Origin of the sequence: Bradyrhizobium sp. 197 (assembly GCF_023073375.1) — a bacterium.
Classification (GTDB): Bacteria; Pseudomonadota; Alphaproteobacteria; order Rhizobiales; family Xanthobacteraceae; genus Bradyrhizobium.
In genome coordinates, this window is sequence record NZ_JADPJJ010000045.1 from 1 (window position 1) to 54423 (window position 54423).

General features: G+C 64.2%; 56 protein-coding genes, 2 tRNA genes and 3 pseudogenes. 33 read left to right on the forward strand and 28 right to left on the reverse strand.

Annotation, left to right across the window (positions count from 1 at the left end):
• Positions 1-114 precede the first annotated feature (114 nt).
• The 3 genes from IVB27_RS10040 to IVB27_RS10050 all read left to right on the forward strand — a co-directional run bounded on the left by IVB27_RS10040 (position 115) and on the right by IVB27_RS10050 (position 3420).
• The gene (locus IVB27_RS10040; protein ID WP_247443301.1) at positions 115-489 is read left to right on the forward strand and encodes a VOC family protein; all 375 of its coding nucleotides are present in this window, start codon (positions 115-117) and stop codon (positions 487-489) included.
• Between the two features lie 113 nt (positions 490-602).
• Positions 603-1115: a hypothetical protein gene (locus IVB27_RS10045; protein ID WP_247443303.1), complete on the forward strand. Its 513-nt coding sequence runs from the start codon at positions 603-605 to the stop codon at positions 1113-1115.
• Between the two features lie 310 nt (positions 1116-1425).
• Complete coding sequence (locus IVB27_RS10050; protein ID WP_247443405.1) at positions 1426-3420, forward strand: DEAD/DEAH box helicase; 1995 nt, start codon at positions 1426-1428, stop codon at positions 3418-3420.
• Between the two features lie 57 nt (positions 3421-3477).
• On the opposite strand, the gene IVB27_RS10055 is transcribed toward IVB27_RS10050, so the two are convergent.
• On the reverse strand, positions 3478-3984 hold the full coding sequence (locus tag IVB27_RS10055; protein WP_247443407.1) for a GNAT family N-acetyltransferase: 507 nt from the start codon (positions 3982-3984) through the stop codon (positions 3478-3480).
• A gap of 281 nt (positions 3985-4265) precedes the next feature.
• Positions 4266-4694 (reverse strand): cupin domain-containing protein, encoded by a 429-nt coding sequence (locus tag IVB27_RS10060; protein WP_247443304.1) that lies wholly within the window; start codon positions 4692-4694, stop codon positions 4266-4268.
• 494 nt (positions 4695-5188) lie between these two features.
• Between IVB27_RS10060 and IVB27_RS10065 the strand changes: the two genes are divergently transcribed.
• A complete protein-coding gene (locus IVB27_RS10065) occupies positions 5189-5680 on the forward strand; it encodes a phasin (protein WP_247443306.1) in 492 nt (163 codons plus the stop codon).
• A gap of 278 nt (positions 5681-5958) precedes the next feature.
• Here the strand turns inward: IVB27_RS10065 and IVB27_RS10075 are convergent, their stop codons facing one another.
• Both IVB27_RS10075 and IVB27_RS10080 read right to left on the reverse strand, forming a co-directional pair.
• Positions 5959-6750: a Crp/Fnr family transcriptional regulator gene (locus IVB27_RS10075; protein WP_247443308.1), complete on the reverse strand. Its 792-nt coding sequence runs from the start codon at positions 6748-6750 to the stop codon at positions 5959-5961.
• A gap of 223 nt (positions 6751-6973) precedes the next feature.
• A complete protein-coding gene (locus IVB27_RS10080; protein ID WP_247443309.1) occupies positions 6974-7528 on the reverse strand; it encodes a PAS domain-containing protein in 555 nt (184 codons plus the stop codon).
• A 464-nt stretch (positions 7529-7992) separates the two neighbouring features.
• On the opposite strand from IVB27_RS10080, the gene IVB27_RS10085 reads away from it, so the two are divergent.
• Positions 7993-8829 carry a rhomboid family intramembrane serine protease gene (locus tag IVB27_RS10085; protein ID WP_524536476.1) on the forward strand — a complete coding sequence of 279 codons (837 nt, stop codon included), beginning with the start codon at positions 7993-7995 and terminating at the stop codon, positions 8827-8829.
• A gap of 239 nt (positions 8830-9068) precedes the next feature.
• A complete protein-coding gene (locus IVB27_RS10090; protein WP_247443311.1) occupies positions 9069-9497 on the forward strand; it encodes a CBS domain-containing protein in 429 nt (142 codons plus the stop codon).
• Here the strand turns inward: IVB27_RS10090 and IVB27_RS10095 are convergent, their stop codons facing one another.
• Positions 9498-10538 (reverse strand): patatin-like phospholipase family protein, encoded by a 1041-nt coding sequence (locus IVB27_RS10095; protein ID WP_247443312.1) that lies wholly within the window; start codon positions 10536-10538, stop codon positions 9498-9500.
• 241 nt (positions 10539-10779) lie between these two features.
• On the opposite strand from IVB27_RS10095, the gene IVB27_RS10100 reads away from it, so the two are divergent.
• From IVB27_RS10100 to IVB27_RS10110, 3 genes and pseudogenes are all read left to right on the forward strand, one after another.
• Positions 10780-11853, forward strand: coding sequence for an RgsD C-terminal domain-containing protein (locus IVB27_RS10100; RefSeq protein WP_247353152.1), 1074 nt, complete (start codon positions 10780-10782; stop codon positions 11851-11853).
• A 343-nt stretch (positions 11854-12196) separates the two neighbouring features.
• On the forward strand, positions 12197-12391 hold the full coding sequence (locus IVB27_RS10105; RefSeq protein WP_247443313.1) for a hypothetical protein: 195 nt from the start codon (positions 12197-12199) through the stop codon (positions 12389-12391).
• 165 nt (positions 12392-12556) lie between these two features.
• Positions 12557-12853: pseudogene (locus IVB27_RS10110) on the forward strand (LysR family transcriptional regulator); the annotation flags it as partial.
• Positions 12854-13713: 860 nt separating this feature from the next.
• On the opposite strand, the gene IVB27_RS10115 reads toward IVB27_RS10110, so the two are convergent.
• The 3 genes from IVB27_RS10115 to thrS all read right to left on the reverse strand — a co-directional run bounded on the left by IVB27_RS10115 (position 13714) and on the right by thrS (position 17802).
• On the reverse strand, positions 13714-14982 hold the full coding sequence (locus tag IVB27_RS10115) for a serine hydrolase domain-containing protein (RefSeq protein WP_247443314.1): 1269 nt from the start codon (positions 14980-14982) through the stop codon (positions 13714-13716).
• Positions 14983-15045: 63 nt separating this feature from the next.
• Positions 15046-15609 (reverse strand): nitroreductase family protein, encoded by a 564-nt coding sequence (locus IVB27_RS10120; protein ID WP_247443315.1) that lies wholly within the window; start codon positions 15607-15609, stop codon positions 15046-15048.
• A 93-nt stretch (positions 15610-15702) separates the two neighbouring features.
• Positions 15703-17802, reverse strand: coding sequence for a threonine--tRNA ligase (thrS, locus tag IVB27_RS10125; RefSeq protein ID WP_247443317.1), 2100 nt, complete (start codon positions 17800-17802; stop codon positions 15703-15705).
• 186 nt (positions 17803-17988) lie between these two features.
• Here thrS and IVB27_RS10130 point away from each other — a divergent pair, with 186 nt between their 5' ends.
• The gene (locus tag IVB27_RS10130) at positions 17989-19161 is read left to right on the forward strand and encodes an MFS transporter (protein WP_247443318.1); all 1173 of its coding nucleotides are present in this window, start codon (positions 17989-17991) and stop codon (positions 19159-19161) included.
• A gap of 92 nt (positions 19162-19253) precedes the next feature.
• The gene (locus tag IVB27_RS10135) at positions 19254-19646 is read left to right on the forward strand and encodes a hypothetical protein (protein ID WP_247443319.1); all 393 of its coding nucleotides are present in this window, start codon (positions 19254-19256) and stop codon (positions 19644-19646) included.
• Positions 19647-19687: 41 nt separating this feature from the next.
• On the opposite strand, the gene IVB27_RS10140 is transcribed toward IVB27_RS10135, so the two are convergent.
• The gene (locus tag IVB27_RS10140) at positions 19688-21010 is read right to left on the reverse strand and encodes an alpha/beta hydrolase (RefSeq protein ID WP_247443409.1); all 1323 of its coding nucleotides are present in this window, start codon (positions 21008-21010) and stop codon (positions 19688-19690) included.
• 329 nt (positions 21011-21339) lie between these two features.
• Between IVB27_RS10140 and IVB27_RS10145 the strand changes: the two genes are divergently transcribed.
• Both IVB27_RS10145 and IVB27_RS10150 read left to right on the forward strand, forming a co-directional pair.
• Entirely contained in the window at positions 21340-22725 is a 1386-nt protein-coding gene (locus tag IVB27_RS10145; protein ID WP_247443321.1) for an APC family permease, read from the forward strand.
• Positions 22710-23924, forward strand: a complete 1215-nt coding sequence (locus tag IVB27_RS10150) for a hypothetical protein (protein ID WP_247443323.1) — start codon at positions 22710-22712, stop codon at positions 23922-23924. Before IVB27_RS10145 ends, IVB27_RS10150 begins: the two co-directional genes overlap by 16 nt.
• Here the strand turns inward: IVB27_RS10150 and IVB27_RS10155 are convergent, their stop codons facing one another.
• Positions 23925-24137, reverse strand: coding sequence for a hypothetical protein (locus IVB27_RS10155; RefSeq protein ID WP_247443325.1), 213 nt, complete (start codon positions 24135-24137; stop codon positions 23925-23927). It abuts the gene before it with no gap.
• Between the two features lie 79 nt (positions 24138-24216).
• Complete coding sequence (yidD, locus tag IVB27_RS10160; RefSeq protein WP_247443327.1) at positions 24217-24555, reverse strand: membrane protein insertion efficiency factor YidD; 339 nt, start codon at positions 24553-24555, stop codon at positions 24217-24219.
• A 231-nt stretch (positions 24556-24786) separates the two neighbouring features.
• Here yidD and IVB27_RS10165 point away from each other — a divergent pair, with 231 nt between their 5' ends.
• On the forward strand, positions 24787-25686 hold the full coding sequence (locus IVB27_RS10165) for a COG3904 family protein (protein WP_247443329.1): 900 nt from the start codon (positions 24787-24789) through the stop codon (positions 25684-25686).
• A gap of 38 nt (positions 25687-25724) precedes the next feature.
• Here IVB27_RS10165 and IVB27_RS10170 read toward each other — a convergent pair whose 3' ends face one another.
• Entirely contained in the window at positions 25725-26180 is a 456-nt protein-coding gene (locus IVB27_RS10170) for an iron-sulfur cluster assembly scaffold protein (protein ID WP_247443333.1), read from the reverse strand.
• A 242-nt stretch (positions 26181-26422) separates the two neighbouring features.
• Here IVB27_RS10170 and folE point away from each other — a divergent pair, with 242 nt between their 5' ends.
• From folE to IVB27_RS10190, 4 genes are all read left to right on the forward strand, one after another.
• Entirely contained in the window at positions 26423-27112 is a 690-nt protein-coding gene (folE, locus tag IVB27_RS10175; protein WP_247353176.1) for a GTP cyclohydrolase I FolE, read from the forward strand.
• Between the two features lie 28 nt (positions 27113-27140).
• Positions 27141-27563 carry a phosphoribosyl-AMP cyclohydrolase gene (hisI, locus tag IVB27_RS10180; protein ID WP_247443337.1) on the forward strand — a complete coding sequence of 141 codons (423 nt, stop codon included), beginning with the start codon at positions 27141-27143 and terminating at the stop codon, positions 27561-27563.
• A gap of 88 nt (positions 27564-27651) precedes the next feature.
• Positions 27652-28731: a lytic transglycosylase domain-containing protein gene (locus IVB27_RS10185; protein WP_247443410.1), complete on the forward strand. Its 1080-nt coding sequence runs from the start codon at positions 27652-27654 to the stop codon at positions 28729-28731.
• A gap of 224 nt (positions 28732-28955) precedes the next feature.
• Complete coding sequence (locus IVB27_RS10190; protein ID WP_247443339.1) at positions 28956-30131, forward strand: DUF2336 domain-containing protein; 1176 nt, start codon at positions 28956-28958, stop codon at positions 30129-30131.
• A gap of 139 nt (positions 30132-30270) precedes the next feature.
• Here the strand turns inward: IVB27_RS10190 and IVB27_RS10195 are convergent, their stop codons facing one another.
• From IVB27_RS10195 to IVB27_RS10205, 3 genes are all read right to left on the reverse strand, one after another.
• The gene (locus IVB27_RS10195) at positions 30271-30849 is read right to left on the reverse strand and encodes an Hpt domain-containing protein (RefSeq protein ID WP_247353185.1); all 579 of its coding nucleotides are present in this window, start codon (positions 30847-30849) and stop codon (positions 30271-30273) included.
• Positions 30850-30880: 31 nt separating this feature from the next.
• Positions 30881-31426: a response regulator gene (locus IVB27_RS10200; protein WP_247353187.1), complete on the reverse strand. Its 546-nt coding sequence runs from the start codon at positions 31424-31426 to the stop codon at positions 30881-30883.
• A gap of 87 nt (positions 31427-31513) precedes the next feature.
• Positions 31514-32293, reverse strand: coding sequence for an NAD kinase (locus IVB27_RS10205; protein WP_247443341.1), 780 nt, complete (start codon positions 32291-32293; stop codon positions 31514-31516).
• A 253-nt stretch (positions 32294-32546) separates the two neighbouring features.
• Here IVB27_RS10205 and IVB27_RS10210 point away from each other — a divergent pair, with 253 nt between their 5' ends.
• Positions 32547-34115: a S10 family peptidase gene (locus IVB27_RS10210; protein WP_247443343.1), complete on the forward strand. Its 1569-nt coding sequence runs from the start codon at positions 32547-32549 to the stop codon at positions 34113-34115.
• Here the strand turns inward: IVB27_RS10210 and IVB27_RS10215 are convergent.
• Both IVB27_RS10215 and IVB27_RS10220 read right to left on the reverse strand, forming a co-directional pair.
• A complete protein-coding gene (locus tag IVB27_RS10215) occupies positions 34102-35490 on the reverse strand; it encodes a serine hydrolase domain-containing protein (RefSeq protein WP_247443344.1) in 1389 nt (462 codons plus the stop codon). The two genes, IVB27_RS10210 and IVB27_RS10215, sit on opposite strands and share 14 nt — an antisense overlap.
• Positions 35491-35599: 109 nt before the next feature.
• Positions 35600-36142 carry a tetratricopeptide repeat protein gene (locus tag IVB27_RS10220; RefSeq protein ID WP_247353193.1) on the reverse strand — a complete coding sequence of 181 codons (543 nt, stop codon included), beginning with the start codon at positions 36140-36142 and terminating at the stop codon, positions 35600-35602.
• A 251-nt stretch (positions 36143-36393) separates the two neighbouring features.
• On the opposite strand from IVB27_RS10220, the gene IVB27_RS10225 reads away from it, so the two are divergent.
• From IVB27_RS10225 to IVB27_RS43250, 4 genes are all read left to right on the forward strand, one after another.
• Positions 36394-36762, forward strand: coding sequence for a His-rich protein BRANT (locus tag IVB27_RS10225; RefSeq protein WP_247443346.1), 369 nt, complete (start codon positions 36394-36396; stop codon positions 36760-36762).
• A 255-nt stretch (positions 36763-37017) separates the two neighbouring features.
• Positions 37018-37452, forward strand: a complete 435-nt coding sequence (locus tag IVB27_RS10230; RefSeq protein WP_247443347.1) for a hypothetical protein — start codon at positions 37018-37020, stop codon at positions 37450-37452.
• Between the two features lie 287 nt (positions 37453-37739).
• A complete protein-coding gene (locus IVB27_RS10235) occupies positions 37740-38453 on the forward strand; it encodes an outer membrane protein (protein ID WP_247443348.1) in 714 nt (237 codons plus the stop codon).
• Between the two features lie 247 nt (positions 38454-38700).
• Complete coding sequence (locus tag IVB27_RS43250) at positions 38701-38943, forward strand: hypothetical protein (RefSeq protein WP_345946858.1); 243 nt, start codon at positions 38701-38703, stop codon at positions 38941-38943.
• 42 nt (positions 38944-38985) lie between these two features.
• Here the strand turns inward: IVB27_RS43250 and IVB27_RS10245 are convergent, their stop codons facing one another.
• Together IVB27_RS10245 and IVB27_RS10250 are read right to left on the reverse strand one after the other, a co-directional pair.
• Positions 38986-39240 carry a hypothetical protein gene (locus IVB27_RS10245; RefSeq protein ID WP_247353201.1) on the reverse strand — a complete coding sequence of 85 codons (255 nt, stop codon included), beginning with the start codon at positions 39238-39240 and terminating at the stop codon, positions 38986-38988.
• A 304-nt stretch (positions 39241-39544) separates the two neighbouring features.
• Complete coding sequence (locus IVB27_RS10250; protein WP_247443350.1) at positions 39545-39922, reverse strand: hypothetical protein; 378 nt, start codon at positions 39920-39922, stop codon at positions 39545-39547.
• 101 nt (positions 39923-40023) lie between these two features.
• Between IVB27_RS10250 and IVB27_RS10255 the strand changes: the two genes are divergently transcribed.
• Entirely contained in the window at positions 40024-40188 is a 165-nt protein-coding gene (locus IVB27_RS10255) for a hypothetical protein (protein ID WP_247443351.1), read from the forward strand.
• A gap of 3 nt (positions 40189-40191) precedes the next feature.
• Here the strand turns inward: IVB27_RS10255 and IVB27_RS10260 are convergent, their stop codons facing one another.
• A complete protein-coding gene (locus IVB27_RS10260; protein WP_247443354.1) occupies positions 40192-40383 on the reverse strand; it encodes a hypothetical protein in 192 nt (63 codons plus the stop codon).
• Positions 40384-40896: 513 nt separating this feature from the next.
• Between IVB27_RS10260 and IVB27_RS43255 the strand changes: the two are divergent.
• The 5 genes and pseudogenes from IVB27_RS43255 to IVB27_RS10285 all read left to right on the forward strand — a co-directional run.
• Positions 40897-41460: pseudogene (locus tag IVB27_RS43255) on the forward strand (methyl-accepting chemotaxis protein); the annotation flags it as partial.
• 250 nt (positions 41461-41710) lie between these two features.
• Entirely contained in the window at positions 41711-42424 is a 714-nt protein-coding gene (locus tag IVB27_RS10270; protein WP_247443356.1) for a class I SAM-dependent methyltransferase, read from the forward strand.
• Positions 42425-42526: 102 nt separating this feature from the next.
• A complete protein-coding gene (locus IVB27_RS10275; RefSeq protein WP_247443357.1) occupies positions 42527-44362 on the forward strand; it encodes a BamB-related PQQ repeat family beta-propellar protein in 1836 nt (611 codons plus the stop codon).
• A 112-nt stretch (positions 44363-44474) separates the two neighbouring features.
• Positions 44475-44888 (forward strand): GFA family protein, encoded by a 414-nt coding sequence (locus tag IVB27_RS10280; protein WP_247443359.1) that lies wholly within the window; start codon positions 44475-44477, stop codon positions 44886-44888.
• Between the two features lie 261 nt (positions 44889-45149).
• Positions 45150-45365, forward strand: coding sequence for a hypothetical protein (locus IVB27_RS10285; protein WP_247443361.1), 216 nt, complete (start codon positions 45150-45152; stop codon positions 45363-45365).
• Between the two features lie 171 nt (positions 45366-45536).
• Here IVB27_RS10285 and IVB27_RS10290 read toward each other — a convergent pair whose 3' ends face one another.
• From IVB27_RS10290 to IVB27_RS10300, 3 genes are all read right to left on the reverse strand, one after another.
• A complete protein-coding gene (locus tag IVB27_RS10290; protein ID WP_247353219.1) occupies positions 45537-45806 on the reverse strand; it encodes a hypothetical protein in 270 nt (89 codons plus the stop codon).
• A gap of 552 nt (positions 45807-46358) precedes the next feature.
• Positions 46359-46433: transfer RNA gene (locus IVB27_RS10295), tRNA-Thr, on the reverse strand.
• Positions 46434-46597: 164 nt separating this feature from the next.
• The gene (locus tag IVB27_RS10300) at positions 46598-47089 is read right to left on the reverse strand and encodes a hypothetical protein (RefSeq protein WP_247443362.1); all 492 of its coding nucleotides are present in this window, start codon (positions 47087-47089) and stop codon (positions 46598-46600) included.
• A gap of 304 nt (positions 47090-47393) precedes the next feature.
• On the opposite strand from IVB27_RS10300, the gene IVB27_RS10305 reads away from it, so the two are divergent.
• Both IVB27_RS10305 and IVB27_RS10310 read left to right on the forward strand, forming a co-directional pair.
• Positions 47394-47879: a hypothetical protein gene (locus tag IVB27_RS10305; protein WP_247353223.1), complete on the forward strand. Its 486-nt coding sequence runs from the start codon at positions 47394-47396 to the stop codon at positions 47877-47879.
• A 43-nt stretch (positions 47880-47922) separates the two neighbouring features.
• A complete protein-coding gene (locus tag IVB27_RS10310; RefSeq protein WP_247443364.1) occupies positions 47923-48435 on the forward strand; it encodes a hypothetical protein in 513 nt (170 codons plus the stop codon).
• A 62-nt stretch (positions 48436-48497) separates the two neighbouring features.
• On the opposite strand, the gene rlmB is transcribed toward IVB27_RS10310, so the two are convergent.
• The gene (gene rlmB, locus IVB27_RS10315) at positions 48498-49328 is read right to left on the reverse strand and encodes a 23S rRNA (guanosine(2251)-2'-O)-methyltransferase RlmB (RefSeq protein WP_247443366.1); all 831 of its coding nucleotides are present in this window, start codon (positions 49326-49328) and stop codon (positions 48498-48500) included.
• A 205-nt stretch (positions 49329-49533) separates the two neighbouring features.
• On the opposite strand from rlmB, the gene IVB27_RS10320 reads away from it, so the two are divergent.
• Positions 49534-49619: transfer RNA gene (locus IVB27_RS10320), tRNA-Tyr, on the forward strand.
• Positions 49620-49739: 120 nt separating this feature from the next.
• Here IVB27_RS10320 and IVB27_RS10325 read toward each other — a convergent pair.
• The 3 genes and pseudogenes from IVB27_RS10325 to IVB27_RS10335 all read right to left on the reverse strand — a co-directional run bounded on the left by IVB27_RS10325 (position 49740) and on the right by IVB27_RS10335 (position 53201).
• Complete coding sequence (locus IVB27_RS10325) at positions 49740-50771, reverse strand: LLM class flavin-dependent oxidoreductase (protein WP_247443371.1); 1032 nt, start codon at positions 50769-50771, stop codon at positions 49740-49742.
• A 193-nt stretch (positions 50772-50964) separates the two neighbouring features.
• Positions 50965-51138 (reverse strand): annotated as a pseudogene (locus IVB27_RS43260) (LysR family transcriptional regulator); the annotation flags it as partial.
• 5 nt (positions 51139-51143) lie between these two features.
• A complete protein-coding gene (locus tag IVB27_RS10335) occupies positions 51144-53201 on the reverse strand; it encodes an ATP-dependent helicase (protein WP_247443373.1) in 2058 nt (685 codons plus the stop codon).
• Between the two features lie 128 nt (positions 53202-53329).
• Here IVB27_RS10335 and IVB27_RS10340 point away from each other — a divergent pair, with 128 nt between their 5' ends.
• A complete protein-coding gene (locus IVB27_RS10340) occupies positions 53330-53923 on the forward strand; it encodes a TMEM175 family protein (protein WP_247443375.1) in 594 nt (197 codons plus the stop codon).
• 6 nt (positions 53924-53929) lie between these two features.
• Here IVB27_RS10340 and IVB27_RS10345 read toward each other — a convergent pair whose 3' ends face one another.
• Positions 53930-54310: a YciI family protein gene (locus IVB27_RS10345; protein WP_247353231.1), complete on the reverse strand. Its 381-nt coding sequence runs from the start codon at positions 54308-54310 to the stop codon at positions 53930-53932.
• Between the last annotated feature and the right edge of the window lie 113 nt (positions 54311-54423).

Below are 54423 nucleotides of genomic sequence, written 5' to 3' on the forward strand. Positions count from 1 at the left end.
CGAGAACTTCTTCGGCAAGCTCAAGGAATTCAAGCGCATCGCAATGCGCGCCGACAAGACCGACCAGAGCTTCACTTCAATGATCTATCTGGCCGCGGCCGCGATAAACTCCAGATGAATCCCAACAGACCCTACACCGTCATCTTCGTGCGCGACATGGCCGCGATGCGCCGCTTCTACGAAGACGTTCTCGCGTTTCCGCTGCTGCGTGAGTTGTCGCCGAACTGGATCGAGTACGGCTTGGGCAGCAACACGTTGGCTCTCGCGAAGCCGAGCCGGACTGCGGCCGATGCGCCAACACCGGCGGGCAGTGCCGCGCTGCAACTGGCATTCAAGGTCTCCGCGGCCGAGGTCGATGCGTGCGCTGACGAACTCGTGCGGCAGGGCGTTGCGCTGCTGTCGCCGCCGACGAACCAGTCGTTTGGGCATCGGACGCTGTTCTTCCGCGACCCCGACGGCAATCTTTTGGAGCTCTATGCGGAGATCTGAGACTTGCGGAGGCGGGCCGATGTCCAAAAAGTTCCATCGGAAATCCGCGAGTTATTCACGCGGGGGTGAAACTTAGACCCCAGTTCCGGCTTTCAGTTCGCAGGAGAGGTATCGTGAAGCGAATCCTGAAACCGGTCACTTACATCCTGGCCGCCATCTACTTCCTGGTGGATGCGGTCTTCATGGCTGTGGCGAGGCCAATCTCGCGCTGGATTGGGCGGCATTTCCAATTCAGGCGATTGCGCGCCTGGATCAGATCGCTGCCGCCTTATCCGTCGCTCGCCCTGTTTTCCGTGCCCGTGATCATTTTGGAGCCGATCAAGCCTGTGGCGGCCTATCTCGCCGCAACCGGTCAGTTCGTGAGTGGCGCCGCGACTCTCATCGTCGGCGAGTTGCTCAAGCTCGTGCTGGTCGAGCGCCTGTTCCATCTCACGCGCGACAAGCTGATGCGGATTCCGGCTTTTGCCTGGGCCTATGGGAAGTTCGCCGAGGTGAGAGCATGGCTGCAAGCCACCGAAGCCTGGCGCGCGGTCCATGCCTTGAGCCGCGCGGCAAGAGACGCCGTTGCGCGGGCAAGAGTCAGGCTGGTCGGCGGCTTCGGCAGGCTGGTGACCTCCCGGGATTAGGGCCGGCGCGTCGTCTCTATGCGAGCTTGCACGCTGCGGTGGTGGCTTTGACGCAAAATTTCGCTATATGCAGAAAAACGGCCGGAAAACGCTGGATGTAGTGGGTGGCGCCAGCGGTAAGCTTATTCTCGATGCCGCCAAAGCCATGCGTCATAGGCATGGTGATTTGCCCGCGCTTGGCGTAAAGAGCGTGCAAATCAAATCACCACGCGTGCGGCTGGACCATTTGTCGCCTACGCAGCTTCAGGTCGCGCGGCTCAACGTTCCGCGCCTGGACCAACCAAGGTTTTATCCCGTGTCTTTTCCGACCATGAGTCCGCCGCTCGCCCGAGCTTTGGCCGAGCGCAACTACGACCGTCCGACCCCCGTTCAGCTCGCCGTGCTCACCGACGAGGCCACTGACCGCGACCTGCTGGTTTCGGCCCAGACCGGCTCCGGCAAGACGCTGGCCTATGGGCTGGCCATGGCCAAGGACCTGTTCAAGGATCTGCTTGATGGCGCCGAGCGGTTCGAGCGGGCGGGTGCACCGCTTGCCCTGATCGTGGCGCCGACCCGTGAGCTTGCCTTGCAGGTCCATCGCGAGCTGGCGTGGCTGTACGAGCATGCGAGCGGGCGCGTCGTCTCCTGCGTCGGCGGCATGGATCCGCGGCGCGAGCAGCGCGAGCTTGCGGCCGGCGCTCACATCGTCGTCGGTACGCCCGGCCGGCTATGCGATCATCTGCGGCGCAACCGTCTCGACATCTCCGAATTGAAGGTGGTGGTTCTCGACGAGGCCGACGAGATGCTCAATCTCGGCTTTCGCGAGGACATGGAGTTCATCCTCAAGACCACGCCGGACACGCGCCGCACCCTGATGTTCTCGGCCACGTTCCCGCGCGGCATCGTCGCGCTGGCGAAGCAGTATCAGCAGCAGGCCTTCCGGATCGAGGTCGCCGGCGACGAAGGCGGTCACGCCGATATCGAGTACCGCGCGATCCGAATCGCGCCCGGCGATGCCGAGCACGCGGTCGTCAACGTGTTGCGCTTCTACGAGGCGCCGAGCGCTCTGGTCTTCTGCAGCACGCGCGATCACGTCAGGCATTTGCAGGCGGCGCTGCTGGAGCGCGGCTTCTCGGTGGTCGCGCTGTCAGGCGAATTGACGCAGAACGAGCGAACCACGGCGCTGCAGTCGCTGCGGGACGGACGTTCGCGCGTCTGTGTGGCGACCGACGTCGCCGCCCGCGGCATCGATCTGCCGAGCCTCGACCTTGTCATTCATGCCGACCTGCCCAACGACGCCGAGGTCATGCAGCATCGCTCGGGCCGCACCGGTCGCGCCGGTCGCAAGGGGACGAGTATCCTGCTGGTGCCGCCCGTGCGACGGCGGCGTGCGGAAATGCTGCTGAATGTCTCGGGGATCGACGCGGTCTGGGGGACGGCGCCGCAACCGGATGAGATCCGCAAGCTCGATCACGAGCGCATGAAGGACGTGTTGTTCACCGAGGAGACGACCGCCGACGATCTGGCGCTGGCGCAGGCGTTGCTGGCCGAGCGGTCGGCTGAGGAGATCGCCGCGTCGCTCGCACGGCTCTATCGCGCACGGCTGCCGTCGCCCGAAGACATCATGGATCCGGGCGAGCGAAGCAGCCGGCCGCGCGACGATCGCGGTCGCAACGATGCCCGCGCACCGCGCGACGATGCCCGCACTTCGCGCGGCGATGATCGCCCTGCGGGGCCGCGATCGAAGGGGAAATCCTCGCCGCGTCACGGCATGGGGGAGGCCACCGTCTGGTTCCGGGCCAACATCGGGCGACGCAAGAATGCGGAAGCGCGCTGGCTGTTGCCGATGATCTGCCGCCGCGGCGGCATAGACAAGAACGACATCGGCGCTATCAAGATCATGGACACCACGACCGAGTTCGAGATTTCCGAGCGGGTCGTGGAATCTTTCGCCGCCAAGATCAAGCGTCCGGACAAGGAAGACAACATCCGCATCGAGTCGATGGCGGATGCGCCGCAGCGGCAGGCGCCTTCGGAAGAGCGGCCCCACGCGCCGCGGCGCGAGAGCGGCGACAGCGACCACCGTGAACGTCGCGATGATCGCCCGCGCGAGCCGGGTGGGTTCAAGTCGCACGGCAAACCGCACGGCAAGCCATACGACAAGGCGCAGGGCGAGCGCGGACCGAAATTCGACGATGCTCCTTCCTTCGCAAAGAAAAAGAAGCACAAGAACAAGCCGGGCCACGCAGAGCCTTCGGTCACTTCGTGGCCTGGGAAGGGCGCACCCGGAAAGAAGCCGAAGACGAAAAAGAAGCATCGAGACTGACGGCCGCGTTCCGGCGTCGGCAAGAATGTTGCCGCGGGACTGCACCGTGAAGGGGCATTACGTCGCAGCGAGATCGCGGAGCATGTAGGTCGCGTTGTCGCCGTAGGACGCGAGCTTTGCACGCAGCTCCGCGTTCGCCGTGACGGCCCGAAAGCCGAGGCGTTCCCACAGCGGCCGCGTGGCGTAGACCGACACCAGCGCGAGCGTCGCGATCCCTGACGCGCGCGCGAGCTGCTCGATCGCAGCGACATAATCGCCCGCGACGCCGCCGCGAAAGCCGGGCAGCACCGCGACGTCGTGCACATAGAGGCAGTCCGCACCGCCGGGCAGTTGTTCGAGGAAGCCGTCGAGCGGCGGAATCCGATGTTGCGTCCAGGGATGGGCGAGTCCGTAGCCGACGATCTCGTCCTCCGCGGCAAGCACGCGGCTTCCATCGTGATAGAGCCGCATCTTTTCCGCGAACACCTCGGGGCGTTCAGGCAGATCGGGGTGGATGCGCGCTGCGATCGCGCTGATCGCCGGCAGGTCGGATGCGCGCGCGGGACGCCAATGCGGCTTGCTCATGTCGATCCGTGGTTCAGTCTTGATCATCCCAGTTTATTCCGATGCGACGAGGCACGCAGCGAAAAATATCTTTGCCGTCATCTCAGGAATACCACGGCTCGCGCGGCGTCCTACCCCATGCAAGCCCATTGCATGACAGGAGATACCATGACGTCCTCGATCCGCCTCGCGCTCACGCTCGCAATATCGCTCGAGATGATTCCCACCGCATTCGCCGCGTCGCCGGCCGTGATGGATCGCTAGCGCGGGACCGGCCATTTCCGCTGGGCGGCGAGCTTGGCTCACGCAGCCGGCGCCGGCACCAGTCCATAGCGCAGCATCGTCTCTTTCATCTTCGCGGGGTCGGGTGGCGCGCCTGCCGACAGGAGCGCGGCCATCTCCGTGAAATATTGCGTGCCCAGCACCCCGGGGCTCAGGATGCACAGGCATGTCGCCGGCCCGGTCGAGCGGTTGGTAAAGCCGTGCACGATGCCGCGCTTGATGAAGACGGATTCTCCGGGGCCGAAATCGTTCTGCTTGCCATCGATCGTCCAGGTCGAGACGCCGGACAGCCCGTAGATCGTTTCGTCCCAGCGGTCGTGATAATGCGGGATCGGCATCCGCGCATTCGGCTGCAACGTCATTTCGAAAATATCGACGCTGCCGCCGGTGTCATCCTTGCTCTGCAGGAAGCGGAGCTGAAGCGAGCCGAAATTGATGATGTCGGACATGGTCGTTTCGTCCAGGTGAGAGGCTGCATCGAGATCGCGGCGCTCGCTCACGTCGAAACGAGAACTACCGCAGCCCCCTGATACAGCCCGCGTGTGACCGGCCAATTTATCGCACAGGGACCGTTGCAGGTCGACCTGCCGGTTGCGCAAGCGGCAGAACATTCCGGCTCAAACGGCTCCGGGATCGAGCCTCTTAATAGCTCGCCGGCGCTGATCTGAGGTTGGCGCATGCAATAGCAGCAACTTCAAAGATGCAGAATTTTGCTTGCGCCGCAGCATCGCACGAGCCGAATTAATTCAAATTGAGAGTCCGAAAGCGAACCGAAGCTTCGACCTTCGTCGGTCATAGTTGCCTCCGGCAGGGGGCAAGAGCTGCATATCCGCAGCAGCATCCCACCATCGTGAAAGTAGAGGCACTGGTGTCCCGGTGCAGTACGCACCTGGGCGCGTTGGGGAGTCTTCAATCCATTATCTAGTTTCGCTTGAAAGGATGAATGCCCGTGAGTGATGCCAATGTGAAAGCCGAAACGAATGCCGCTCCGCTGAATGGGACGGCGAACGGAAATGCAAACTTCAAATTCGACATACCGTTTTTCAACATCCAGGCGATCTTCGGCGATCTCGCCGCGCCGACCGCCACGCGGGCCAAGGCAAATTTCGAGCAGATGAAGGCGACTTCCGAGGAGATCACCGAAGCTCTCCGCGATGCCTGTTCGACCAATGCCAGGCGTGCCGCCGACTACGGCACCAAGGTCATTGAAATATCCAACAACAATACCAGCTCCGCGCTGGAATTCCTCTCCCAGCTTGCAGACGCGAAGTCGTTTGCGGACCTCGTGAACCTCTCCACCGCTCACGGTCGCAAGACCTTTGAAGCGGCTTCCGCCCAGAATCGGGAGCTTTGGGATCTGGCCCAGAAGGTCGCGACCGAGGCGGCCGAGCCGATCAAGAACAGCTTCAACCGGGTTCTGCATAGGGCTGCTTGAATCGAAGCTACTGGCCACGTGGATCGGCTGGACGAGCGTCTTCGCGAGAAGAGACGCCGTCCAGCCGATGGCGGCCAGCCTTGCCGTGAGGTGATGCCAAGCTGGAGGGAAATCAGGATGGGTATGGTGATGATCAAGTGCCCGGAAACGGGGAGCGCAATTCCGACAGGCATCGAGATGGATGGCGAAAGGTTTCGCTGCAGTACTGTGTTCTTTTCGCGTACCTATTGCCGGATGTGCGCGGCGACGCACGAGTGGTTCGCCAGGGAGGCCTGGGTTTACGAATCGGTCTTGGCGAACGGGAAGTCCGGAGGCGGGCAGCCGTCCCGCGCCGGCGCGGCGTGAAGGAGCCTTAACGCATCCTGCGAAACGATCCGATCGATCCTGCGGCTCATCACCTTGTAGCACTCGCATGCGACGACCTCGAGCCGTTCCCTGTCGATCTCGAGTTGGCCGCGTCGATTGGATTTGATCGCCCTTGATGTTCGAAGTGCACTCACGACGTGCGTGACCGTGGTACGGCGGACGCCGAGCAATTCCGACAACGTCTCCTGGGTCAAGGGCAGGACATCACCGCCATCCGTCCGATCGTGAATGTGCAGCAGCCAGCGGGCGAGGCGCGCTTCGACCGAGTGCAGCGCATTGCAGGCCGCGACGTGCAGGAATTGCGTCATCAACGCCCTGGTGACAATCTGAACCGCGCTTGCGACGGCGGGACTGCGTTCGAGCATCGCGTAAAATCGCGCGGGCGAGATCTGCAGTGCGGTCCCGGCCACGCGGACAACCGCGGTCAGGGGGGATCGGACGGGCCCGAGCGCCGTCATGAGTCCGACGGCGCCGTCGTTGCCGATCACCGCGGTTGCGGCCGTTTGTCCGTTCGGCAACTCCATGATGAGGGCGATCGCGCCGCTGCAGGGGAAGTAGAGATGTTCGATGCGGTCGCCCGACCCGACCAGGACTGCGTCGTGCTGGAGCGGTACTTTCCGCAAATGCGGTGCAAGCAAAGCGAAGTCGGCCGGCGGTAACGCAGCTAACAGGCGATTACCAACTCTGGTCGCGTGCTCCATCACGGGAATCGCCCCTCGACGGAGGCCCGGCGGCTAGCAAACGCATCGCCTCCGACCGAGCCGCGTTGCCGCGCAGACACCAGCGCCGGCAGGCAGATAAACGCACCTCAACAGATAAGGTTCCAATCACGGATCGCGAGCCTGCGTGCCGGGGGGCCGGCGCGTCTGACTGCAATGAAGATCGGGCGGCTTGCAAACGCTGCGCGCCCTGAGACGAGGGTCACTCCTACCTCAGTCCCTCATACACCATCAGCCCGCGTGCGATCTGCAGCTTGCGGATCGCGCGCGGCAAGAGCTTCTCCGGCTGGTGCAGATAACGCCAGGAGGTGAGGGTGAACGGGCCAAGCGCCCCGCATTCGTCGTCGAATGGCGCAAGCACGCCTGTCACGCTTACCGGCGTATGCGGGCGGGCGTTGAACGGGAGCAGCAACAGCTCGAGACGCGCCTTGCTGCCGTCCTCACGCGTGGCGGTGATACCGGCGATCGCGCCGAGGCTCTCGTCGGCGACAACGGTCGTGATCTCCTCGATCTCGCGGCGGCTGGCCTCGTTGAACAGCGCTGCAAAGCTCGCGTCCTTGAGGTCGCAGCCTGCGAGCGCGCAGACGCGCGTGCCGGCGACGCGAAACGGGAAGCCGAGATTGGGCTCGCAGGACAGCACGAAGATGTCGCCGAGCAGGCCACGCACGGCAGCCGGATCGATATCGGCCCGGTCAGGGGCCCGCTCGGTGCCGCGCTTCTTGTCCCAATACGCGAAGAACTCGCGGTTCGACGGATGTTTCATGACTGAACGCTTATCCCGGGGCGCAACCTCGCGGGACAATCCTGTCCCGCTTCAGTGCAGCCGCGATCCCTGTGTTGTTGTGCAGGAGGGGATTTGCACCGTCCATGCCGTGGAGGCGTTTTCGGCCTCCCTGACGCTGCCTTTGCGTCGTTAACGTTAAATTAACTATGCGCTTTCCGTCCGCCGCCCCGCTGCTATGGTGACCGCAGTCGCAAGCCTCGCCGCTTTTCTCCAGGTTCTCGGCGAGGCCTGTACACAGGCGTCAAACAGTTTGGTCACCGGCCGCGGGGGAGGGGTGGATACCCCTGTCTCTCTGGGTACCGGAAGTCCGACACGGACAGGCAGGGCTTTCCCAGGGCCCTGCCTTTTCCTTTTGTGCACTTGCGCAGGGCGGGCAAAGGCGACTATCTCCAAGGCCTGTCGTTAAGTCTGTCGCTCCGATCGCGCCTGAAAGCAAAGCTGCCTTGGATTCCCCGCAAGATTCCCCGCCGCAAGATCCTTCGTTGCATGATGCTTCGATGGACGTGCCGGCCGTCAATGAGGAGGCTCCGCGCGAGCCGATCCTGACGCTGCCCGTGGCGCTGACCGCCTACATCATCCTGCTGGCGGTGATCCATCTGCGCGTGCTGCTGCCGCCGGAACTGGAGAACTGGACCATCGACGTCTTCGGCTTCATCCCCAAGCGCTACGATTCCTCGCTGCTTAATTTGCAGATTCCGGGCGGCGCTGGCGCAAAAGTCTGGAGCTTCGTCACCTATTCGCTGCTGCATGCCAATCTCCCCCATCTCGGCTTCAATGTGCTGTGGCTGTTGCCGTTCGGGAGCGCGCTGGCGCGGCGCTTTGGCACCATCAGGTTCTTCCTGTTCCTCGCGGCGACGGCGGCGGCCGGCGCGCTCGCCCATCTCGTCACCCATGAGCACGCGGTGGCGCCGATGATCGGCGATTCGGCTTCGGTGTCGGGCGCGATGGCGGCGGCGATCCGCTTCGCCTTCGTTCGCGGCAGCTTCCTGTCGTTCAGCCGATCGGATGCCGATACCGCCGCAAGAGTTCCGGCGCTGCCGCTGTCGCGTGCGCTGCGCGACGGGCGGGTGCTCGGTTTCCTCGCGGTGTGGTTCGGCGTCAATATCGTCTTCGGTGTCGGCGCGATCGGCGTCGATAGCGAGACCACGAGCGTTGCCTGGCAGGCGCATATCGGCGGCTTCCTTGCCGGCCTGTTGCTGTTCACGCTGTTCGATCCCGTGCCGCGCGTGCGAAGCGATGCTGCGGATGCGTCATCACAGGACATTTCAGACCGTATTTGAAGCTGCGCTTGCGGCGCCGCCCGAATTCATCCATCATTCTCGTGAAGAATGTTCCGAAGCGACAAGCCCGTAGAGGCAATGCTTCGACAAGCGCCTGAGCGTGAAACCGGCGCCAAGCCTGTTTAGTTCAAGACTGTTAGTTCCAGACTGTTAGTTGAAGACTCCAAGTCTGTTGGTTGAAGACTCGATGAACAAGTCCAACCGCGAAAAGCGGGCGGTTCGGATTCAGGGAGGCGACAATGACGGTACGTTCGATTCTCAACAACAAGGGCCACCAGGTCATGAGCGTCGAGCCGGACGCGAAGCTGGCGGCTGCGGTCAAGCTGCTCGGTGAGAAGAAGATCGGCGCGGTGCTGGTGATGAACCAGAGCCGGCTCGAAGGCATCCTGTCGGAGCGTGACATCGTGCGGGTGATCGGCGAGCGCGGCGCCGGCGCGCTCGAGGAGCCGGTTTCTCAGGTCATGACCCGCAAGGTCGTCACCTGCAAGGAGACCGACACGGTCGCCGAGCTCATGGAGGTGATGACCACCGGCAAGTTCCGGCATCTGCCCGTGATCGACAGCGGCAAGGTGGTGGGCCTGATCTCGATCGGCGACATCGTCAAGCGCCGGGTGCAGGAATACGAGTCCGAGCAGGAAGCCTTGCGCGATTACATCAAGACGGCCTGATCAGTCCTGCTGGTCGGCTTTGGGCGCGGTGCTCTCGGGCGTCGGCGCCAGCTCGTGGATTGCCTCTTGGATGGACTCCAGCGCTCGCTCGGCGGCGCGGGTGCCCAGGGCGATGAGGTCCTCGGAGCGGTGGAAGTCGAACCAGCCGAAATGGCCGACCCGCGGTGTGATCAGCATATCGGGCGGATCGCCGGCGAGGCGGGCGCGGGTGATGCGGTCCTGCATGATGTTGAAGGCATCGACCATCACCGAAGAGAGGCCGGGCCGGGCGCTGCCGCCGCCGAAGAATTCGCGCTTCACCGTTTTTTCGGGCGAGAAGAATCTCGGGAAGCGCCGCTTTGACGTCGTCTCTTCGGCCGCAGGAACGACCGGTTCAGGCATCGCGCCGTGCGAATAGACCGTCGTCGAATAGGTGAAGATGTCGCTGGAAAGATTTGCAGCGACGACGATTTCGGCGCCGAGCGCGCGGGCGGCCGAGACCGGCACCGGGTTCACCAATGCGCCGTCGACCAGCCAGCGATCCCCGATCAGGACCGGAGAGAAGATGCCGGGCAGCGCATAGGAGGCACGCATCGCGTCGACCACGCGGCCGCGCGTCAGCCAGATTTCGTGGCCGGTGCGGACCTCGGTCGCGACGCTCGCGAACTTGATCGGAAGATCTTCGATCAGGGTCTGGCCGACCGCCTCCTCAAGTCGCGTTGCAAGCTTCTCGCCGCCGATCAGGCCGGAGCCATTGAGACGGATGTCGAGATAGCCGAGGATGTTGCGCATACCTTGCAGACTGCGCCCCCACTCCTCCAGCGTATCGAGCCGGCCGGCCGCATGGAGGCCGCCGACCACCGCGCCGATCGAGGTACCGACCACCACGTCAGGCACGATGCCATTGGCCAAGAGGGTTCTCAGGATTCCGATATGGGCGAAGCCGCGCGCGGCGCCGCCGCCGAGGGCTAGGCCAATCACCGGCCGGCGGATGCTGCCGAGGCCGACCTTTTCGCCGACCTTCTCGCCGTTCGAACCCCGACCCTTCAATATATCCAGCACCGAAACTCTCCTACGCCTGGACCTGCCATCAGATTAGACACCGCACTCGCGCTCCGCCAGAACCGGGCCGGAGCATGGTTTATGCCGGTTTCGGAAGGACACGGGGCAGGAGTATGGCGACGGGCGGTTGCGTGTGGGGTAATCGCGCGGGCGTCAACCGGGTTCCAAAACCGGATTGGGCCGTATTTCTTGGGGTTTCGGAGGCTTGAATTTGCCGCGTTTTCGGTGAAAAGCAGGTGGCATGACTCTCGGGGGTGACGGCATCATCGGATGGCGGCGCGGCGCATCGCTGCTGCCGATGCTGATCCTTGCTGCCTGCCTCTATACCCTCGGCCAAAACGCTGCGCAGGCGCAGCTTTTCTCTGATCGTCCGCCGCCGGTGCCGCCCGCTTCGGTGCCGGACCCCGGCGGCGCCGTCAGCCTGGCGCCGCCCTCCGGCCCGGGTGCCGGACCTCCGAGCCTGCCGCCGACCCTCATGCAGCCGACCACGCCCAGCATGCCGCCGCCCGCGGTCACGACCGTGCCGTCCGCCGCGCCGCTCAACGCGGCCGTCCCCGGACAGGGCGTACTGTCGCTGACCGCGAAATACGGCAAGGACACCCCACCGATCACCAGCGGCCTGGTCTGGCGCGTGTTTGCCGATCGTCCCGACGAGAACGGCACCTTCAAGCTGATCCGCGAGGACCGCAACGCCACGCCCAACATTGTGCTGCCGCCCGGCAATTACGTCGTGCACGTTGCCTTTGGCCTCGTCAGCGCGGTGCGCACCGTCAGCCTGAAGGCCGAGACCGACCGCGAATCCTTCGTGCTGCCGGCCGGCGGCTTGCGCATCGAGGGCCGGGTCGGCACCAGCCGCATTCCGCAGAACCAGATATCGTTCGCGATCTACAAGGGAAGCCAGTTCGAATCCGGCGAGCGCGCCTCCCTGGTGCCGAACGTCGCCGCCGGCGACGTCGTGCTGCTGCCGGAAGGCACCTACTACATCATCTCGAACTACGGCGACGCCAATTCGGTGGTGCGCTCGGACATCCGCGTCCAGGCCAGCAAGCTCACCGACGTCACCATCACCCACCGCGCCGCCGTCATCACGCTCAAGCTGGTCAGCGACAGAGGGGGCGAGGCGCTCGCCAACACCGCCTGGTCGGTGCTGACCCCGGGCGGCGACGTCATTAAGGAATCGATCGGCGCCTTCCCGCGCGTGGTGCTCTCGGAAGGCGAATATCGCGCCATCGCCAAGAACGAGGGCAAGGTCTACGAGCGCGGTTTCAACGTCGTCAACGGCGTCGATGGCGAAGTGGAAGTCGTCGCGCGCTAGCGCTTAAGCGGTGATCCCGCATGCGGCCGACGCTGTCCTTCGTGCGCTTGGCGAACGCTTCTCATTCAGCGCATGAATGTCCCATATCTTAGTACCGCCAGTCGCGTCGCGCGTGCGGGAAGCTGATGCTTTTCGCTACGCGCCGATCAACACCGGCACCATCCGCTTATTCCGGAAGCGTCTCGACTTCCTCACAGCCGGTGCAAGATACCTGTTTCCGATAATCAATTTTATTCGCTTTCCATCCTGCTGCGTTATATGTCGGGCATCCCTCTAACGGGGGGCCGGAGCAGGCTCGTGCGTCTGCGAGACCGGCAAGGAGCAGGGGACCAAGCTCGTCGGCATGTTCGAAGTGATCCTCACCAGACGAAAGCGGTTTGGCTGGCGGTGGCGGGTGTGCGACCACGCCGGCAAGATATTTGCCGATGGCTTCGAGCGCTCCCGGCCGTCCGCCAAATATCATGGCGAGCGCGCATTGTTCTTCCTGTTGTCGCAGGCCCATCTGCGCAACCGCTCCGCGGCCCCCAGCGAGGACTAGCGGCAGGCACAGCTCCGTAGCCCGGATTGCGCCTCGCTCCCTCCGGGCTCCGAAACGTCTCTGCGAGCGCCGTCAGATGTCGACGACGAGCTTGCCCTGCGCCGCGTGATCGCGGATCAGCGCATAGGCATTGCCGACGTTCTCCAGTGTGAAGTGCCGGGCATTGCGCTCGAACAGTCGCTCGGACAGACGCTGTTCCAGCGCACGACGGATGGTTTCGTGCTGACCGACGAGGGCACAGCCGTGCTGCGCCATGCCGAGCGGATTGAAGAAGAGGCGCTCGCTTTGGAGCGGCGCGCGTCCGGCGCGGAGACGCAGTTCGACGGCTTGCTGCGCCTGTCGTCGGACTGGTTCGGGACGGTGATGCTCTCGCCGGTGATAGCCGCCTTCAGCAAACGCCATCCCAAGGTAATTGTCGAGCTTCTGACCGATGCACGCCTCTACAGCCCGCCGCGCCGCAAGGTCGTTTCGCTCATCCCGGGCTACGAGACCTTGCGGTGCCTGTCGGGCAACACACACAAATTGTCGGTCAACGGGCAGGCATAAAAATATTCGTCTTTACAGAATTCGGAATTATCGTATCTTCCGCTCACTCCGGCCCAAGGAAGAGGGGCGTATCGCGATCGTCACGAACGCGGGCCGGACGGCGGTGGACGTGGATCACATCGGCGCAGATGGTTTCGCAGGGCGGAGAGCCGTGAGCGAAGGCGTCGCGCGCACGACCGGTGTGATCGGCGTACGGCCAAATCGTGTCGTCCTGGCGCCCGGGGTCTGTGCGCCAAGTCTTGCGGTGATGTGTGCAGTCCGACCGGGCCGCGCGCATCAGCCATCCGCACGGCGACGGGGGCAATAGTGCATCGCTCCCCGGGGAGAACACGACATAAGCCGTTCCAACCATCGCGCAGGGAAGGCCGGGATGCTCCGGTTGCCCTGTTTCCCGCTGTGCATCGTAGCGCAATCTGCCCTTGGCATAGCGGATCAATAGGAGCCAGCCGGCTCCCGGTCTTCCCTGCGCCCTCTTTCAATTGAGGGTGAAGCGACGAAGCAAAGCTCGGGCGAAACACGCCGCGAGGATGCAAGCCCATGTCAGTCCTTCATCAACAGTCTCGTGCCCCGGACGCAGCGCAGCGTCTCTTGGCGGTGCGCTGCAGAGCCGGGGCCCATGCAACAGCGAACAGCGTGGCTTCCTGGATCCCGGCTCCGCGGAGCGTCACTGCGTGCCGCACCGCGTCCGGGACACGAGAAAGACGAGCGTTGTCGTCACAGTTCGTCATTGCGGCGCCGAGACCGCAAAGCTGCTCGCCGATTTCGGCCAGCGTGCTTCACGGGCGGCGTAACTCGGACGGATAACAGTCATAGACCAGCGCCTTGAAGGCAGGCGTGATGCGGCTGCGCTCGTTCTGGGTCTGCTGCATCAGGAGGTAGACCATGTCGAGCTTGGGATCGACGCCGAAATAGGTGCCGCTGCCACTGTCCCATTTCAACTCGCCGAGCGAGCCCGGCGGCGGCGGTTTGGCGTTGCCGGGATCGGTCCGCACCGCAAGGCCATAGCCATAACCGAAGCCGTCGCCCGGAAAATAGAAATAATCGCGTCCAACGCCGGAGCCGGGCCCGACGTGATCCGTGGTCATGGCTTTGAAAGCCGCGGGGCTCAGATAGCGCTTGCCCTCGAATTCGCCGCCGTTGAGCAGCATCTGCGAGAAACGCCGATAGTCGGTGATGGTCGAGAGCAGCCCGCCGCCGCCGGATTGCCATTCGGGATGGTCGAGGCGGTCGCGCTCGGCAGCAAGCAGGATGAAGTCATTGGGCAGCGGCCGCGCCATCCGAGCGAGCTCGTCCGCGCTCGCCAGCGCGAATTTGGTGCTGCTCATGCCGAGCGGATCGAGGATGCGCTGCTTGAGGAATTCGTACAGCGTCTGGCCCGAGATGATCTCGATGACGCTGCCGAGCACGTCGGTGGAATGACCGTAGCGCCACAGCGTTCCCGGCTGCCGCGCCAGCGGCAGCTTTGCGATGCGTTGGGCGAATTCCCTGTTGTTGAATTGACCTTCGAAGATGTCGGCAGCCTTGTAGGCCTGCTCGACCCATTTGCCGCCGATATAATCGTAGCTGATGCCCGAGGTGTGCCGCAGCAGATCCTCGATGTTGACGGGACGGACCGGGGCCACGAGATCCAGATGCAACGTGCCGTCGGGATTGGTGACCTCCAGTCCCACCTTGGTGTCGGCAAAGAGGGGAATGTATTTCGACACGGGGTCGGTGAGCGCAAGCTTGCCCTTGTCGATCAGCATCATCGCGCCGAGGCACGTGACCGGCTTGGTCATCGAGTGGATGGCGAAGATCGTATCGGGCGTCATCGCGAGACCCGTCCTGGTGTCGCGCACGCCAAAAGTCTTCAGATAGACCGGCTTGCCGTGCTGCTGCACCAGGACCACGGCGCCCGGCAGCCGGCCGCTCGTCACCTCGTTGTCAAAATACTTTGTGATGCGGTCGAGCCCGTCGGACGACGGAGCGGGGATATCGGCGGCGCGGCTCCGCGCCATCGTGCCGGCCAGCAGCGCGGCTCCGACCAGAAATTCACGACGCTTCATCCGGGCTTCCTCCCTCGCCGGGATCAAAGCCGCAAGACGTCGAAGGCGTCAACACGCCTTCGATTAAAATCGCGTCACGATTTCAGAAAGGACCGGTCGCGGACGGTCATCGCTCTGCTTGGTCGGGGTGCCGATATGGACGAATCCGGCGAGCTTCTCGTCCGGCTTGAGGCCGAGGCCATCCAGCACGTCGCGATCGAACGAGAACCAGCCGGTCAGCCAGCAGGCGCCGTAGCCGAGCGCGGTCGCGGCCGTGACGATGTTCATGACGCTGGCGCCGGCCGACAATTCCTGCTCGAAGGCCGGCACCTTCGGATGCGGCTTGGTGAAGCTGACGATGCCGATCACCAGCGGCGCATCCGTGAGGCGTTTGCGCTCGGTCTCGACATCGGCGGCAGGCGCGCCAGGATTCTTCCGGGCAAACACCTTTGCGATCACCTCGCCGGCGCGCCGACGCGCATCGCCCTCGAAAATGATGAAGCGCCAGGGCGCAAGCTTGCCATGGTCGGGCACGCGCGAACCGATGGTGAGGATGGTCTCGAGCTCGGCCGGGGAGGGCCCGGGTCCGGACATCTCGCGCGGCTTGACCGAGCGGCGGGTCTTCAGGAGTTCGATGGCGTCAGGCACTGCGATATCCTCTTCGGCTGGTCGTCGGGCGTGCCATGCCGAGATAAGCATGCACGCCCGCAACCGAAAGCGGGTTTAGATCGATTTCAGGAATCAGGCCGCGCCACGCGCCCGCTTCACATCCGGCGGGGTCGCCTCGTCGACGAGGGCGGCGAGCGCCTCCACCGTCGTGGTCACGTTCTGGCCGTCGCTGCCGAGCCGCCGGATCGAGACCGACTGTGTCTCGGCCTCTTTCTTGCCGACCACGAGCAGTGCCGGAATCTTGGCCAGCGAATGCTCGCGGACCTTGTAGTTGATCTTTTCGTTGCGCAGGTCGATCTCGGCCCGAAGTCCCGCACGCCGGACCTGCTCCAGAACCTGCTTGGCGTATTCGTCGGCCTCCGACGTGATGGTGGTGACCACCACCTGCACCGGCGACAGCCAAAGCGGGAAGTTGCCGGCATAGTGCTCGATCAGGATGCCGATGAAGCGCTCCATCGAACCGCAGATCGCGCGGTGCACCATCACCGGCGGCTTCTTGCCGCTGTCGTGGTCGATGTAGAACGCACCGAACCTTTCCGGCAGGTTGAAGTCGACCTGCGTGGTGCCGCATTGCCAGTCGCGGCCGATGGCGTCGCGCAGCACATATTCGAACTTCGGCCCGTAGAAGGCGCCTTCGCCCGGATTGATCTCGGTCTTGATGTGATTGTTCTGCGTCTGGATCTCGCGCAGCACGGTGGCCATCACGCGCTCGGCGTGATCCCACATCGCGTCGGTGCCGACGCGTTTCTCCGGCCGGGTCGACAACTTCACCGTGAGATCGCCGGTGAAGCCGAAATCGGCGTAAGTCGACAGGATCAGCTCGTTGATCTTCAGGCACTCGTCGGCGAGCTGATCCTCCATGCAGAAGATATGCGCGTCGTCCTGGGTGAAGCCGCGCACGCGCATCAAGCCGTGCATGGCGCCGGACGGCTCATAGCGGTGCACTACGCCGAACTCGGCGAGCCGCAGCGGCAAATCGCGGTAGCTCTTCAATCCGTGCTTGAAGATCTGCACGTGGCCTGGGCAGTTCATTGGCTTCAGCGCAAACCAGCGCTTGTCTTCGGCTTCGTCGCCGGCCGACTGCGCCGCAAACATGTTCTCGCGATACCAGTCCCAATGGCCGGAGGTCTCCCACAGCGACTTGTCGAGGATCTGCGGCGCGTTGACCTCGCTGTAGTCGCCGCTCAGGCGTCGGCGCATATAGGCGATCAGCTGCTGGAAGATGGTCCAGCCCTTGGCGTGCCAGAACACCACGCCCGGACCTTCCTCCTGGAAATGGAAGAGGTCGAGCTCGCGCCCGAGCTTGCGATGGTCGCGCTTTTCGGCTTCCTCGATCTGCTTCAGATAAGCGTCGAGGTCCTCCTGCTTGGCGAACGCCGTGCCGTAGATGCGGGTCAGCATCGGGTTGTTGCTGTCGCCGCGCCAATAGGCGCCCGCCACCTTCATCAGCTTGAAGGCGTTGCCGACCTTGCCGGTCGAGGTCATGTGCGGGCCGCGGCAGAGATCGAACCAGTCGCCCTGATAGTAGATCTTGATCGGCTCGTTGCCGGGAATGGCGTCGACCAGCTCGACCTTGAACGCCTCGCCCTTGTCTCGGAACACCTGTTTGGTTTTTTCGCGATCCCAAACCTCTTTCGTAAATGGCTTATCGCGCGCGATGAGCTCGCGCATCTTTTTCTCGATTGCGGCAAAGTCTTCCGGCGTGAACGGCTCGTTGCGGAAGAAATCGTAATAGAAGCCGTTCTCGATCACGGGACCGATGGTGACCTGGGTTCCCGGCCACAGCGTCTGCACGGCTTCGGCGAGCACGTGGGCGCAGTCGTGGCGGATCAACTCGAGCGCGCGCGGATCGTCGCGGTTGATCAGCTCGATCCTGGCATCGGCTTCGATGGGATCATCGAGGTCGGAGACCACGCCATCGAGCGCCATCGCGACCGTACGCTTGGCCAGCGACGGCGAAATGCCCTTGGCGATCTCGAGGCCGGTGATGCTCTTGGCATATTCACGCCGGGCGCCGTCCGGGAAGGTGAGAGTGATTTTTTCCGGTGGGGTCACGGGTCTCAAATTGCTGAGGCTGTATTGGAAGCCGGATTCGGATTTGGCTTGTTCGGCCTTGGTCTGTTCGGCCTTGGCTTGTTCGGACCTGGATTGGTCCTTGGGCTGGTCGGTCATTGCATGTCTCCTGAGGCTCACTCCTGCGAACGAGCGCAGGTAAGCGGGAACGAGCGATATATCAGGCGATTCGGCCTGCGCAATCCGGCATTTCCAAGAAACTGGCGCGCAAAAGCCGGGGCGCCGCACGAACTATTCCGGGCGACGCCCTTTAACCGGTCGCAGGTCTGCTCTACATGCATCTGCATGGAAAATGCACGCGCCGGCCGTTTCGCGCCTACTGCCCTGATGCTCGGCAATCTCGTCACCGGCTGCTCGGTATTGGCACCGGCGGGCATGCTGCCGGAATTGGCGGCGGGGCTCGACGTCAGCATCCACGCGGCCGCGCTCCTGATCACCTTCGGCGCCATCATCCTGTGCATCGGATCGCCGCTGACGGCCTGGCTCACCAGCCGGATCGAGCGCCGGAGGCTGCTCACCACGACGCTGGCGGTGCTCGCCTTTGGCAATCTCGCATCGGCATTTGCGCCCGACTACACGAGCCTCCTTGTCACCCGCCTGGCGATGCTCGCGGTCGGCGCGCTCTACACGCCGCAGGCCGCCGGCACGGCGGCACTGATCGTGCCGGTGGAGCGTCGCGGCAGCACGATCGCCTACATCTTTCTCGGCTGGTCGCTCGCTGCCGCCGTCGGCCTGCCGCTGATCACCTTCATCGCCAGCCGATATGGCTGGCGCGCGGCCTATGGCGGGGTCGGCGCGCTCGGCTGCATCAGCTTCCTGCTGTTGCTGATCCGGCTGCCGGCGGGCTTGAAGGGCACGCCGGTGGACCTGAAGACCTGGAGCGCCGTCGGCCGCGACAGGACGATCCTGCTGCTGCTTGCGATCACGATGCTGCAGATGGCCGGGCAGTTCGTGGTGTTCACCTTCATGGGCCCGCTGCTCAAGAAGCTGACCGGCGCCGGGCCCGATGCGATCGGCATGGTGTTCGCTCTCTATGGCGTCTGCGGCTTCCTCGGCGTTGTCATCGCGACCCGCATCGTCGACACCTCGGGACCCTATCGCACCTCGCTGCTGTTCACCTGCCTGCTGCTTGCGGGGATCACGGGCTGGGCGCTCAGTGCCGGCACGCTCGCATTGATGGCGGGTGCGGTCGCGATCTGGGGCCTCGGCTTTGCCTCGACCAATTCGATGCAGCAGGTGCGGCTGGTCTCGGCCGCACCGTCGCTGGCATCGGCGACCGTCGCACTCAACACCTCCGTCCTCTATATCGGCCAGGCTGTCGGCTCTGCCGTCGGCGGACTGCTGTTCGCCCGCGAGCTCCTGCATACGCTCGGCTTCGTCGCGGTCGGTTTCGTCGTGCTGGCGCTGATCCTGGTAGTCCTGACCCGGCCCCGGCCGGCTACCGGCGCCCCGGCCTGAACGGAAGGGTTTTCGTGTGCGCAAGGCGCTTGGCAAACCGCGCGCAGGAGCGGTAGAAGGCGAGGCATGGGGACCAAAGAGAGTTGACTGAAATGAGGATGATTCTGGCGGTTGCCGCGGTGCTCTATTCGGCCTCCGCGTTTGCGCAAGCCGACAAGCCACCACCGATGGTCGGGGACAAGCCGTTGATGCAGGTCAAGCCCAAGGGGACCAAGGCCGGGATCAAAGAGGCAGCTGCCAAGCCGGCCGCGGCGCCGAAGGGCAAGCCACAATCGATCGCGGCGCGGCTCCAGGCCTGCCTCGACCTCGATGACGGCACCAAGGACCGGCTCAATTGCTACGACGCGGTGATCGCGCCGACGCCGAAGCCGAAGCCGCCGAAGGCCAAGGGCTACGCCGATTGCCGATTCTTCAAGGAAGAGGACGAGCGGCTGGCCTGCTTCAACGGCTTTGCCGAGAGCATTCCGAAGCTGCCCAAAACCTGAGGCCAACGAGCTGCGGTTCGAGCCGGACGGTCAGTCGCTGATCAGCGACTCGACGGGGCTGGATTGGTGGAGGCCACGCGCGTCAGTGCGAGTGATGGCGTCGCTGACATTTTCACCAGCACGTCCTTGAGCGGGTCCCGCGTCCAGGCACGGGTCACATAGTCGCGATGGGTGATGCCGTCACCGGTTTCGACGAACACCACGCTGCCGGGACGCAACGGTCCGTCCATGTCTTCGGAGACGCTGATGCCTTTCTGCCGCAGCGTGCTCATCAGCTCGCGGTCGCGCCGCGCGGTGTAGCGGGTGTAGGAGCTGACGAAGAAGCCGGAGCGGTGGCTCTCGATCCATGAGGCGAACTTGTCCATTTCGCCGTAGACGGCGTCGAGCAGCACGACGCCGCGGACGCGGTCGCTGATGCCGCCGACCTCGAGACTCCAGGCCGTCGGCAGGAAGCCGCCGCTGTAGCCGACGATCACGATCGGCATATTGGCGAAGGCGCGCGCGCTGTTGGGATCGCCGGTGAGCCGGGCCAGATGGTTCGCAGACTCCTCCAGGAAGCGCTTGAGGCCGCCCGCCTGCCAGAACTTGCCGGCGCTGGAATCGGCGGCGTCCACCGCCATTTGCGGAGCAAGCAGGATGGCGTTGGCGCCGGAATCGGTGACCTGCTGCGGCACCAGCTGCCGGTCGCGCACGTCACGCTCAAGCGTTGCGCCGTTGCCGTGGAAGAACACCACGATCACGCCTGGCTTACGCACGTCGAAATGTTCGGGCACGTGCATCAGCACGCGGTTGTCGCTGTAGGTCTCGTCCTGCCAGAACACGCGCCCGGAATAGCTGCGGTGGCCGCGGCGGTCGCCCTTGGCGATGTTGAGGAACGGCGAGTCGGAGGCGGGGTTGTTGCCGAAATAGGGGAATGCTGACGACTTCATGCTGACGAGCGTCGTCAGGTCCTCGCGCACCGGACGCTGGTAGGGGGCCTGCGGCGCGAGCGAAGCGACCCTGTAGGGCGCCTGCTCCGGCTGTGGCTGCTGCACGGCGCGCTTGGGCGAGAAGTCCGACATCTGCCGTTGCAGAAAACCCTCGCTTGCGGACGGGAAGCGCTCCGTGAACTGCGGGGCCGGGAAGCGATCCTCGAACGTGTCGCTGCTTGCGACCTGCTGATTTGTCTTCGCAACGATCTGGACGTTGGCCTGCGAGTTCGCCGCGAGCGCCGCCGGATTGGGCGCCTTGCCGCATTGAACCAATGTGAGCGACAGCGGCACCAAGGCCGGGATCAGAGCGATCCGGAGCGCACGACCGCGCGCGCCGGACGTCGTCCGGTCGGCACGAATGTCAGCTCTCAGTTTCGGAACGGCCCCGACCATCCACCCATGACCCCAAGTCATGACCACAAGTCCATCGGCAATCATTAAGACAACTGAGCCGATGGGCGTTTAGGCGACGTTAAGTGTCCGGAGAAACTTCCCCACATCCGGAACGCTCAAAAGGACCACGTAATCGTGTCGCGATTGTGGGGAAGGGAGACGGGACGTCCCGGTGTTTGCGCAGGTTTATTGGCCAAGACCGCGCAGCAAGGGTGCCGGAGTACCGATTTAGCCCGCCTCATTTAACCCTTGTTAACCCTGCTTGAATTGACTGGCTCGAACTGCACGATGCTTCCCACGAGGCATGACGCCTGAGGTTGAGGACCCCGATGACGGCATCAGATGCGGGTACCGCGGCCTGGACCGGCCGGCTGACCGGAAGCGGGTCGGGAGTCTCCGTTCTGGTCGCAACCGCCATCGTCGTTGCCGACATGATCGGGGTCGGCGTCTTCACCAGCCTCGGCTTTCAGGTCAAGGACATCCCCTCGGGCTTCTCGATCCTCTTGCTGTGGACCATCGGCGGCATTGTCGCGCTGTGCGGGGTGTTCGCCTACAGCGAACTCGGCGCGATGTTTCCGCGCTCCAGCGGCGAATACAATTTCCTCGGCCGCACCTATCACCCCGCCTTCGGCTTTCTCGCGGGCTGGGTGTCGGCGACGGTTGGCTTTGCAGCGCCCGTCGCGCTCGCCGCAATGGCGTTCGGCGAATACGCCAAATCGGTCGTGCCCGGTGTGCCGCCGATCCCGCTTGCCATCGCCGTGGTGTGGCTGGTCTCGCTCGTGCAACTGACCGGCGTCAGGCACTCCTCGACCTTCCAGTTGATCTCGACCATCCTGAAGGTCGTACTGATCGTGGCCTTCCTGGTTGCCGGCTTCATCATTGGCACCCCGCAGCCAATCGCCTTCACCCCGCAGGCTGGTGACCTCGCACACATCGTCAGCGCCCCCTTCGCGATCGGGCTTGTGTTTGTGATGTACTCGTTTTCGGGCTGGAATGCCGCGACCTACATCATCGGCGAAATGAACATGCCGCAGCGGGACCTGCCGCGTGCACTGCTCGCGGGCACGCTGATCGTGCTCGTGCTGTACGTCGCGCTGAATGCGGTGTTTCTCTATTCTACGCCGGTCGGCGCGCTCGCGGGTCAGCTCGACGTCGCCAGCGTCGCTGGCAGCGCGATCTTCGGCAACCTTGGCGGCCGGATCGTCGGCGCGATGATCTGCTTCGGCCTGATCTCCTCGATCAGCGCGATGATGTGGATCGGCCCGCGCGTGATGATGACGATGGGCGAGGACATTCCGGCGCTGCGTGTGTTCTCCCGCAAGTCGACGAGCGGCGCGCCGGCCTATGCCATCCTGTTTCAGCTCGCCGTCGCCAATCTGCTGCTGTTCACGCGCAGTTTCGAGGCGGTGCTCGACTTCATCCAGTTCGCGCTGCTGTTCTGCTCGTTCTTCACGGTCGCCGGCGTCATCAAGCTGCGCATCACCGATCCCGATTTGCCGCGGCCCTATCGCGCCTGGGGATACCCGTTCACGCCGCTCGTTTTCCTGCTCGTGACCGCGTTCATGATGTACTATTTGTTGACCGAGCGGCCCGTGCAGTCGCTGTCGGGGATGCTCGTCATGCTCTCGGGCCTGTTGATTTATGCTGTTTTCCGCAGGCGGCCGGTCGCCGCTGGCACGTCATCACATCGCGAATCGACATGTTTCGACCCATGAGAATTGCGGCCGTCGCTCTCGCCTTGCTGGCTGCGGCCGTTTCGTCCGCGCGTGCGGCCGACGCAACCTTCGACGATGCCGCGCGCTTCCTTGCGGGCATGCAGCCTTCGGCGGATTCGCCGCTGGTGCCGCTCACGAAGGACCTGGGCTGGCAGCGCCACGCAAAGTTCTTCGACGGCGCCTTCGCGCAGCTCGATCAGCGTCAGCTCGCGAAGATCCGCAACTGGGCTGACGTCAATCTGGCGGCACCCAGGCCGACCATGTTCTATTTGTTCAGCGGCCCCGACTTCCTCTATGCCAACGCCTTTTATTCGAAGGCCAGCACCTACGTTCTCGGCGCGCTGGAGCCGGTCGGTGCGGTGCCCGACCTGACGCGGCTGCCGCGCGGTTCGGTGGGCGCCGCGCTCTACAATGTCGAGCGATCGCTCGGCTCGATCCTGAATTTTTCCTTCTTCATCACCAAGCAAATGAAAGTCGACCTGCACACCAACCAGGTCAACGGCACCTTGCCGATCCTCTATGTCTTCCTGGTCCGGTCCGGCAAGACCATCCGCAATGTCGAGATGGTCGCGCTCGACGACAAGGGCGGGATGCATGTCGGCAACGACAATCCAGGACCGAACGCGACGCGCGGCGCCCGCATCACCTTCGTCGGCAGCGACGGCGAAGCGCGCACCCTGTATTATTTTTCGACCGATCTCTCCAATTCAGGTGCACGCGCGGCGGGCTTCCTGAAGTTCTGCGAGACGCTCGGGCCCGGCAACAGCCTGATCAAGAGCGCGTCCTATCTCCTGCACTCCGGCAATTTCACCGTCGCGCGCGACTGGCTGCTTGCCAACAGCGCGACCATCATCCAGGACGATTCCGGCATTCCGCTTTCCAGCTACAACGCGCGGCAATGGCGGTTCTTCCCGTTCGGCCGCTACCTCGGGCCGATCAGCGAATTTCCCGGTCGCTATCAGGAGCGCTACGCCAACCTGTTCACGCGCGCCCAGCCGATCGATTTCGGCGTCGGCTATCGCTGGCGCATGCATGAATCGAACTTGCTGCTGTCGGTGAGGGTACCGGGAAGCGACACAGTGCCGGATGCGGAGACGACCTCATCCGCAGAGCCATCGACGAAACCGCCGCGTCCGAAGCGGCCACGTCCGCCGGAGCCGATCCCACCACCGCCCGGACGCTTTTTCTGGCCCCGCTGATTACCAGTGAACGCTCTGGCTCGGCACGATGAACGCCGTCGTGCTGGGCGGCGTTGCAATACTCGTCGCCAAGTACCAGCCGGAGCCGACGACGAGCACCAGCAGGGCGATGATGGCGATTATGTCGAGGGTTCTGGGGTCGTGGCCTCTCGAACCACCCCGGGAACCAAGCCCAAGGCTGAAGCGAGAATGAGGGCTGATTTTCCAGCGCATTGTTGTTTCCTCCCGTGGGAGCATCACATCAACGCGAACGGAGCATTCCGGTTCCACTTAAGGCAGCGTTCCATCCTGCTTAGGGGGCGTTGACGCCGCGCCAGCGGGCGTAACGCCACGGCAAATACCAGCGCGCGCTTTGTGGTGCGGTAAGGGGCACGTTGTCGATGCCCGAGGTACCAAATGGGTTGCAGCGGAGCAGGCGAGCGAGCGTCATCCAGCCGCCAGCCCAGAGCCCGAACCGTTCGATCGCCTCGTCGCCATAGATGGAGCAGGTCGGCAGGTGCCGGCAATTGTAGCCAACCAGCGGCGAGAGCGTGTGGCGATACAGCCAGATCAGAGCGCGGCCGAATCTGCGCGGTAGCCGGAACGCGCCCGCGACGGGAGTGGAACAGTGCTCGCAGGCTGAATGCTTCATGGGCGCTTTGCCGCGATCGTGAGCGAGGTTTTGCGCGGTTCCGATGCAGGGAACTGTAAGCTGTTGTTTGTACGCCACATTTTACGTGCTTTTTGGGAGCAGTGCAGCAAGTACCGGTGGACGATCTGTATTCCCCCGGATACCATTTTTGTGACGTTCATGTGAGACTCATTGGAACGTCGGAGCAGGGCTTACCTGAATCGCTTTAGGAGCCTTGGGGAAGGGACCGGTTTGAAATTTCTGAAGGCGCTCAATCTTCGCGGCTGGTTGCTGGTGGGAGCCGCTGCCTGTGGGGTCATACTGGCTGGCGCCATCGCCACATTCGGGTCGTCGGCCCGAGCCGGTGTTGCCCTCGAAGAGCGCAAGCTGCCAATGAAGTTTGGCTGGATCGCCTGCGAGCCGAATTGCCGCGGATGGGTCAGCGCGACCGGCATCATCACCGCTGATACGCCTAGGGATTTCGAGGAATTTTCTCGCGGACGCCAGCTCGGCGGCGCCACTGTGGTGCTCGATTCCAGCGGCGGTTCCGTCAACGACGCGATCACGCTCGGCCGGCGCTTCCGCAATCTCGGACTTTTGACCACGGTCGGCATCAGCGTTCAGAACCGCGGCGGCCAGTCGGCCCGTCCGGCGGTCGCGCCTGAGGCCTATTGCGAATCCATGTGCGTGTTCCTGCTGCTGGCCGGCAAGAAGCGCTACGTGCCGGACGCGGCCCATGTCCGGGTCCACCAGATCTGGATGGGCGATCGCGCCGACGATGCCAGGGCGGCGAGCTACAGCGCGCAGGACCTGATGATCGTGGAGCGCGACATCGGTCGGCTCGCCAAATACACATTCGACATGGGCGGTGCCGGCGATCTGCTGTCGCTCGCGCTCAGCGTCCCGCCGTGGGAAGATTTACACGAGCTCGACGCAGGCGAGCTCAAGCTCACCAATCTTGTGACCACTGATCTCGTGGCCGACGTGCTGCCGCATGTGGACATCTCAGCGCCGGCAATGGCGGAGCTTGCACCGAAGACGCAGGCGAGGTTCGGCGCGGAATCGGAGCAGCCTGCCAAGTCGACCAAGACGGCGGAAGCCCTGGTGCCGACGGGCGGCGTAGCCAAGCCGGGCACGGCGTCGCAGAAGTAGCCTCGAATGTCCGATTTCGTTTCCGGGGTCGCCCGGAGTCAGCCTTGCGCCGGAGCCGGCTGCTTGGCCTTGGCCTCGACCTGACCGATGGCATCGACCACCGCATCGAAGGTCAGGAGCGTCGAGGCGTGGCGCGCCTTGTAGTCGCGGACCGGCTCAAGGAATTTGATCTCTTCCCATTTGCCTTCAGGAGGCGCGCCGTTCTCCTTCAGCATCTTGCGAACAGTTTCGCGTAACTCACGGAGTTCGCTCGCAGTCGATCCGACGATCTGACTTGCCATGATGGATGAAGAGGCCTGGCCCAGCGCGCAGGCCTTCACGTCATGGGCGAAGTCGGTGACCTTGTCGCCCTCCATCTTGAGGTCGATTTTCACGGTCGAGCCGCACAGCTTGGAGTGGGCGGTCGCGGTGGCATCGGGATCCGACAACCGCCCGAGTCGCGGAATATTCCCGGCTAGTTCGATGATCCGCTTGTTATAGATGTCGTTCAGCATGTGATGGAGTCCAGCACTTCCTCACCCGATCGGCCTTGGCGGGCGGCGTCCATGGCCCTATATAGTGCTGGAACTGGCGGAAAAACAGCCCAGCGGTGCGCTGGCGGTCTTTCAGATCTGCGCTGCCAGCGTGATGACCCAAGGACCTTTTTCGTCAAAGCTGTTCTCTACAGGCGTCCGGCGGCTTCGCCGCCCCGTCTGCCGGTGACACTCCGGCCGCAAGGCCGTCGAACGGAGTAGACATGGACGCTACAATCAAATCCATCCGCCCCAGCAAGCCCTCCGATCGGCAGCCCGAGAGCCGCCCGGCAGAGCTTGATCCTTCCGAATTCCTCGCGGCTGCCGTCCGCGCCGACCAGCCGCGCCCGGCGCGCGCCGAGGCCGAGCAGGCGGTGAAGACGCTGCTCGCTTATATTGGCGAGAACACCAACCGCGAGGGCCTGCTCGACACACCGCGCCGCGTGGTCGAGGCTTTCGACGAGCTCTACCAGGGCTACCACCAGTGCCCGGCCGAGGTGCTCGATCGGACCTTCGGCGAGACCGCCGGGTATGACGATTTCGTGCTGGTGCGCGACATCGAGTTCACCTCGCAGTGCGAGCACCACATGATGCCGTTCTACGGCAAGGCGCACATCGCCTACACGCCGGTGGAACGCGTGGTCGGCCTGTCGAAGCTTGCGCGCCTTACCGACATCTTCGCCCGCCGGCTCCAGACCCAGGAGCACATGACCGCGCAGATCGCTGCGGCGATCGACGAGGTCCTCAAGCCGCGCGGCGTTGCCGTGCTGATCGAGGCTGAGCATACCTGCATGTCGGTGCGCGGCGTCGCCAAGCATGGCGCCTCCACCTTCACCAGCCGCTTCACCGGCATGTTCCGCGACAATCCGGCGGAGCAGGCTCGTTTCCTGTCCCTGGTGCGAGGCACGCGCTGACCTTGCGAAATTGACCGGCGAGGGCGTTGTGTCCGCTCACTCCCATGAGACCGAGGAAGGGCTGTCCTTCCAGCCCCTGTTCGACGCTGCTGGCCTCGTGACCGTCGTCGCGACCGACGTCGCGACCAGCGACGTGCTGATGGTCGCGCACATGAACCTCGAAGCGTTGCGCAAGACCATCGCGACCGGCGAAGCCTGGTACTTCAGCCGCTCGCGCAATGCCTTGTGGCGAAAAGGTGAGACGTCGGGTCAGACCCAGCGCGTGGTCGAGATGCGTACCGATTGCGACCAGGACGCGGTCTGGCTCCGTGTCGAGCAGATCGGCGCGGCGTGTCACACCGGCCGACGCTCCTGTTTCTATCGCAAGGTCGAGGCCGAAGACGGCGGCGCCAAGCTCGTCTTCGTCGATGCGGAGCGGCTGTTCGATCCGGACGCGGTCTACAAGAAATAGTCCTGCCGTCATGCGGAGGCGGGGCTGGCGGCCGAATTAACCCCGCATTAACCATACCTGTCCCACGGTGAGACGACAGGGCGCCGAATTGCCGGCGCCGCTCAACGCCGCGCGGGGCGGGCCCTTCATCATGTCGGTCGACAATTCCAGTGGCTCGCAGACCGCGGTTCTCGATCCGTCGCGGGCACGCGTCGCCGGTGCGATCAAGCAGGCCTCGAACGTCGCGGGCGTCAGCTTCCAATACATGCTGACCACCGCCAAGATGGAATCGGATTTCGATCCGAGCGCCGGTGCCACCACATCGTCGGCGCATGGGCTCTACCAGTTCATCGACCAGACCTGGCTCGGCACGGTGAAGGAGGCGGGCGCCCAGCTCGGCTATGGCAATTATTCCGACGCCATCACCAGGACCTCGTCGGGCACCTACACCGTCGATGATCCCGCGATGAAGCGATCGATCATGAAGCTGCGCGACGATCCGGAGGCCGCATCCAGCATGGCGGCTGCGCTGACGCAGTCGAACAGCTTCAAGCTTACTGGACTGCTTGGCCGCAGGCCGAGCGACAGCGAACTCTACATGGCCCATTTCATGGGCGTCGGCGGCGCCGCAAAGCTGATCGCCAATGCCGAGGACAATCCGCAAGCCGTTGGCGCGCGGTTGTTTCCCAATGCGGCATCGGCCAACCGCTCGATCTTCTACGCCAAGGACGGCCGCGCCCGCAGCGTCTCCGAGGTCTATTCGGTGCTGGATGCACGCTATGCCGGCGCTGCAAATTCGAAATCGACCCGCAGCGCGATGGCGGCGTATGGCGACACGCCGTCGACCACGCAGGTCGCAAGCGCCAACGGCGTGCAGCCCGTCGCGCCGGTGATCGACAACGCCGCCTATCTCCAGACCTTTCCAAACACACGCGCGATGACGCCGGCGAGCGCCATGGCGCCAACGACGGTCGCGGACAATGCGCCGAGCACGCCAGTGTTTCGATCGCTCTATCAGCCCGGCGATGCAACGCAGCCGGTCTCGACGACCGTGCAGAAATTGTGGGGCAACAATGCCTCGCTCAATTCGGTCGCACCCGCGACCTCGGGCGCATCGGCAACGCCCGACGTTCGGCCGCCGCAGCCGCTTGATCTCTTCAGCGATCGCAGCGGCACGTTCTCGAGCTAATATCTGCACTCGTGTCCCGCACAAGGCGCAACGCGTAAGCGATGCGCCGCAGAGCCGGGACCCATGCCGCACAGACGGCTGTCGAAGCGCTTCGGTTCCATTAACAAAACGTCAATAAAACCAAACGGTTATGGTGAACGCTTTGTTAAGCGTCGTGGTTTATTTTGTGTTGCAGGTGACAAGCCGTCACCGCTTCGTCTTCGTTGCGTTAAGCCGGAAGCAACATGATCGTTCGGCAGTTCATCAATTGGATCAGGACGGCGCCCGCCGGCGAGCGGGCCGAGGCGACACGGGCGTTGGCCCGGGCCTGGCTGATCTCAGACCTTTCCCGTGACGACCGGGTTGCCGCCGAAGGCGCGCTTCTGATGCTGCTCGACGATCCCTCGCCGCTGGTGCGGCAGGCGATGGCCGAGGCGTTTGCACGCAGCACCGAGGCGCCGGCCGCAATCGTGCGGGCGCTGTCGGCGGACCAGCCGACCGTCGCGCTGCCCGTGCTCGAACATTCTCCGTTGCTGATCGACGCCGATCTCGTCGACATCGTCGCGACCGGCAACGACGAAGTGCAGTGCGCGGTCGCCCGCCGCATCGCGCTGCCGGTATCGGTCTGCGCCGCCATCGCCGAAGTCGGCTGCGCGGCGGCAGCGCTCGAGCTGATCGAAAATCCTCATGCCGAGCTTGCGCCGTTCTCCTGGGATCGCATCGTCGAACGTCACGGCCATCTCGCCGCGATCCGCGAGGCGATGCTGGTGCTAGAGGATATGCCGTCCGCCACGCGCGCCGCGCTGGTGGCGAAACTCTCCGAGTCGCTGGCGCAATTCGTCGTGGCCCGGAACTGGCTGAGTGCCGACCGCGCCGAGCGCATCGCGACCGAGGCGCGTGACCGCTCCACCATGAACATCGCGGCGCGCTCGCGCGGCGAGGACATGCAGGGGCTTGTCCGGCACCTGCGCATCACGGGCCAGCTCACCGCGGGTCTTGTTCTGCGCGCTCTGCTGTCGAGCAATCTCGACTTGTTCGACGCGGCGCTGGCTGAACTCGCCGATCTGCCGCTGGCGCGCGTGACCGCACTGCTGCACGATCGTGGTGGCAACAGCCTGCACGCGTTGCTCCGCCGCGCCGGGCTTCCCGAGGCGACGTTTGCCGCATTCCAGGTCGCGCTCGATGCCTGCCACGAGCAAGGCTTTGTCGACAGCGACGACAACGCGGCGCGGCTGCGCCGGCGCATGGTCGAGCGCGTGCTCACCCATTGCGAGACCGACCGCGGCGCCACCGAGCCGCTGATGGTCCTGCTGCGCCGCTTCGCCACCGAATCCGCGCGCGAGGAGGCAAGGCTGTTCTGCGACGAGCTGGTCGCGGACGAGGCGGTCGATCCGGGGTACGACGAGCTGATCGCGGCCTGAATCGTAGCTTGTGTCGCCCCGGCGAAGGCCGGTGCCCATACCGCGAGGTCTCGCAATTGAAGCGAGATGGCCGCCGCCTTTTGCAATAATTTGCGCTGGTAGTCATGGGTTCCGGCCTTCGCCGGAACGACGCCTATGGCTACTCCGCCGGCGCGATGCTCGGCGCCAGGATTACCTCGAGATGCTCGGGGCGGTCGCGGTTGACCTGGGCGAGATAGTCGTCGGCGACCTTGCGCAGGCGCCGGCTGAGCTCGGCGGAGACGCTGATGTGGTCGAGCTTGGTGTTCTCGTGCACGATGGCGAGGATGGCGTTGATGTGGTGCGTGAACAGCTCGGCCGGCACCTTTTCGAGATCTGGCGCATGCTCGATGACGCGGCACAGGCTCTCGGCAATTCCCGCCGCCGCCGGATAGCCGAAGGTCGCGGCATCGCCCTTGACGTCGTGCGCGGCGCGAAAGAGCTCGTCGCGCCTGTCCTTGGTGAAGCCGTCGTGCCGGATGGCGACGTAGGCGGCCGACAGCCGGTTGATCTCGGTCACCATCCAGTCTTTGAACTCGCTGGCGAGGCCCGCGAGCGCCTGTTCGGCCCGGCCGACCGGATCGTCCATGTCCTTCTCTTCGACACGGCGCAGGACCGTACGCAGCGGGTTGGGCTGCGTGATGATTTGATGCGTGGCGAAGGCCGTGACCTTGATGTCCCTTGCGCTGTTCTTCGCCATGATATCGGCCTCGACCGTGAGAGACGTTGCGCTAGATAGAGGAGCGGGCCTTGTCGAGCAGCGAGGGCTGCTGCAGCACCTCGTGCTTTTCGCCGACGCGGCGCTCGGGACCCATATAAGCGGAGATGGTGTTGCGGCGCCGGTCCGGGCCGAAATAGGTCTTGGTCTTGATGAAGGGGCGGGGACTGGCGACCACGTTGAGGATGCGCTGGTAGAGCCCCTTCGCCGAGATCGGCTTGGCCAGGAATTCGGTGACGCCGGCGTCGCGCGCCACGGTGACGCGGCGTTTCTCGGAATGGCCGGTCAGCATGATGATCGGCGCGTAGGGATTGCCCTTGGATTCCGGCTGCCGGATCATCTGCGCCAGCTCGAGCCCGTCGAAGATCGGCATGGCCCAGTCGGCGATGACGATGTCGGGCACGTAATGGCTGTACATTTCCAGCGCGGTGGCGCCGTCTTCGGCTTCGTAGACCTCGCGCGCGCCGAAGGAATGCAGCAGCGTCCGCAGGATGCGGCGCATGTGCGGATTGTCGTCGCAGATGAGGAAACGCAGTTTGTTGAAATCGATGCGAAACATGGAGCCCGGGCCGAAGCGGTCAACTTTCGTTAACCATATCGCGCCGACGGTTAACGAAGGGTTGCGATCGGCAGTCTGACGAGGCGCTCAGGAGCCGAACTGCTCGCGCAGAATGCGCTCTTCCAGGCTGTGACCGGGGTCAAACAGCATGCGCATCGAGATGGTCCTGTCGGACAGCACCTCGACGCGGCGGACGTCGCGGACCTCGTCATGGTCGGCGACCGCCGCCACGGGGCGCTTGTCGCCCTCCAGCACCTCGATCACGACATAAGCCGTGTTCGGCAGCAGCGCGCCGCGCCAGCGGCGCGGGCGGAAGGCGCTGATCGGCGTCAGCGCCAGCAGCGCAGCGTTGATCGGCAGGATCGGTCCCTGGGCGGACAGATTGTAGGCGGTCGAGCCGGCCGGTGTTGCCACCATGATGCCGTCGGCGATCAGCTCGGTCATGCGTTCACGCTCGTCGATCAGGATCCGCAGGCGCGCGGCCTGGTAGGTCTGCCGGAACAGGGCGACCTCGTTGATGGCGTGATGCAGGTGGACGCGGTCGTTGGCGTCGGTCGCGCGCATCAGGAGCGGGTTGATCTCGGATTCCTTCGCCGCCTCGAGACGGGCCCGAAGATCGACCGTCGAGTACTCGTTCATCAGGAAGCCGACGGTGCCGCGGTGCATGCCGTAGATCGGTTTGCCCGAGCGCATGTTCCGATGCAGCGTCTGGAGCATGAGCCCGTCGCCGCCAAGTGCGACCACGACGTCCGCCTCCTCGACGGTGCAATTGCCATAATCCCTGGTCAGCTCGCCGAAGGCCGCTTGCGCCTCGATGCTCGGGCTGGCGACGAAGGCGATCCGGTCGTATCGCGCTGGCTTGGTCATGGCTTCCGGGGCAGGGCCGCTGGAGAAAGTTCCGCCGGGCTCGTCTATACGACCTGGGCCTCGATTGTCGAGGATGACCGCCCTTCAAAGGAGACCGGCAACTGCCCATCCCGATCTGAGGACAAAATCGGGTCGATTTGCGCCCAACCGGGCTCTCCAGGCAGCGCTGGACCCACGATCCCCCAAACCGTCGCAATTCCGCGCTAGCCTTGCGGTCCGGACCGATGCTCGCAGCCGGGCAGGGAGAACGATCATGGCGACGAATATGCCGGCGCTCCGCCGCGCGACCTTGGTACTGGCGGTGTCGGCTTTCGCGCTTGCGGGATTTGCGCGTGCGGATGATCCGCCGCAACCGCGCGCCGAGACCGCGGCGCCAGCCGGACAAAAGGGCGGGCGCGGCGGCGGCGCACAAAGCGCGTCTCAGAATTCATCGTCATCCGCCGAGCCGCACCGTCTCCCCTCGGATTCGACCACGAAGCAGACGCTCGATCTTCCCGGCCGTACCCTCAACTTCGCCGCGACCGCTGGTTCGATCCGCGTGTTCGACGGCAAGGGCGAGCCGCTGGCCGACATTGCCTATACATCCTATGAGCTCGACGGCGCCGACCGTGCGACGCGCCCCGTAATGTTCCTGTTCAACGGCGGCCCCGGTGCGTCTTCGGCATGGCTCCAGTTCGGCGCGGCCGGGCCGTGGCGGCTACCGCTGGATGGCGAAGCTCTGTCGCCGTCCGCCTCGCCCGAGGTGAAGCCGAATGCGGAGACCTGGCTCGATTTCACCGATCTCGTCTTCATCGATCCCGTTAGCACCGGCTACAGCCGCTTCATCGCCAGCGGCGAGGATGCGCGCAAGTCGTTCTACTCCGTTGATGGCGACGTCAATGCGATCGCGCTTGTGATCCGCCGCTGGCTGGAGAAGCACGATCGGCTGACTTCGCCGAAATACGTCGCGGGCGAGAGCTATGGCGGCATTCGCGGGCCGAAGGTGGTGCGCCAGTTGCAGCTCCAGCATGGGGTCGGCGTCAGGGGATTGATCCTGGTGTCGCCGCTCCTGGACTTCCGCGAGTTCGCCGGCACCAGCCTCCTGCAATATGTCGCGACGCTGCCGAGCTATGTCGCGGTGGCGCGCGAAGCCAAAGGGGCGGTCAAGCGCGCCGATCTCGCCGACGTCGAGGCTTACGCGCGCGGCGACTTTCTGGCCGATCTCGTCAAGGGCGAGGTGGATAAGGAGGCCACCAACCGTCTTGCCGACAAGGTCGCCGAGCTCACCGGTATCGACCAGGCGGTCAGCCGCCGGCTCGCCGGCCGCTTCGATGTCGGGGAATTCCGCCGCGAGTTCGATCGCAAAGGCGGCAAAGTGACGGGCCGCTACGATGCCTCGGTGCGCGGCTTCGATCCCTACCCGGATTCGAGCAGTTCTCGGTTCGGCGACCCCTCAGGCGATGCGCTGCAGGCGCCGCTGACGAGTGCCGCGGTCGACGTCCTGACGCGAAAACTCAACTGGCGGCCGGACGGCTCCTACGAGGTCCTGAACGGCGCCGTCGAGGGCAAATGGGATTTCGGCCGCGGCATCAACCCGCCGCAGTCGGTGTCCGAGCTGCGCCAGATCCTTGCCACGGATGCCAAGCTGAACGTGCTGGTCGCGCACGGCCTATTCGATCTCGCCACGCCCTATTTCGGATCGAAGCGGGTGCTCGACCAGTTGCCGGCCTTCGCGACACAGCGGGTGAAATTCATCGTCTATCCCGGCGGCCACATGTTCTATTCGCGCGACGGCTCGCGGCAGGCGTTGCGGAGCGAGGTCGAGACTCTCATTCGGGAGTAGGCCGTCGCTTGCTCGGCTTGTATCTCCGCGCGATCTCACGCGCCACGACCTTGGCCGGCTTGAGGTTGGCGCCCGCAATCCAGACGTCGCTGACCTTGCCGCGCTTGTCGCGGATGCGCCGCACGGGCTCGCCGTGGCTGGAATAGCCGGCGGCCCAGGCAAGCTTGCCGGTGTCTCGGCCGGTGACCTCGATCTCGGCAGCGTCCATGAACGGGTTGTTGAACTGGGGATTGGCGACCAGCACGCGGTTGCCTGCAGGCACGAGGTCGCTCGCGCCCCAGATCGTCCACCAGCGCCCGGTCCAGTCGCGCACGCGCCGGTCGGGTGCGCCGCGCGTTTTAAACACGTGCAGGATCTGCATCGCGCCGTCCATCCAGAACGGCGCCGCGCCGTCGATGGAGTTGCTGAGGATGCTGATCGCGAGCTCGCAAGCGGGGATGGAGCAGGTCCGCGAGATGTAGCCCTGAAAGCCGCCGCCATGGCCGAACCAATCCCAGCCGTCGGTCTTGCCGGCGTTGACGCCGAGGCCGTAGTAACCTTCGAAGCTCTGCGGCACGCGCCAATGGTTTCGCGTCATCTCGCGGCGGCTCGCGACCGATAGCACGCTCTTTTTCGCATTGGGCGCGAGCTGCGCGAAAAACCGCGCCGTCTCGGCGGCGGTCGCGACGAAGCCGGCGGCCGATGCCATGGCGTGCGCGGGATTGTCGCCTGGGATTACACATCGCTCTCCGTACGGCAGCTTGCGGGTGTGACCGCGCGCGAATGCCGCGCTCTTGGGAAGCGGCGCGTCCGGCTCGGTCTCGCGCAGGCCTGCGGCTTCGATGATCTCGCGCTTGATCCAGACCGGGTAGGGCTCCTTCGTCACGGCCTCGATGAGGAGACCGATCAGGCCAAAGCCGTGGTTGGAATATTTGAAGCGCGTGCCCGGTTCGATCGCTGTCGGCAGCTTCAATTCCGCCGCCAGCTCCTTGGCGTTGAGATAGGGACGGTTGTCGATGAACTGGCTGGAATCGGCGCCGTCGCGCGTCAGTCCCGCGCTGTGCGAGAGCACTTGCGCAATTGTTGTTTCGGCGACGCGCGGATGCAGGCCGACGACATATTGTCCGATGGGATCGTCGAGCCGGAGCTTGTGCTGCTCGCGCAGCTTCATGATGCCGGCCGAGGTAAAACTCTTGGAGTGGGAGGCGATGCGAAAGCGGTGTCGCGGGGTGAGCTTCTCGCCGGTGTCGAGATTGGCGAGGCCGAACGCGTGCTCGGCGACCACCTCGCCGCGATGGACGAATGCGACCATAACGCCGGGCTGTTGAAACGTCGTTTGTTGGAATTCGATCCAGGAGCCGATGTAGTCGATCGCGGATCGCAGCCACTTGTCCATTGCGCACCAATTTGCGAGGGGAGGATTGGTGCGGAAGGCTATCCGAGAACGCAGAATGGGCACAACCCTGCGGTTGTGCCCATTTGCTTCATTCGAAGATGCGGCGTCTTTAGTAGACGAGGGTCGCGCCGGTCGGCTTGTCGAGCGCCGTGGCAAGCGAGCGATACTCGGAGCTGTCGGTGCCGGCGAGCGAGGCGATCTTGTTCAAGTGGTACTGCGCCTGCTCCCGGTTGCCCTGCTCGAGCTGCCAGAGGCCGTAATACTGCCAGGTGCGGACGTGGTTCGGATCGTCCTTCAGCGCCAGCTCGTAATAGATCTTCGACGACTGGTAGTCGCCGATCTTGCGATAGGAATAGCCGATCAAATTGGCGACGTCGGCGACGTCGTCGCGCTTGAGCGACTTCAGCTGGCCGATCGCACCCGTGTAGTCGTGATTGTCGTAGATCGTGGTGTAGGCGGTACGGTACGCGGCAAGGAATTTCGGATCGCTGACGGAGGAGCTCTTCTTCTTGCCCTTCTTGGTCGAGGTGTCCGACTTCGGCGGCGACGAGGGTTCGTCGCTGCCTGCGGCATAGGCGCTGGTCAGAGCCGGCCCGGCCGCCAACGTCATGGCGACAAGTCCCGGCACAAGAAGCGTTGAGAGTTTGCGCATCTAAGTTCTCCCGTATGAAGCGTGGCGATCCTACACGATTGCCCAGAGACCGGAACACCCGGCGCGCAAAAACATTCCCCGCCGCCCCGGTCTATTCGCCCTGCCGCAGATGACAAACGTGTCATCGAGATGAACGGAAACCTGCAAAGGGCTTCAGACTGGGTTCAGCGCCCGCCGCCTAGGCTCTCACCTATGATCGAAGGGTAGGCGAGAGGGTGCCGCCTCAAGATCCTTCCAAGAGGAGACCAACCATGTTGAAGACCATTTCCGCAGCCTTGCTCGCAGCTTCCGTGATTGCAGCTCCGGCCTTCGCCACCGAAGCCGGAAAGACCACCACGACCACGCCGGTGATCAAGGCGGACCAGAGCCAGACCAAGGTGTCGACCACCGCCGCGAAACCCGACGCCGGCCTCAAGGCGGACGCCAAGGTCTCCGACATCAAGGCGGGCGCCAAGGTGGATACCAAGTCGAAGGCGATGAACGCCAACGCCGCGGCCACCCCGGACGAGCACAAGACCGTGCGCACGCATCGCCACCACCACAAGCATCTGGCGGCGAAGAAGTCTCTGAAGACGCAGCCGGACGTGATCAAGCCGGCGACAATGGACAAGCGCAGCTAACGACTGATCCGGCGCGGCGACGTCGTAGCATTGCCCAGTCGCCGCGTGAGGAATTCAGGCCGGCCCGTCGATTCGGCGCCTGCGCGAAAGCGCAGCCGTCGGCGGCGGGCCGGTGCGCTATCCGCAAGGCTTGTGGCGGCAGGGCTCTTGGCGGCAAGGCTTGTGGCGGCAGGACGTGCGAGCAGGACCGAATTCCCTTCGCGCAATCTTGAGGCTAGAACAGCTCCTGGTCTGGTTCAACGGAGAGCGTAAGCGGTGGGGCAATTGGCGAAACGAGCGGTACGCCTGGCATTGATCCTGGCATTGCCGTTGGCGCTGGCGGCATGTTTCGGCAGCGACGGTGACCGTCCAACCCTGATGGACGGGACCCAGGCCGGCGGGCCGCAGCCGTTTCCCGACAATTTCCGCAGCGATACGCTGGCCTTGATGCGCAGCTATCTGAACAACCCGGTGGGCGTGCGCGACGCCAGCATGGCCGAGCCGTTGCAGCGCGAGGTCGGCGGCCGCCAGTTCTATGTCAGCTGCCTGCACTTCACCCCACGCGAGACCGACGGCACCTACAAGGCCATGCGGGAACGCGCCGTCATTTTCGTCAACGGCCGGGGGGACCGCGTCGTCGATCGCGCCAGCGAGCTGTGCGCGGGCGCGGTTTACGTACCCTTTCCGGAACTGGAAAAGATGACGCGGTAGCGCAAAGCCCGCCTTCATCGGCTGGTGGTAGGACAGAGGCCGCCGGAGCTGCCGGATCACATTTCGGCGAGCTTTGAACGGGGTGGTTTCGCCTTGCGACAAATTGTTACGCAGATCTTTGCGCAGGCTAGGAAAACAGCCGGTACAAGGCTACGTGATGGAACAAAGTCGCGTTGTTGCTGCTCTGTCACAGTTGCGAACGATCAACGTTCCGGCATCGCCGCGAAGCAACCCAATTCACGCCACGTTGTTTCCTGAGTGTCGTTAATGAAAGAACGGGGATGATCATGAAAACGATTTTGCTGGGCGCAGTCGCTCTGCTTGCGCTGGCCGCGCCGGCCGCAGCAGCGGATATGCAGGCCCGCACCTACACCAAGGCTCCGGCCTACACGCCGCCGCAGGTGATCTACAACTGGACCGGTTTCTACATCGGCGGCCATGTCGGCGGCGCCTTTGCCGGCGACAGCAGCTTCCAGTCGAGCGACGCGCGCTTCCTGGGCGGCGTGCAGGGCGGCTTCGACTACCAGTTCGCGCCCAACTGGGTCGTGGGTATCGAGGCCCAGTATTCATGGCTGCCGACCAACAATAACGGTGTCACGTTCCCGCTGGGCTCGCAGGTGACGTCCAATACCGACCAGATCGGTTCGGTGACTGGCCGCATCGGCTACACCTGGGGTCCGGCGCTGCTCTATGCCAAGGGCGGTTACGCCTGGCGCAATGGCGGTCTCGGAGTCAACGTCGCCGGCGTGCCGCAGACATTCACCACTACAGGCAACAGCAAGGACGGTTATACCGTCGGCGCCGGCCTCGAATACATGTTCGCGCCGAACTGGTCGGCCAAGGCCGAGTACCAATACTACAACTTTGGCAGCACGACCTTCACCTCCACCTCCGGTCCGCCCGACATCATCGGCGTCCGGGGCCGGGACGACGAGCATACCGTCAAGGTCGGCGTGAACTACCGCTTCGGTTGGGGCGGTCCGGCAGCCTCGCGCTACTGACGCGTCACCAACGACCACGATCTGACAAAGGCTGGCTCCCGCCGGCCTTTCGTTTGCCGGCCCTCGTGGGCCAGCCTTTTGTTTGCATTGCATCAACCATCTGGCGCGTCATTTGCAGGCGAACATTCCAGCGTGCGCCTTCTCACGCGCGTCACGGAGGGTAAAGCAAAAATAATTTTTGCCGCTTACGGAACTCACGCGCCGGAACGCGTTATATGACAATTACCGGGTTGGTGGGACGACGGACATGCGTATCTTGGTGTCGGCAGTGGTGCTCTCGTGCTTCGTCAGTTTGCCGTGCGCTGCCCAAACAATCCTCAAATCCGAACCTCTGATGCTGGCACCCTATGAGGTGGCCTTCGTCAAGGACGCCTCATGCTCCTTCGGCAAGGTGCTGAAGGTCACCGGCGCGATCCGTGGGCTGCATCGCCGGAAGGCCTGCGTGGCCCTGGCGGGCGAGCAGGCCTCGCTGGCAACCGCGACGCCCTGAGACTTTTCCCGGCTCTGACTTTCTCAGGCGTCCAGTCGGATCCTACGAATTCAGCTCAAGTTCCAACCTGGACTGGCGATCGGCCTCGGCCTTGTTCCTGGCGGGGTCCTCGCCCTGTGCGGCCTGGCACGGCTTGATCTCGTAATCATTGTCTAGCACCCGGCGCGGGCCGAGGCGATCGTCGTCGGCACTGACATCCACGACGAGGCCACTCCGCTGCGCGAGCTTCCAGATATCGGACTCATCAGGGTAGGCCTTGCTGATCTGGGCATCGTTGCAGAACAGGGCGTAAGGCATTCTTCCCGCTCCCGGAAACCGCGATAACGATTTTGCGGGGGAGGGGTTCCCGTCGGCCGGTTGATCACATAGCCGTGATGTGCGGCGCCGGACCCTGAGTCCTTAACGAGTCCTGAATCCTGAAAAAAAGAATCCCTGGGACTCGTTTGGCGGAATCAGCGGATGTTTTCGGCCATGACGAGTGACCTGAAAACCTCCTGCGGGCACATGCTGCTGCCCCTGACGCTGGCGCTGTTCGGCGCCTGTGCGGCCAATCTCTGGCTGGTGTGGTCCTGGCTGTAGGCTCGCGACAGGAGGTCCGGCTTTACTTTTCAGCCGCTGGACGGGGAGAGACGTCGCGGATGGCGGCGCGCAGTTTGGTCAGGGTGGCCGTGCAATATTCCTCGCGCTCGCGCTCGAACCGCTCCTGATGCTTGCGGAAATTGGCGATGCGGGTCTGCATCTCGGCTCGGACGTCGGAGCGCGCCGCCCGCGGCGTCAAGACAGGTGAGGGCTGCGCCGGCGGAGCGGGCCGAAGCGGTTCGATCTCGACGACGGTCTCGAGAGGGATGATCTCCACCGACGCGGCCGCTGCCGCCATCGGGATCGCCGGTGGATGGAGGTCATCCGTTTTGCCGGTTACCGATTGGACGAAGGCCATTGTCTGCGCGATCAGCGCGTCGCGTTCCCTGATCCACTTCATGGTGCACCTTTGTTGGGGCTATTCCAGCAAAGCTGGCCAGCAGAATCAAGAAGGTGTTTGTTGGGGATTGCATATTTTTCCCGCCCGCCTGACAGTGGGGAATGGATGCCAAAACGGACCATTCGGACGAAGCGGACGGCTTGAGGCTCGTTCGCGCGTTCCTGTCGCTGCCGCCCGACAGGCGGGCGGAAGTGATCGCGTTCGTGGAAGAATTGGCGCGGGCCCAAAGCCGGCCCGAGGAGGGCACGGAGGTCTCGCCGGGGTGAGCGCTATCGCTCCCGCGGATTGACGTTGGGCTCGAACGGCGCCCCGACCACCCGAACGGGTGTCGGCGCGGTTACGTCGATAGCAGCCCTTTCGGCCATCTGCTGTGCCGGAGCCGGCCCAAGTGTCAGCTCGAACAGCGCAACTGTGCCAGCCACGACGCCGCAGCACAGCGTGACTATCGACAGCAGAAACATGTTTCGGTTTTCTTCTCGGATCCGCATGGGCCGACAACGGCTGAGGCGAGCAACCGGTTCCGCGCCGGCCCTGTCGGGATCATCGCAGCCGTCCCAATTTTCTGCCAACGCTTAATCCCTAGCGTCGGGCATTGGAACCGCGGGACATGGAAGGTCGCGCTGATCGTGGCCGTGATGGGCAGCGCGCTTGCCGCCGTCGCCGCGTTCGGGACGCGCGAACTTTCGGCGACCGTCGACGGCTTCGCCGAACTCTCCGCCGCGCAATCTTCCGCGCTCAACCTGACGCGGGCCCAGCGGCGCGCCGAGACCTATCATGCCGCGCTCTACGCGGTCTTCACTGAGGCTACGGAGGCGGGCAATGCCAATCGTCTCAAGACCGCGATCCAGAACCGCGATGAAATCCCTCAATTCCTGGAGGCGGCGGAGCAGGACGATCCGGCGCGCGCGGGCCAGATCAGGAGCATCGGCGACCAGTTGAAGGCCGTGTTCGCCGGCTGCGATCCGGTGCTGAAGGCCGTCACCCAGGCCCGCACCACGACGGAGCGCGTCAGCGAACTCTCGGTTGCGGCGACGCGCATCGGCGACGTCGTCGAGCTGATCAACACCATCGCCGGCCAGACCAACCTGCTGGCGCTGAACGCCACGATCGAGGCGGCACGTGCCGGCGAGGCCGGCCGCGGCTTCGCGGTCGTCGCCGCCGAGGTGAAGACGCTGGCCGAGCAGACCGCGAAAGCGACCGGCGAGATCAGCCAGCAGATTTCCGGCATCCAGACCGCGACCCAGGAATTCGTCAGCGCGATCCGCGACATCTCCGCGACGATCGAGCGGCTCTCGTCGACCATCGCCGCGGCCGTCGAGGAGCAGGGCGCCACGACCCAGGAGATTTCGCGCAACGTGCAGCAGGCCGCGCACGGCACCCAGCAGGTCTCCACCAACATCACCGACGTGCAGCGCGGCGCGGTCGAGACCGGCTCGGCCTCCTCGCAGGTGCCTTCCACCGCCAAGATGCTGGCGACCGACAGCAACCGGCCGAAGGACGAAGTCGGGAAGTTCTTGCGGACCGTGCGTGCCGCGTAAGCCTGCGCGGCGGCTTTGGTCGCCGCGCGCGCTATCGCGCCAGCAGAAAACCGAACGCGATGACGAACAGCACGGCCGTCATGATGACGGCCGTCGCCGCGCCGGCGGCGATCCTGGCCTTCTCTTTGGCTGTGGTGGAGCGCATGGGCCCAGACGCGACGGATGACGTAAGCAGGTTCGCTTACGGACCATTTCGGACCGCTCGCCTTGCCTGTATACTGCAGTTGCGCCGGAATTCACATCCCGTCCAATGATCGCCAAACGTCCACCCGTGCTCGCCCACGAGCGCTTTGTCGCCGATCGCGAGAATTTTGCCGACCGCGATCTGGCCGCGCGGTTCGAGCGCATCGCGCAGACCAACCTGTGGGGCGCGGCCAGCTCGGTCTCCGGCCTCGGCTCGGAAGACTTGGCGACGGCTGCGATCCGGGATGAACTGCCTCCACTGCTGCAACGGCTCGGCGCGCGCTCGCTGCTCGATGCGCCTTGCGGCGATGCCGGCTGGATCGGCCGCGTGAAGCTCGATCTCGATTACACCGGCATCGACATCGTGCCGTCGCTGATCGCGGCGAATCGCCAGCGCGTGGCTCGCGGCGAACTGTCCGGCCGATTTCTCGTTGCCGACATCACGCGCGATGCACTGCCGCGCGCGGATGTCGTCTTGTGCCGGGACTGCCTGGTGCATTTGAGCTTCGACAACATCGTTCGTGCCGTCGACCGCTTCCGGACGAGTGGCGCGCGCTTCCTGCTGGTCACGACGTTTCCCGAATGGGACGGCAATCGCGATTGCGAGGACGGCGACTGGCGGGCGCTGAACATGGCGAAGGCGCCGTTCGATTGGCCGGCGCCGCGCGAACTGATCAGCGAGCGTTGCGAGGAGGGCGGTGGCGGCTGGCGCGACAAGAGCCTTGGGCTGTGGCGGCTGGATGAATTGTCGGATGGGGTCCGCATTGCCACGGATGTGTGACAGGCGCGAGCGGAACGTCCATTGCCTCAGTGATGGTCATTGCGATACACTTGTGGTTGTGTGAAGTGATCTCGCACTGCGGTGACGATGCCGGAGCACGCCATGAGGACGAGTCTTGTCGTCGCCGCTCTGTTGATCTGGTGCTCCGCGCCGGGACTGGCGCAGCAGGACGGCGCTGCGCTCTACGCAACACAGTGCGCACAGTGTCACGACGGCGATGTCCAAAACCGCGTGCCGGGCCGCAGCGCCATGCAGGCGATGTCGTTCGATCATGTGCTGGAGACTTTGACCTCCGGCAGTATGTCAGCGATGGCGAAGGGCCGCAGCGACGTAGAGCGCCGCGCAATTGCCGCCTTCGTCACCGGCAAGTCCGCGACCAGTGCCAGTGCGGTCGACGCGGAGGGACGCTGCACGCAGCAGGCCGGCGGCTTCCCGCAAACGCTGGACGGTCCGCGCTGGAACGGATGGGGCGTTGACGTCAACAACAGTCGCTTCCAGCCGGCCGACATGGCCGGTCTGACCGCGGAGCAGGTGCCGCACCTGCGGCTGAAATGGACTTATGCCTTTCCCGGCGCCGCGGTGTCCTTTGCGCCGCCAACCATCGTGGGCGGCCTGCTGTTCATCGGCGGCACCGACCGCAAGGTGCACGCGCTTGACGCGCGAAGCGGCTGCACGCTGTGGACATTCGCGGCCGATGCCGCCGTGCGCGCCGCGATCAGCTTTGCACAGCTTCCGGGCTCCGATCAGTTCGCGATCTTCTTCGGCGATTTGCGCGCCAACGCCTATGCCGTGAACGCGCTGACCGGCACGGTGATCTGGAAAACCAAGGTCGAGGAGCATGCGGCTGCGCGCATCACCGGCGCGCCGACGCTGCATTCCGGCGTGCTCTACGTGCCGGTGTCCTCGCTCGAGGAAGCCGTCGGCTCGCAGGCCTCTTACGAATGCTGTACCTTCCGCGGCAGCGTGGCGGCGCTGGACGCCGCGACCGGCAAGACAGTCTGGCAGGCCTATACGATTCCCGAAGTGCCGCATCCGACCGGCAAGAATGCGAGGGGCACGCAGCTATTCGGCCCGTCCGGCGCCGCCGTCTGGTCGGCTCCGACGATCGATCCGAAGCGCAGCGCGATCTATGTCGCGACCAGCAATTCCTACTCAAATCCGCCGTCCGCAACCAGCGACGCGATCCTCGCCTTCGATCTTGCGACAGGAAAGCTGCTCTGGAAGCAGCAGGCGACGCCGAAGGACGCCTATGTCGTGGCGTGCTACGGCGCGGACAAGACCAATTGTCCCGAGGATCACGGACCCGATCACGATTTCGGCCAGTCGCCAATTCTCGTGACCCTGCGCGACGACAGGCGCGTGCTCGTCATTGCGCAGAAATCCGGCGTCGTGCACGCGCTCGATCCCGATGACGGCGGCAAGATCCTGTGGCAGACGCGGATCGGGAAGGGCGGCCCGCTCGGCGGCAGCGAGTGGGGCTCGGCCGCCGACCAGGACCGCATCTATGTCGCGAACTCCGATGTGCGCTTTACGCGCGACGGCACGCGGCGGCTCGATTCCACCCAGGGCGGCGGTCTGTTCGGGCTCGACCTCGTCAGTGGAAAGATTGCAATGGAAGTGCCGCCGGTCGCCTGCGGTGACCGCCCCCAATGCAGCCCCGCGCTGTCGGCGGCGGTGAGCCTGATCCCGGGCGTCCTGTTCTCCGGCGGCGTCAGCGGCTTCCTGCGTGCCTACGCCACCGCCGACGGCAAGCTCTTGTGGGAGTTCGACACCGCGCAGGATTTCAAAGCCGTCAACGGCGTCCCCGCTCATGGCGGCGCAATCGACGGCCCGGGGCCGGTCATCGCCGGCGGCGTGCTCTACACCAATTCCGGCTATGGCCAGTGGAGCGGCATTGCCGGCAACGTACTGCTGGCGTTCGAGGTGGAGAAGAAGTGAGGGCCGTCATCGGCGCGACTTGCGGCAGGACAGGACCAGCACCATCGCCCATGCAGACTCTGCTGGAATAAAACACCGGGCGTTCGAAACGTGAGGAATCGGAGTGTGCTCGATGATCGATGCCAGATGCAGTTGTGGGACCGTCAGGCTTTCGCTTCCGGGTCCATCCAACCTGGTAGTCGCGTGTCATTGTGTCGATTGCCAGCGCCGAACCGGCGCGCCGTTCGGCGTCGGTGCCTTTTATCCGGTTGAGGTCGTCACGATCTCGGGCGCGCCGAAGGAATACGTCCGGCCAGCCGCAAGCGGCGGCAAGGTGCGCTTCCATTTCTGCACCGATTGCGGCTCAACCGTCTATTGGAAGGCGGACAATCTGCCCGCGCTGATCGGAGTCGCCGTCGGCACGATTGCGGACCCGAACTTCCCGGCTCCGATCAAATCGGTTTTCGAGCAGTCGAAACATGTGTGGGTCGAGATCGACGGCGCCGAGCATCTTCAAGGCGGGAGCGCGCGAAAGTCGTCGAGCTGAGAGCCGCGCGTCAAAAGCTGGTGCCAGCTGAGGGGATTGGTCAGTTTAGCCGACAGGAAACACCGGGGATTGTGACTTTTGGTGTTTGGTCGGAGGAGGAGCGCCCGCGGGCCGGTTCGTCCTCGGGCGTTGCCCATAGACCGATCTGGTCCTAGCGTACAAATTGCGAACGAGGGTGTTCCGCCAAGCGAACGCCCTCGTGCAATATTGTTGCCCCTTGGAACCTTGGAGGACCTGAAAAGATTTCCGGTACGGCGAATCATGAAGGAGGATTTTCATGAAGCGCCACCGGTTCAAACAGGACAGGACGCTAGGCGAGCGCTTATCAAGGAAGCGCGGCTAGCGAGAGAAAAGGCAGATCAATTCCCGGCAGACGACGCGGAGCGTGAAGTGTTTTTGAAGAAGGCCCGCGAATTCGATGCCGACGCCAACATTGACGGATGGCTTAACTCGCGCGGATTGCAACCGCCGAAGTAAGGCGTATGATTCTGGCTGATTTACAACTGAGGGAGGTGCGCTTGGCAGCCGACCTGGTTTTGAAACTTGCCATCGTTGGACTGGGCGTCTTTTCGACGGTCTTAGTCTCTATGTTGTATTTCAATCTGTAAGAGAGAGGCCGCCTCAAAGGGGCGGCCTCGCCGTTAACAATCAGTACCGGCGATAGCCCCGGTGATAGCCATACGCACGGTGGTATCCGTAACCTCGACGCACGCCATAGCCATAGCGACCGACGCCATAGCCATACCGTCGATAGACCGGTGCCGTGCGGACACAGCCGTTCGGACCACAAACCAATGCGACGCTCTCAACGTTTGATGTTTGTCCGAGAGGGGCGAGCGGCATAGCCGATGCCGCACTAGCGGTGAACGCGGCGCCGCTGAGCGCGATTAGTCCGATGAGTGCGAACTTGAGTTTCATGGTGTCCTCCTGTGGAGCGCTGGAACGTATGGCACGGTAGGAAGTTGCACATGAACGAGGGATGAGCAGGAACTTAATTTCCGGCGACAATCGTGAACCGGGACGAACGTCTGCAGAATTTCTACCGCGCGACAAATTGATCCACTTTTACAAATCACATTCTGTGATTCCGCCGGGCAGCGCACGCCGGGCCTTTTTCGTGCGCATAGCCCCAATAAGGACCATGTCTAATAGATCGATTTCATTATCTACCTGAAATCCACTCTCGCTGCGGCTTCAAGGAAATTGCTATCGGCCCAAACGCCTGCTTGGCCGCGGCGGGCACCCCACTGCACTTGAGCGATTTAAAGCCAATTTGGAGCAAATCTCGGGGAGCGGGGACAAGGTGGACCATCAGATTGGCGCTGCTTTCCGCGAGTTGGTCGACAGCGTCATTGTTATGCCGAGGAAGGCCGGGGAGCCTTACACAATCGAGACCCGTGGACGGCTGGCAGCGTTGATTAGGGACAAAGGGAGCCCCGATCGGTAAGGCTGCAATGTCGGCTAAATCGCTGGTGCCGGCTGAGGGGATTGAACCCCCGACCTTCGGTTTACAAAACCGCTGCTCTACCGCTGAGCTAAGCCGGCGACGCCTGGAAAGCGGGCAGGGCTCGGCAATGCGCCGAGTTTGTCCCCGTGCGCGCCGCAATATCAGACTTGGTTGGAAAGTGCCAGAACCCGCAAAGATCGTCGCGGGCATGAAACAGGCGGCCCGAAGGCCGCCTGTTCTGATTTGCTCGACTTATGCCACCTTATTGGCAGATGTGCTGGCGGCCGTCGTCGCCCTTGACCCGGGTGCCGGGCCGACAAACGATGCCGTTGCGAGCCGCGTAGGTATCCCAATTGCCATACCAACCTTGTTCGCTGCGGTTGTAGCTGCCGTAGCCGCCGGAATTGTCATAGGCGTACGAGTTGTCCCAGCTGCGGAACGGCGCCGAGGCAACGGCTGCCGCGGTCCCGACGGCGGCGCCTGCAACCGCGCCCGCAGTAGCCACCGGCCCGAAGCCGTTGTTCGCTCTGTTCACGTCATTGTAGCGGTTCTGGTCGCGGTAGGCCGTTCGCCGATATTGTCGTTCTTGACGGCTGGTGGCGTAGGGACTGCCCCGTCCCATATTCTGGCAATTCGCGCTGGGGAACATGGATTGGCAAGCGGCGGGATTGGAGAAGGCCGCTTGACCAAGTGCGGGGCTTGCCAACGCGGTCGCAGCGATCGCGGCCGCGCCGATCAGTTTCAGGCTCATCATGGCATTCTCTCCATGTTGTTAGACCGTTGCTAAGTGCGACCGTCGGCAGCTCGTTCCGCAATTTGGCGCAAGTGCGGTCACATCGGCGTGAACCCGCAGGGGATGTGCATTTTGTGGCATGCAACCCGTCCGTCGAGGCGTAAGCCGCGCCGTGGGCACGTTAATGCTTTGACAGCGCGCTCGCTTGCATTGAAGTGCTTTCCGATCCCTACGCGTTAGGCTTACCGGAATTTTGCCGGCATCCCTTAACCCACTCGGCCCGACGATCCGATAGGTTGTGGACTGGATAACCGGGATCCTTTCCATGCGCGCCCTGGCGCTCGCAGCGCTTCTGATCGGACTGCCCGTAACCGCTTTTGCCGGCGGCGGCTTCGATATCGTCGTTCCCGGCCGCCCGGGCGTGCCCATCATCATCAACAACATCGACGCGTCCTATACCGTGATCGAGGGTACCTGGGGCCTGGGGAAGAACGTCCAGGTGCAGCCCACGATCTATGGCGGGCGCTATGTCGCCGAACGGCAGCCTGCCGACGTCGGCCATTACTACCCGACGCTGGGCCTGCGGCCCGGCTATGGCCGGCTCGAGGTCGAGCCGTCCGCGAACCGCAAATTGCCGAAGCCGGCGGAGAGCTATCACCAGAGCTGGGGCGCGCAATCGGCGCCGCTGCCGGCGCAGATGGACGTGCCCGTCGATCCCCCGCCGGTGATCCTCGCGCCTGAGATCAACGAGCAGCCGCGGCGTCCTCGGCCGCGGCCACGTGCGGAGATGCCCGGCAGGCGGCCGGGTTAAGAAACGACAAAATCCAACAAACGAAAATCAACAGGAGAGAGTAATGCGTCAGATGATTTCGGGACTCGTCGCGGCGGCTGCCGTGATGTTCATCGGGGCCGCGCCGGCGGCGGCCTGCGGCTTCAATCCGTGCCAGCCGGTTGCGCCGGTCTATTCCGGCTGCAACACTGGCTGCGGCGGCTATGGCTATGGTGCCTATGAGCGTCTCGCCGAGCCGACCACGCAGTATTATTACGTCAACCAGGGCCCGACCTATACCGGTCCGGGCGCCTTCGCGCCGTATCCGACCTATCGTGAGGACGCGGTCGTTGCTCCAGCCAACTATGGCTACGGCCGTGGCTATGGCTATGGAAACGGCTATGGCTATCGTGCCGCCGCAGTCGCAGCCGGCGCCTATCCCTATCATCGGCCGTACTATCGTCCGTATCGCTACGGCTACGGCCCGCGCGCCGGCTATCTGCCGCGCACGCACTACGGCTACGGCCCGCGTTACGGCTATGCTCCTCGCCATGCGCCGTATTACGGCGGCCATCGCGTGCTGCGCCGGTATTACTGATCGCCTGATCGGCTGAGCCAACGAAGCGCCCGTCCGCGCGATGCGGACGGGCGTTTTGTTTTTTAAGGCTTCATCAGCCCCAGCCGGCTTGCGCCGATATAGAGCGAGAGCACGGCGGCGTTCGACACGTTGAGGCTCTTGATCTCGCCGGGCATGTCCAGCCGCGCCACGACGCTGCAGGTGTCGCGGGTCAATTGCCGCAGGCCCTTGCCTTCCGCGCCCAGCACCAGCGCGAGCGGCTCGCGCAGCGTGACCTCGGAGAGATCCGCGCTGCCTTCACTGTCCAGCCCGACGGTCTGGAAACCGAGCTCGTTCAGCGTGGTCAGTGCGCGGGCGAGGTTTTGTACCGTCACGATCGGTACCAACTCCAGCGCGCCGGAGGCGGCCTTGGCCAGCACACCGGTCGCTTCCGGACTGTGGCGCGCGGTGGTGACGATCGCCTTCACGGCGAAGGCCGCAGCCGAGCGCAGGATGGCGCCGACATTGTGCGGATCGGTGATCTGGTCGAGCACCAGCACGATGCCGTCCTGCTCCAAATCCTCGATGTCGGGCGAGGGCAGGGGATCGGCCTCGGCGAGCAGGCCCTGGTGCACCGCGTCGGGCGACAGCAGCCGGTCGATCTCCTGGGGCCGGACGATCTCGGGCGTGACGCGGGTCTCGATATTTTCGTCCGCGAGCCGCTTTGCGGCGTTCTCGGTCAGCGTCAGCTTGCGGATCTGCCGCTCGGGGTTGGCGAGCGCCATGGTGACGGTGTGCCAGCCATAGAGGATGACAGGCCCGTCGGTGTCCGAATCACGCTCGCGCCAGGCCGGCCGGCCGGCCGATTTTCCGGGTTTTTTGAAGGGCTTACCGCCGCCGCGGCGACCTTTCGGGCCGAATTTTCGATCGTTCATAGGTCTGCTTGTGTCATGGGTCCCGGAATATGGCAATTTGGGTGCCTTCGATGGCCATTTTAGCTGGTCGGCTCGGTTGACTTTGCCCCACCGCTTCGCCCATAAACGCGGCCGGTCGCGTCCCTATCCGGGCTCTTGCGGCTTCATGTTCCACGGCCGTCTTCGGTCGCCGGAAAGGTCCGGGCCGATTGTGCTGCCGTCGAGCGGGGGAGTGTCCCGAGTGGCAAAGGGAGCTGACTGTAAATCAGCCGTCTTATGACTTCGAAGGTTCGAGTCCTTCTTCCCCCACCAGCCTTCGCTCGCTTCGCGAGCTACGGCTCGGCAAGCCAGCCCAATCAGCGTCACGCGAACCTAACGAAGGCAGCTGCTCCGTAGCCCAGAGGGCACAGGCGGGCTGTCGCAGCGCGTAAGTCACCCCATCATCTCCCGCACCATCGGCATCACCTTCCGCCCGTAAAGCTCGATGCTCGTCATCAGCTTCTCATGCGGCAGCGGGCCCGCCGAATATTTCAGCTGAAACCGCGCAACGCCCAGCGCCTTTGCGGTCTTCGCGATCTTGCGCGCGACGGTCTCCGGCGAGCCGACATAGAGCGAACCGTGCTCGGCCTCGTTCACGAACTCGTCGCGGCCCATTGGCGGCCAGCCGCGTTCCTTGCCGATGCGGTCGCGCATCGCCTTGTAGTCGGGCCAGAGATCTTCGCGCGCCTGTTCGTCGGTCTCGGCGACATAGCCGGGCGAGTGCACGCCGATCGGCTTTGCCGGGCGGCCCAACTCCCTGAACGCGCGGTGATAGAGATCGACGAAGGGTGCGAAGCGCGCGGGATCGCCGCCGATGATCGCGAGCATCAAGGGCAGGTCGTAATGCGCGGCGCGCACCACCGATTGCGGGCTGCCGCCGACGCCGATCCAGGTCTTTAGCGTGCCGTTCTCGACCGGGGGATAGACGAGCTGACCCTTGAGCGGCGGACGCAGCTTGCCTTCCCAGGTCACCGGCTCTTGCGACAGCAGGGCCGTGAACAGGTCGAGCTTCTCCTCGAACAAAGCCTCGTAAGCCCGCAAATCAAAGCCGAACAGCGGAAAGGACTCCGTGAACGAGCCGCGGCCGAGGATCACCTCGGCGCGCCCGCTCGAGAGCGCGTCCAGCGTCGCAAAGCGCTGGAAGACGCGGATCGGATCGTCCGAGCTCAGCACCGTCACGGCCGAGCCGAGATGGATCCGCTTGGTACGCGACGCGATCGCTGCCAGCACGGTCTCCGGTGAGGAGATCGCGAAGTCGGCACGGTGATGTTCGCCGAGGCCGATGAAGTCGAGGCCGAGCTCGTCGGCCAGCACCGCCTCGTCGACGACGTTGCGGATCACCTGCGCGTGCGGAAGCATCGCGCCGGAAGCGTCCCTGGTGACGTCGCCGAAGGTATCCAGTCCGAATTCGAGCGGTGCGGTCATCGATGAGGTCTCTGCGGGCGCAACTGGCGCCTGCACTGTGGGAGGGATTAGCTTTGGCGTGGAGCTAGGCGGCGGTGACCGGCGCAACAATGCTGCTTCGCGAAACGCAGCGTTTCCGCTTTTTCATCGTGTCGGGCTCGCCCGCGCCTTCAGCCGGACCGGGCGAACGTATCAACCAGGGTCTCGCGCAGCCAGCGCTGTAGTGATTGACGGTCGCGACCAGATTGCGCGACAGCCCGCGCGAGGCGAGGAAGAGGTCGTAGGACGGCAGGGTCTTGCCGGCGAGGCTCACATCGACATGCCCCGCATTCAGGAAGCTGCGCGAGCTCAGCCGCTTCATCGCCGAGAGCGGATGGCCGCGCCGCACCGGCGCTACCGCCACATCCCGCGCATCCGCGCGCCGATGTCGACCTTCGGGCCCTGCGCCGCTGTGCGGGCCGCGCCCGCTGCGGCCTTTGGCCAGGCGGTGCGTTCGAACAGATAGACCAGCTGCTCCGGGATGAAGCGGGTGCGCGAGGCGTAGACGTGGCGGTCGCCCTTGGCGGCCTGGCCGTGGGTGAAGAAGCGCTGCGGTACCACGAGGTGCAGATCGTCCTTGGCGCGGGTCATCGCGACATAGAGCAGGCGGCGCTCCTCCTCGAGCTCCGCGCTGGTGCCGGCGCCGAGATCGGACGGCATGCAGCCGTCGACGACGTTGAGCACGAACACCGACTTCCACTCCTGGCCCTTGGCCGAATGGATGGTGGAGAGGATCAGATAGTCCTCGTCACGAAGAGGAGGCCCGGATTTGTCGCTGGTCGCATCCGGCGGATCGAGCGTGAGCTCGGTCAGGAATTTCTCGCGCGAGGCATAGCCGCTCGCGATCTGCTCGAGCTGCATCAAATCGGCGCGGCGCGTCTCGGAATCCTCGTGGAGGCGATCGAGATGCGGTTCGTACCAGAGCCGCACGCGTTCGAGATCCGTCGGCCATTCCGAGTAACGCAAATTTTCGATGGTGCGGGCGAAGTCGGTCCAGTCGGCGCCGGTGCGAGCTGGCACCGGAAGCTGGCCGAGCGCGGCAAGCGGATCGGTGCTCTCCGCCATCTGGTCGAGCACGCGCTGCGCCGTCGCAGGACCGATGCCCGGCAACAGATGCAGAATGCGAAAGCCGGCGACGCGGTCGCGCGGATTCTCTGTGAAGCGCAGCAGCGCCAGCACGTCCTTGACGTGGGCTGCATCGAGGAATTTCAGCCCGCCGAACTTGACGAAGGGAATGTTGCGGCGGGTGAGCTCGATCTCCAGCGGACCCGAATGCGAGGACGTCCGGAACAGCACCGCCTGATGCTTCAGGAGCGCGCCTTGCTCGCGGTTGGCCAGCACCTCCTCGACGATGTAACGGGCTTGGTCGGCCTCGTCATGCACGGTGACGAGCTGGGGTTTTTGCGTGGAGGCGCGGTCGGTCCAGAGGTTTTTCGTGAAGCGCTCGCGGGCGAGGCCGATGACGCCGTTGGCCGCCGCCAGCACGGTCTGCGTCGAGCGGTAATTGCGGTCGAGCGTGATCATCTCGGCGCGGGGCGAGAAGCTTTGCGGGAAGTCCAGGATGTTGCGGACAGTCGCGGCGCGGAACGAGTAGATCGACTGGGCGTCGTCGCCGACGACGGTGAGGCCGCGTCCGTCCGGCTTCAGCGCCAGCAGGATCGAGGATTGCAGGCGGTTGGTGTCTTGGTATTCGTCGACCAGCACATGATCGAAGCGGCCACCGATTTCGTCCGCGATCAGCGCATCGCTCATCGTCTGCGACCAGTAGAGCAGGAGGTCGTCGTAATCGAGCACGTGCTGGGCCTGCTTGGCCTCGACATAGGCCGCGAACAGGCCCTTCAGCTCGGCCGCCCAGCCTGCGCACCAGGGATAGTGCTGGCCCAGCACCTTCTCGATCTCCATCTCGGCATTGACGCAGCGCGAGTAGATCGACAGGCACGTGCCCTTGGCCGGAAAGCGGCTCTCGGTCTTCGACAATCCGCGCTCGTGCCGGACCAGGTTCATCAGGTCGGCGGAATCCTCGCGGTCGTGGATGGTGAAGGAAGGATCGACGCCGATCCGCTCGGCATATTCGCGCAGCAACCGTGCGCCGATGCCGTGAAACGTGCCGGACCAGGTGAGAGCATCGCGCATGATCGCGGCATTGTTCTCGCCGAGCACTTTTCGCGAGATGCGCTCGACCCGGCCGGCCATCTCGGCCGCGGCGCGGCGCGAGAACGTCATCAAGAGGATGCGGCGCGGATCGGCGCCGGCGACGATCAGATGCGCGACGCGGTGGGCCAGCGTGTTGGTCTTGCCGGACCCGGCGCCGGCAATGACCAGCAGAGGGGCGCCCACGGTCGCACCGTCGGCCACGCCATGCTCCACGGCGCGGCGCTGCTCCGCATTGAGCGTGTCCAGATATGTCGCCACGAATCGCCCCGGTGAAAGGCCGAGAGTCGGCCATCTCGTTGCGAATCGCAATGCGGCTGGACGGAACCGATGTTAAGACCTAGGGACAAGACCGCCTTAAGTTCCAACCCGAAAAGCGCGCACCCGGCATGACCGAGCCCAAGCCCGAACAGTTCGAGATGCGGCGGCTGGAATCACTCAGCAACACCATCTTTGGCGTCGCCATGACGCTGTTGGCCTACGACCTGCCGAAAGCCGCCGTCTTCACCAGCGCGCCCGACTGGAACGATCTCGCCCGGGTCTATTCCGGCAAGCTCGCCGGCCTCGCGCTCAGCTTCATCATCGCCGGCGTGTTCTGGATCAGCCATCACCGGCGATTGGTGCGCCAGCCCGTCGGCAGCCGCGGCGCGGTGATCCTCAATCTGTTCTTCCTGCTCTCGATCGTACTGCTGCCGGTGACCAACGGTCTCTACACCAACTTCCCCATGAGCAGCGCGGTCGCCGTGCTCTACGGCCTGCACCTGACTGCGATCGCCGGTCTCAATGCCTGGCTGTGGTGGAGGATACTTGGCGGCTGGCGCCACGAGATCATGGCCTCGATGTTTCCGCTGCTGGTATTCATCCCGGGCACGATCGTTGCGGTGTTCGCGCCGCATGTCGCGCCCTTCCTGTGGTTCATCGCCTTCGGAGGTCTTCTGATCCAGCGCTTCTATGTCGGGCCGCCGACCAAGCCGGACGCGTAAGGCGGCTCACCCTTGTGTCGCACCGAACCCATCGGCCGGCACGTAGAGCTTGACCGGGCGGATTTCGTAGACCGCCGTCGGATTGACCTGGCGCAGCGTCCGCGCCGCTGCGATCGCCTCCTCGTCAGTGTCGAACTCCATGAGGTGGAAGCCCAGGAGCTGCTCCTTGGTCTCGGCAAACGGGCCGTCCAGCACCACGCCCGCGCCGGGGCCACGCAAGGTGCGGGCCTTGCGGGTCTCATCCAGACGGGCGGCCGGCCCGAAATGTCCGCTCGCCCTCAAGGTCGCCTGAACCTCCAGGACCTTGGTCACGACCGCGGTGTCCTTCTCGGGCGTCCACGACAAGATCTCGTCTTCCACGTGATAGGCCAGGATGGCGTAAAGCATCGTTTCCTCGTTGATTTTGCTGCGCGCAGCTCAAAGGACGTATCACGATGGCTGGGGCCGACAATGGCGGTGAGGAAAATATTGCGTCGTGCCGGCCTCGATGAAACCGTTCT

Coding starts and splice junctions, on each gene's coding strand:
- IVB27_RS10275 (WP_247443357.1), top strand. CDS start 42,527: ATGAGGACGAGTCTTGTCGTCGCCGCTCTGTTGATCTGGTGCTCCGCG.
- IVB27_RS10325 (WP_247443371.1), bottom strand. CDS start 50,771: ATGACCGCACCGCTCGAATTCGGACTGGATACCTTCGGCGACGTCACC.
- IVB27_RS10115 (WP_247443314.1), bottom strand. CDS start 14,982: ATGAAGCGTCGTGAATTTCTGGTCGGAGCCGCGCTGCTGGCCGGCACG.
- IVB27_RS10145 (WP_247443321.1), top strand. CDS start 21,340: ATGACGGCATCAGATGCGGGTACCGCGGCCTGGACCGGCCGGCTGACC.
- IVB27_RS10040 (WP_247443301.1), top strand. CDS start 115: ATGAATCCCAACAGACCCTACACCGTCATCTTCGTGCGCGACATGGCC.
- IVB27_RS10255 (WP_247443351.1), top strand. CDS start 40,024: ATGGATGCCAAAACGGACCATTCGGACGAAGCGGACGGCTTGAGGCTC.
- IVB27_RS10260 (WP_247443354.1), bottom strand. CDS start 40,383: ATGTTTCTGCTGTCGATAGTCACGCTGTGCTGCGGCGTCGTGGCTGGC.
- IVB27_RS10310 (WP_247443364.1), top strand. CDS start 47,923: ATGCGTCAGATGATTTCGGGACTCGTCGCGGCGGCTGCCGTGATGTTC.
- IVB27_RS10105 (WP_247443313.1), top strand. CDS start 12,197: ATGTTCGAAGTGATCCTCACCAGACGAAAGCGGTTTGGCTGGCGGTGG.
- folE (WP_247353176.1), top strand. CDS start 26,423: ATGGACGCTACAATCAAATCCATCCGCCCCAGCAAGCCCTCCGATCGG.
- IVB27_RS10135 (WP_247443319.1), top strand. CDS start 19,254: ATGAGGATGATTCTGGCGGTTGCCGCGGTGCTCTATTCGGCCTCCGCG.
- IVB27_RS10300 (WP_247443362.1), bottom strand. CDS start 47,089: ATGATGAGCCTGAAACTGATCGGCGCGGCCGCGATCGCTGCGACCGCG.
- IVB27_RS43250 (WP_345946858.1), top strand. CDS start 38,701: ATGCGTATCTTGGTGTCGGCAGTGGTGCTCTCGTGCTTCGTCAGTTTG.
- IVB27_RS10170 (WP_247443333.1), bottom strand. CDS start 26,180: ATGCTGAACGACATCTATAACAAGCGGATCATCGAACTAGCCGGGAAT.
- IVB27_RS10345 (WP_247353231.1), bottom strand. CDS start 54,310: ATGCTTTACGCCATCCTGGCCTATCACGTGGAAGACGAGATCTTGTCG.
- IVB27_RS10340 (WP_247443375.1), top strand. CDS start 53,330: ATGACCGAGCCCAAGCCCGAACAGTTCGAGATGCGGCGGCTGGAATCA.
- IVB27_RS10285 (WP_247443361.1), top strand. CDS start 45,150: ATGAAGGAGGATTTTCATGAAGCGCCACCGGTTCAAACAGGACAGGAC.
- IVB27_RS10060 (WP_247443304.1), bottom strand. CDS start 4,694: ATGTCCGACATCATCAATTTCGGCTCGCTTCAGCTCCGCTTCCTGCAG.
- IVB27_RS10055 (WP_247443407.1), bottom strand. CDS start 3,984: ATGAGCAAGCCGCATTGGCGTCCCGCGCGCGCATCCGACCTGCCGGCG.
- IVB27_RS10215 (WP_247443344.1), bottom strand. CDS start 35,490: ATGGACAAGTGGCTGCGATCCGCGATCGACTACATCGGCTCCTGGATC.
- IVB27_RS10220 (WP_247353193.1), bottom strand. CDS start 36,142: ATGCGCAAACTCTCAACGCTTCTTGTGCCGGGACTTGTCGCCATGACG.
- thrS (WP_247443317.1), bottom strand. CDS start 17,802: ATGACCGACCAGCCCAAGGACCAATCCAGGTCCGAACAAGCCAAGGCC.
- IVB27_RS10140 (WP_247443409.1), bottom strand. CDS start 21,010: ATGGTCGGGGCCGTTCCGAAACTGAGAGCTGACATTCGTGCCGACCGG.
- IVB27_RS10090 (WP_247443311.1), top strand. CDS start 9,069: ATGACGGTACGTTCGATTCTCAACAACAAGGGCCACCAGGTCATGAGC.
- IVB27_RS10245 (WP_247353201.1), bottom strand. CDS start 39,240: ATGCCTTACGCCCTGTTCTGCAACGATGCCCAGATCAGCAAGGCCTAC.
- IVB27_RS10100 (WP_247353152.1), top strand. CDS start 10,780: ATGACTCTCGGGGGTGACGGCATCATCGGATGGCGGCGCGGCGCATCG.
- IVB27_RS10250 (WP_247443350.1), bottom strand. CDS start 39,922: ATGAAGTGGATCAGGGAACGCGACGCGCTGATCGCGCAGACAATGGCC.
- IVB27_RS10225 (WP_247443346.1), top strand. CDS start 36,394: ATGTTGAAGACCATTTCCGCAGCCTTGCTCGCAGCTTCCGTGATTGCA.
- IVB27_RS10050 (WP_247443405.1), top strand. CDS start 1,426: ATGAGTCCGCCGCTCGCCCGAGCTTTGGCCGAGCGCAACTACGACCGT.
- IVB27_RS10205 (WP_247443341.1), bottom strand. CDS start 32,293: ATGACCAAGCCAGCGCGATACGACCGGATCGCCTTCGTCGCCAGCCCG.
- IVB27_RS10150 (WP_247443323.1), top strand. CDS start 22,710: ATGTTTCGACCCATGAGAATTGCGGCCGTCGCTCTCGCCTTGCTGGCT.
- IVB27_RS10210 (WP_247443343.1), top strand. CDS start 32,547: ATGGCGACGAATATGCCGGCGCTCCGCCGCGCGACCTTGGTACTGGCG.
- IVB27_RS10195 (WP_247353185.1), bottom strand. CDS start 30,849: ATGGCGAAGAACAGCGCAAGGGACATCAAGGTCACGGCCTTCGCCACG.
- yidD (WP_247443327.1), bottom strand. CDS start 24,555: ATGAAGCATTCAGCCTGCGAGCACTGTTCCACTCCCGTCGCGGGCGCG.
- rlmB (WP_247443366.1), bottom strand. CDS start 49,328: ATGAACGATCGAAAATTCGGCCCGAAAGGTCGCCGCGGCGGCGGTAAG.
- IVB27_RS10190 (WP_247443339.1), top strand. CDS start 28,956: ATGATCGTTCGGCAGTTCATCAATTGGATCAGGACGGCGCCCGCCGGC.
- IVB27_RS10200 (WP_247353187.1), bottom strand. CDS start 31,426: ATGTTTCGCATCGATTTCAACAAACTGCGTTTCCTCATCTGCGACGAC.
- IVB27_RS10305 (WP_247353223.1), top strand. CDS start 47,394: ATGCGCGCCCTGGCGCTCGCAGCGCTTCTGATCGGACTGCCCGTAACC.
- IVB27_RS10065 (WP_247443306.1), top strand. CDS start 5,189: ATGCCCGTGAGTGATGCCAATGTGAAAGCCGAAACGAATGCCGCTCCG.
- IVB27_RS10280 (WP_247443359.1), top strand. CDS start 44,475: ATGATCGATGCCAGATGCAGTTGTGGGACCGTCAGGCTTTCGCTTCCG.
- IVB27_RS10235 (WP_247443348.1), top strand. CDS start 37,740: ATGAAAACGATTTTGCTGGGCGCAGTCGCTCTGCTTGCGCTGGCCGCG.
- IVB27_RS10270 (WP_247443356.1), top strand. CDS start 41,711: ATGATCGCCAAACGTCCACCCGTGCTCGCCCACGAGCGCTTTGTCGCC.
- IVB27_RS10290 (WP_247353219.1), bottom strand. CDS start 45,806: ATGAAACTCAAGTTCGCACTCATCGGACTAATCGCGCTCAGCGGCGCC.
- IVB27_RS10155 (WP_247443325.1), bottom strand. CDS start 24,137: ATGCGCTGGAAAATCAGCCCTCATTCTCGCTTCAGCCTTGGGCTTGGT.
- IVB27_RS10080 (WP_247443309.1), bottom strand. CDS start 7,528: ATGAAACATCCGTCGAACCGCGAGTTCTTCGCGTATTGGGACAAGAAG.
- IVB27_RS10130 (WP_247443318.1), top strand. CDS start 17,989: ATGGAAAATGCACGCGCCGGCCGTTTCGCGCCTACTGCCCTGATGCTC.